This window comes from Pseudoxanthomonas suwonensis J47, from assembly GCF_000513955.1.
In the GTDB taxonomy this organism is placed as follows: Bacteria; Pseudomonadota; Gammaproteobacteria; order Xanthomonadales; family Xanthomonadaceae; genus Pseudoxanthomonas; species Pseudoxanthomonas suwonensis_C.
In genome coordinates, this window is sequence record NZ_KI911331.1 from 217,580 (window position 1) to 272,988 (window position 55,409).

Annotated in this window: 52 protein-coding genes and 1 pseudogene (1 of these 53 cut by a window edge); 13 read left to right on the top strand and 40 right to left on the bottom strand. The window is 70.7% G+C overall.

Annotated elements, in window-relative coordinates:
* Positions 1 to 222: 222 nt before the first annotated feature.
* The 9 genes from M503_RS0114380 to M503_RS0114420 form a co-directional block, all read right to left on the bottom strand.
* On the bottom strand, positions 223 to 645 hold the full coding sequence (locus M503_RS0114380; protein WP_024869943.1) for a F0F1 ATP synthase subunit epsilon: 423 nt from the start codon (positions 643 to 645) through the stop codon (positions 223 to 225).
* Positions 646 to 683: 38 nt separating this feature from the next.
* Positions 684 to 2,081 (bottom strand): F0F1 ATP synthase subunit beta, encoded by a 1,398-nt coding sequence (gene atpD, locus M503_RS0114385; protein WP_024869944.1) that lies wholly within the window; start codon positions 2,079 to 2,081, stop codon positions 684 to 686.
* A 99-nt stretch (positions 2,082 to 2,180) separates the two neighbouring features.
* Positions 2,181 to 3,044, bottom strand: coding sequence for a F0F1 ATP synthase subunit gamma (atpG, locus tag M503_RS0114390; RefSeq protein WP_024869945.1), 864 nt, complete (start codon positions 3,042 to 3,044; stop codon positions 2,181 to 2,183).
* A gap of 81 nt (positions 3,045 to 3,125) precedes the next feature.
* On the bottom strand, positions 3,126 to 4,673 hold the full coding sequence (atpA, locus tag M503_RS0114395) for a F0F1 ATP synthase subunit alpha (RefSeq protein ID WP_028920149.1): 1,548 nt from the start codon (positions 4,671 to 4,673) through the stop codon (positions 3,126 to 3,128).
* Between the two features lie 70 nt (positions 4,674 to 4,743).
* Positions 4,744 to 5,271, bottom strand: a complete 528-nt coding sequence (locus tag M503_RS0114400) for a F0F1 ATP synthase subunit delta (RefSeq protein WP_024869947.1) — start codon at positions 5,269 to 5,271, stop codon at positions 4,744 to 4,746.
* 4 nt (positions 5,272 to 5,275) lie between these two features.
* Entirely contained in the window at positions 5,276 to 5,746 is a 471-nt protein-coding gene (locus M503_RS0114405) for a F0F1 ATP synthase subunit B (protein ID WP_028920148.1), read from the bottom strand.
* 125 nt (positions 5,747 to 5,871) lie between these two features.
* The gene (atpE, locus tag M503_RS0114410) at positions 5,872 to 6,153 is read right to left on the bottom strand and encodes a F0F1 ATP synthase subunit C (RefSeq protein WP_013534007.1); all 282 of its coding nucleotides are present in this window, start codon (positions 6,151 to 6,153) and stop codon (positions 5,872 to 5,874) included.
* Positions 6,154 to 6,220: 67 nt separating this feature from the next.
* Positions 6,221 to 7,018, bottom strand: a complete 798-nt coding sequence (gene atpB, locus M503_RS0114415) for a F0F1 ATP synthase subunit A (RefSeq protein ID WP_024869949.1) — start codon at positions 7,016 to 7,018, stop codon at positions 6,221 to 6,223.
* A 48-nt stretch (positions 7,019 to 7,066) separates the two neighbouring features.
* A complete protein-coding gene (locus M503_RS0114420) occupies positions 7,067 to 7,435 on the bottom strand; it encodes an ATP synthase subunit I (RefSeq protein WP_024869950.1) in 369 nt (122 codons plus the stop codon).
* 349 nt (positions 7,436 to 7,784) lie between these two features.
* Between M503_RS0114420 and M503_RS0114425 the strand changes: the two genes are divergently transcribed.
* A complete protein-coding gene (locus tag M503_RS0114425) occupies positions 7,785 to 8,597 on the top strand; it encodes a hypothetical protein (RefSeq protein WP_024869951.1) in 813 nt (270 codons plus the stop codon).
* Positions 8,598 to 8,936: 339 nt separating this feature from the next.
* Here M503_RS0114425 and lpdA read toward each other — a convergent pair whose 3' ends face one another.
* Both lpdA and M503_RS0114435 read right to left on the bottom strand, forming a co-directional pair.
* A complete protein-coding gene (gene lpdA / locus M503_RS0114430; protein ID WP_081721071.1) occupies positions 8,937 to 11,090 on the bottom strand; it encodes a dihydrolipoyl dehydrogenase in 2,154 nt (717 codons plus the stop codon).
* A 10-nt stretch (positions 11,091 to 11,100) separates the two neighbouring features.
* Complete coding sequence (locus M503_RS0114435; RefSeq protein WP_028920144.1) at positions 11,101 to 12,516, bottom strand: dihydrolipoyllysine-residue acetyltransferase; 1,416 nt, start codon at positions 12,514 to 12,516, stop codon at positions 11,101 to 11,103.
* A 434-nt stretch (positions 12,517 to 12,950) separates the two neighbouring features.
* Between M503_RS0114435 and M503_RS0114440 the strand changes: the two genes are divergently transcribed.
* Entirely contained in the window at positions 12,951 to 13,574 is a 624-nt protein-coding gene (locus tag M503_RS0114440) for an OmpW/AlkL family protein (protein ID WP_028920143.1), read from the top strand.
* 69 nt (positions 13,575 to 13,643) lie between these two features.
* Here the strand turns inward: M503_RS0114440 and M503_RS0114445 are convergent, their stop codons facing one another.
* The 3 genes from M503_RS0114445 to M503_RS0114455 form a co-directional block, all read right to left on the bottom strand.
* Positions 13,644 to 14,204, bottom strand: a complete 561-nt coding sequence (locus tag M503_RS0114445) for a hypothetical protein (RefSeq protein ID WP_028920142.1) — start codon at positions 14,202 to 14,204, stop codon at positions 13,644 to 13,646.
* A gap of 69 nt (positions 14,205 to 14,273) precedes the next feature.
* Complete coding sequence (locus tag M503_RS0114450) at positions 14,274 to 15,170, bottom strand: DMT family transporter (protein ID WP_028920141.1); 897 nt, start codon at positions 15,168 to 15,170, stop codon at positions 14,274 to 14,276.
* Between the two features lie 62 nt (positions 15,171 to 15,232).
* Complete coding sequence (locus tag M503_RS0114455) at positions 15,233 to 16,021, bottom strand: AraC family transcriptional regulator (protein WP_028920140.1); 789 nt, start codon at positions 16,019 to 16,021, stop codon at positions 15,233 to 15,235.
* 104 nt (positions 16,022 to 16,125) lie between these two features.
* Between M503_RS0114455 and M503_RS0114460 the strand changes: the two genes are divergently transcribed.
* The 4 genes from M503_RS0114460 (at position 16,126) to M503_RS0114475 (ending at position 18,405) form a co-directional block, all read left to right on the top strand.
* Positions 16,126 to 16,800 carry an HAD hydrolase-like protein gene (locus M503_RS0114460; protein WP_028920139.1) on the top strand — a complete coding sequence of 225 codons (675 nt, stop codon included), beginning with the start codon at positions 16,126 to 16,128 and terminating at the stop codon, positions 16,798 to 16,800.
* Positions 16,797 to 17,264, top strand: a complete 468-nt coding sequence (locus tag M503_RS16935) for a GNAT family N-acetyltransferase (protein WP_051414648.1) — start codon at positions 16,797 to 16,799, stop codon at positions 17,262 to 17,264. Before M503_RS0114460 ends, M503_RS16935 begins: the two co-directional genes overlap by 4 nt.
* 77 nt (positions 17,265 to 17,341) lie before the next feature.
* Complete coding sequence (locus tag M503_RS0114470) at positions 17,342 to 17,824, top strand: YajQ family cyclic di-GMP-binding protein (protein WP_024869960.1); 483 nt, start codon at positions 17,342 to 17,344, stop codon at positions 17,822 to 17,824.
* Positions 17,824 to 18,405 (top strand): DUF1415 domain-containing protein, encoded by a 582-nt coding sequence (locus tag M503_RS0114475; RefSeq protein ID WP_051414649.1) that lies wholly within the window; start codon positions 17,824 to 17,826, stop codon positions 18,403 to 18,405. Before M503_RS0114470 ends, M503_RS0114475 begins: the two co-directional genes overlap by 1 nt.
* A 47-nt stretch (positions 18,406 to 18,452) precedes the next feature.
* On the opposite strand, the gene M503_RS0114480 is transcribed toward M503_RS0114475, so the two are convergent.
* The 3 genes from M503_RS0114480 to M503_RS0114490 are packed head-to-tail and all read right to left on the bottom strand — an operon-like array spanning position 18,453 to position 20,916.
* Positions 18,453 to 19,139: an HAD family hydrolase gene (locus M503_RS0114480; protein ID WP_037061561.1), complete on the bottom strand. Its 687-nt coding sequence runs from the start codon at positions 19,137 to 19,139 to the stop codon at positions 18,453 to 18,455.
* Positions 19,140 to 19,144: 5 nt separating this feature from the next.
* Positions 19,145 to 19,855 (bottom strand): pseudouridine synthase, encoded by a 711-nt coding sequence (locus M503_RS0114485; protein ID WP_028916770.1) that lies wholly within the window; start codon positions 19,853 to 19,855, stop codon positions 19,145 to 19,147.
* Positions 19,856 to 19,863: 8 nt separating this feature from the next.
* Positions 19,864 to 20,916, bottom strand: a complete 1,053-nt coding sequence (locus M503_RS0114490) for a class I SAM-dependent methyltransferase (protein ID WP_028920136.1) — start codon at positions 20,914 to 20,916, stop codon at positions 19,864 to 19,866.
* 164 nt (positions 20,917 to 21,080) lie between these two features.
* Here M503_RS0114490 and M503_RS0114495 point away from each other — a divergent pair, with 164 nt between their 5' ends.
* Positions 21,081 to 21,299, top strand: a complete 219-nt coding sequence (locus tag M503_RS0114495; protein WP_028920135.1) for a DUF6522 family protein — start codon at positions 21,081 to 21,083, stop codon at positions 21,297 to 21,299.
* Between the two features lie 68 nt (positions 21,300 to 21,367).
* Here M503_RS0114495 and M503_RS0114500 read toward each other — a convergent pair whose 3' ends face one another.
* The 5 genes from M503_RS0114500 to M503_RS0114520 form a co-directional block, all read right to left on the bottom strand.
* Entirely contained in the window at positions 21,368 to 22,405 is a 1,038-nt protein-coding gene (locus M503_RS0114500) for an aldo/keto reductase (protein ID WP_028916767.1), read from the bottom strand.
* A gap of 123 nt (positions 22,406 to 22,528) precedes the next feature.
* A complete protein-coding gene (locus tag M503_RS0114505; protein ID WP_028920134.1) occupies positions 22,529 to 22,909 on the bottom strand; it encodes a VOC family protein in 381 nt (126 codons plus the stop codon).
* Between the two features lie 123 nt (positions 22,910 to 23,032).
* The gene (locus tag M503_RS0114510) at positions 23,033 to 23,428 is read right to left on the bottom strand and encodes a GFA family protein (protein ID WP_028920133.1); all 396 of its coding nucleotides are present in this window, start codon (positions 23,426 to 23,428) and stop codon (positions 23,033 to 23,035) included.
* A 321-nt stretch (positions 23,429 to 23,749) separates the two neighbouring features.
* Positions 23,750 to 24,820 (bottom strand): alanine racemase, encoded by a 1,071-nt coding sequence (gene alr, locus M503_RS0114515; protein WP_028920132.1) that lies wholly within the window; start codon positions 24,818 to 24,820, stop codon positions 23,750 to 23,752.
* A gap of 70 nt (positions 24,821 to 24,890) precedes the next feature.
* Positions 24,891 to 26,201 (bottom strand): D-amino acid dehydrogenase, encoded by a 1,311-nt coding sequence (locus tag M503_RS0114520; protein WP_037061525.1) that lies wholly within the window; start codon positions 26,199 to 26,201, stop codon positions 24,891 to 24,893.
* Between the two features lie 154 nt (positions 26,202 to 26,355).
* On the opposite strand from M503_RS0114520, the gene M503_RS0114525 reads away from it, so the two are divergent.
* Positions 26,356 to 26,850: a winged helix-turn-helix transcriptional regulator gene (locus M503_RS0114525; RefSeq protein WP_028916763.1), complete on the top strand. Its 495-nt coding sequence runs from the start codon at positions 26,356 to 26,358 to the stop codon at positions 26,848 to 26,850.
* 265 nt (positions 26,851 to 27,115) lie between these two features.
* On the opposite strand, the gene M503_RS0114530 is transcribed toward M503_RS0114525, so the two are convergent.
* The 4 genes from M503_RS0114530 to M503_RS0114545 form a co-directional block, all read right to left on the bottom strand.
* A complete protein-coding gene (locus tag M503_RS0114530; protein ID WP_028916762.1) occupies positions 27,116 to 29,296 on the bottom strand; it encodes a carboxy terminal-processing peptidase in 2,181 nt (726 codons plus the stop codon).
* Between the two features lie 163 nt (positions 29,297 to 29,459).
* Positions 29,460 to 30,473 carry a lipoyl synthase gene (gene lipA / locus M503_RS0114535; protein ID WP_028916761.1) on the bottom strand — a complete coding sequence of 338 codons (1,014 nt, stop codon included), beginning with the start codon at positions 30,471 to 30,473 and terminating at the stop codon, positions 29,460 to 29,462.
* Between the two features lie 504 nt (positions 30,474 to 30,977).
* Positions 30,978 to 31,703: a lipoyl(octanoyl) transferase LipB gene (lipB, locus tag M503_RS0114540; RefSeq protein WP_081721072.1), complete on the bottom strand. Its 726-nt coding sequence runs from the start codon at positions 31,701 to 31,703 to the stop codon at positions 30,978 to 30,980.
* Entirely contained in the window at positions 31,691 to 31,969 is a 279-nt protein-coding gene (locus M503_RS0114545) for a DUF493 family protein (protein WP_028916759.1), read from the bottom strand. The genes lipB and M503_RS0114545 overlap by 13 nt, the downstream gene beginning before the upstream one ends.
* Positions 31,970 to 32,133: 164 nt before the next feature.
* Between M503_RS0114545 and M503_RS0114550 the strand changes: the two genes are divergently transcribed.
* The gene (locus M503_RS0114550) at positions 32,134 to 33,183 is read left to right on the top strand and encodes a lipid A deacylase LpxR family protein (protein ID WP_028920129.1); all 1,050 of its coding nucleotides are present in this window, start codon (positions 32,134 to 32,136) and stop codon (positions 33,181 to 33,183) included.
* A gap of 75 nt (positions 33,184 to 33,258) precedes the next feature.
* Here the strand turns inward: M503_RS0114550 and M503_RS0114555 are convergent, their stop codons facing one another.
* The 9 genes from M503_RS0114555 to M503_RS0114595 all read right to left on the bottom strand — a co-directional run bounded on the left by M503_RS0114555 (position 33,259) and on the right by M503_RS0114595 (position 44,223).
* Positions 33,259 to 34,170 carry a CsgG/HfaB family protein gene (locus tag M503_RS0114555; protein ID WP_428992225.1) on the bottom strand — a complete coding sequence of 304 codons (912 nt, stop codon included), beginning with the start codon at positions 34,168 to 34,170 and terminating at the stop codon, positions 33,259 to 33,261.
* Positions 34,171 to 34,443: 273 nt separating this feature from the next.
* Complete coding sequence (locus M503_RS0114560; RefSeq protein WP_028920127.1) at positions 34,444 to 35,664, bottom strand: D-alanyl-D-alanine carboxypeptidase family protein; 1,221 nt, start codon at positions 35,662 to 35,664, stop codon at positions 34,444 to 34,446.
* Positions 35,665 to 35,773: 109 nt separating this feature from the next.
* Positions 35,774 to 36,922, bottom strand: a complete 1,149-nt coding sequence (locus tag M503_RS0114565) for a septal ring lytic transglycosylase RlpA family protein (RefSeq protein ID WP_028920126.1) — start codon at positions 36,920 to 36,922, stop codon at positions 35,774 to 35,776.
* Positions 36,919 to 38,049: a lytic murein transglycosylase B gene (mltB, locus tag M503_RS0114570; RefSeq protein WP_028920125.1), complete on the bottom strand. Its 1,131-nt coding sequence runs from the start codon at positions 38,047 to 38,049 to the stop codon at positions 36,919 to 36,921. Before mltB ends, M503_RS0114565 begins: the two co-directional genes overlap by 4 nt.
* A gap of 79 nt (positions 38,050 to 38,128) precedes the next feature.
* Positions 38,129 to 39,250, bottom strand: a complete 1,122-nt coding sequence (gene rodA / locus M503_RS0114575; protein WP_028920124.1) for a rod shape-determining protein RodA — start codon at positions 39,248 to 39,250, stop codon at positions 38,129 to 38,131.
* Positions 39,247 to 41,532, bottom strand: a complete 2,286-nt coding sequence (mrdA, locus tag M503_RS16615) for a penicillin-binding protein 2 (RefSeq protein ID WP_081721078.1) — start codon at positions 41,530 to 41,532, stop codon at positions 39,247 to 39,249. Before mrdA ends, rodA begins: the two co-directional genes overlap by 4 nt.
* A 13-nt stretch (positions 41,533 to 41,545) precedes the next feature.
* Entirely contained in the window at positions 41,546 to 42,031 is a 486-nt protein-coding gene (gene mreD / locus M503_RS0114585; RefSeq protein WP_028920123.1) for a rod shape-determining protein MreD, read from the bottom strand.
* A complete protein-coding gene (gene mreC / locus M503_RS16620) occupies positions 42,028 to 43,071 on the bottom strand; it encodes a rod shape-determining protein MreC (protein WP_081721073.1) in 1,044 nt (347 codons plus the stop codon). The genes mreD and mreC overlap by 4 nt, the downstream gene beginning before the upstream one ends.
* Before the next feature lie 105 nt (positions 43,072 to 43,176).
* A complete protein-coding gene (locus M503_RS0114595) occupies positions 43,177 to 44,223 on the bottom strand; it encodes a rod shape-determining protein (protein ID WP_024869983.1) in 1,047 nt (348 codons plus the stop codon).
* 298 nt (positions 44,224 to 44,521) lie between these two features.
* Here M503_RS0114595 and M503_RS0114600 point away from each other — a divergent pair, with 298 nt between their 5' ends.
* Entirely contained in the window at positions 44,522 to 45,457 is a 936-nt protein-coding gene (locus M503_RS0114600; RefSeq protein ID WP_028920122.1) for a carbohydrate kinase family protein, read from the top strand.
* A gap of 205 nt (positions 45,458 to 45,662) precedes the next feature.
* On the opposite strand, the gene M503_RS0114605 is transcribed toward M503_RS0114600, so the two are convergent.
* The 4 genes and pseudogenes from M503_RS0114605 to ubiE form a co-directional block, all read right to left on the bottom strand.
* A complete protein-coding gene (locus M503_RS0114605) occupies positions 45,663 to 45,911 on the bottom strand; it encodes a hypothetical protein (RefSeq protein WP_028920121.1) in 249 nt (82 codons plus the stop codon).
* 22 nt (positions 45,912 to 45,933) lie between these two features.
* On the bottom strand, positions 45,934 to 46,674 hold the full coding sequence (locus M503_RS0114610) for a hypothetical protein (protein ID WP_051414651.1): 741 nt from the start codon (positions 46,672 to 46,674) through the stop codon (positions 45,934 to 45,936).
* A 9-nt stretch (positions 46,675 to 46,683) separates the two neighbouring features.
* Positions 46,684 to 48,685 (bottom strand): annotated as a pseudogene (locus M503_RS0114615) (M1 family metallopeptidase); the annotation flags it as partial.
* Between the two features lie 110 nt (positions 48,686 to 48,795).
* The gene (gene ubiE, locus M503_RS0114620; protein ID WP_028920118.1) at positions 48,796 to 49,557 is read right to left on the bottom strand and encodes a bifunctional demethylmenaquinone methyltransferase/2-methoxy-6-polyprenyl-1,4-benzoquinol methylase UbiE; all 762 of its coding nucleotides are present in this window, start codon (positions 49,555 to 49,557) and stop codon (positions 48,796 to 48,798) included.
* Between the two features lie 166 nt (positions 49,558 to 49,723).
* Between ubiE and M503_RS0114625 the strand changes: the two genes are divergently transcribed.
* A complete protein-coding gene (locus M503_RS0114625; RefSeq protein WP_028920117.1) occupies positions 49,724 to 50,203 on the top strand; it encodes a nucleoside deaminase in 480 nt (159 codons plus the stop codon).
* 33 nt (positions 50,204 to 50,236) lie between these two features.
* On the opposite strand, the gene M503_RS16625 is transcribed toward M503_RS0114625, so the two are convergent.
* Complete coding sequence (locus tag M503_RS16625) at positions 50,237 to 51,358, bottom strand: serine hydrolase domain-containing protein (protein ID WP_197017240.1); 1,122 nt, start codon at positions 51,356 to 51,358, stop codon at positions 50,237 to 50,239.
* Between the two features lie 297 nt (positions 51,359 to 51,655).
* Between M503_RS16625 and M503_RS0114635 the strand changes: the two genes are divergently transcribed.
* Together M503_RS0114635 and M503_RS0114640 are read left to right on the top strand one after the other, a co-directional pair.
* Positions 51,656 to 54,538 (top strand): TonB-dependent receptor plug domain-containing protein, encoded by a 2,883-nt coding sequence (locus M503_RS0114635; protein WP_028920116.1) that lies wholly within the window; start codon positions 51,656 to 51,658, stop codon positions 54,536 to 54,538.
* 85 nt (positions 54,539 to 54,623) lie between these two features.
* Positions 54,624 to 55,409, top strand: partial view of a P1 family peptidase gene (locus M503_RS0114640; RefSeq protein WP_197017241.1) — the 5' portion only. 378 nt of this gene lie beyond the right edge of the window; the window shows 786 of its 1,164 coding nt (coding positions 1-786); its start codon is at positions 54,624 to 54,626; its stop codon lies beyond the right edge, outside the window.

The window sequence follows — 55,409 nt, forward strand, 5'->3', positions numbered from 1 at the left end:
CTGACAATGCGGCGAGGCAGCTGGCGCGTGGCGACGCGCCGCACGTCGCCAGCGCCCTCGTTCATTCCCGGCGCCCCCCGCGCTGCCGCGGCTCCCTCCGAAACCCGCACACCCAACGCTGTTGCTGTTGCTGTTGCGACCGGTGCTGTCCCAGAAACGCAGAACGCCGGCCCAGGGGCCGGCGTTCGCGGAACCATGCCCGGCCTGGGCCGGAACGGGTCGTCAGTGCTTGAGGTTGCGGCGCAGACGCTCGAGGGCCTGCAGCTGGGCGGTGACCTCGGCCAGGCGCTGCTGCGCCTCGGCCACGTCCATCGCCTCGCTGCGGCCGGCCAGCGCGCGCTCGGCCTCTTCCTTGGCCTTGCGCACCGACGCCTCGTCGATGTCCTCGGCGCGGATCGCGGTGTCGGCCAGCACCGTCACCACCTGCGGCTGCACCTCGAGGATGCCGCCGGAAATGGCGAAGTCCAGCTGCGAGCCGTCGGGCAGCGTCACCACCACCTTGCCCGGCTTCAGCCGCGTGATCAGCGGCGCGTGCCGCGGCGCGATGCCCAGCTCGCCCAGCTCGCCGGTGGCCACGACCAGGGTGGCCTCGCCGTGGAAGATCTCCTGCTCGGCGCTGACGATGTCGCAACGGATGGTGCTCATGCTGCCTCGCTGTGCTCAGTGTCCGGAGAAGATCGCACTCAGGCGATCTTCTTCGCCTTCTCGACGGCTTCCTCGATGGTGCCGACCATGTAGAAGGCCTGCTCCGGCAGGTGGTCGTACTCGCCGTCCACGATGCCCTTGAAGCCGCGGATGGTGTCCTTCAGCGACACGTACTTGCCCGGCGAACCGGTGAAGACTTCCGCCACGTGGAACGGCTGGCTGAAGAAGCGCTCGATCTTGCGGGCGCGCGACACGGCCAGCTTGTCCTCTTCCGACAGCTCGTCCATGCCCAGGATCGCGATGATGTCCTTCAGCTCCTTGTACTTCTGGAGCGTGGCCTGCACGCGGCGGGCGGTGTCGTAGTGCTCGTGGCCGATGACGTTCGGGTCCAGCTGGCGGCTGGTCGAGTCCAGCGGGTCGACGGCCGGGTAGATACCCAGCGCGGCGATGTTACGCGACAGCACGACGGTGGCGTCGAGGTGGGCGAAGGTGGTCGCCGGCGACGGGTCGGTCAGGTCGTCCGCGGGCACGTACACGGCCTGGATCGAGGTGATCGAACCGGTCTTGGTCGAGGTGATGCGCTCCTGCAGGACGCCCATTTCCTCGGCCAGGGTCGGCTGGTAGCCCACCGCCGACGGCATGCGGCCCAGCAGCGCCGACACTTCGGTACCGGCCAGCGTGTAGCGGTAGATGTTGTCGACGAACAGCAGCACGTCCTTGCCCTTGCCCGACTCGTCCTTCTCGTCGCGGAAGTACTCGGCCATGGTCAGGCCGGTCAGCGCGACGCGCAGGCGGTTGCCCGGCGGCTCGTTCATCTGGCCGTACACCATCGCCACCTTGTCGAGGACGTTGGAGTCCTTCATCTCGTGGTAGAAGTCGTTGCCCTCGCGGGTACGCTCGCCCACGCCGGCGAACACGGACAGGCCGCTGTGCGCCTTGGCGATGTTGTTGATCAGCTCCATCATGTTGACGGTCTTGCCGACGCCGGCGCCGCCGAACAGGCCGACCTTGCCGCCCTTGGCGAACGGGCACATCAGGTCGATGACCTTGATGCCGGTTTCCAGCAGCTCGGTGGCCGAGGACTGGTCCTCGTAGGACGGGGCGGCGCGGTGGATCTCCCAGTGGTCGGAAGCCTGCACCGGACCGGCCTCGTCGATCGCGTTGCCCAGCACGTCCATGATGCGGCCCAGGGTGCCGGCGCCGACCGGGACCGAGATCGCGCGGCCGGTGTTGGTGGCGACCAGGTTGCGCTTCAGGCCGTCGGTCGAACCCAGCGCGATGGTGCGGACCACGCCGTCGCCCAGCTGCTGCTGGACTTCGAGGGTGATGGCGGTGTTCTCGACCTTCAGCGCGTCGTACACCTTCGGCACTTCGGCACGCGGGAACTCGACGTCGACGACGGCGCCGATGATCTGAACGATCTTGCCCTGACTCATGGTGGTTTCCTCAGACTCTCTAAATTCTCGCGACCCGGGTCGCCGAAGGTTTTTCTTCCGGGCCCCGCGCGGCTGCGCGAGGCTCCCGATGGATTTGGATCAGACCGCCGCGGCGCCGCCCACGATCTCGGAGATTTCCTGGGTGATCGCGGCCTGGCGGGCCTTGTTGTAGACCAGGTTCAGCGTGCCGATCAGCTTGGTCGCGTTGTCGCTGGCGGCCTTCATCGCCACCATGCGCGCCGCGTGCTCCGAAGCGACGTTCTCCAGCACCGCCTGGTACACCAGCGACTCGATGTAGCGGGTGATCACGTGGTCCAGCACCGTGGCCGCGTCGGGCTCGTAGATGTAGTCCCAGTCGTGGTTCGGCACCCCGGCCTGCGCCGCCGGCAGCGGCAGCAGCTGGTCGAAGGTGGCCTTCTGGCTCATCGTGTTCACGAAGTGGTTGTAGACCACGTACACGCGGTCGACCTTGCCTTCGGTGTACGCGTCCAGCATCACCTTGATCACGCCGACCAGGTCGTCCAGGTGCGGGACGTCGCCCAGGTGGGAGACGCTGCCGACCATGTTCACCTTGATCCGGCGGAAGAAGGCCTGCGCCTTCTGGCCGATGGTGACCATGTCGACCTCGACGCCCTGGTCGTTGTGCTGGCGGATCTCGCCCAGCAGCTTGCGGAACAGGTTGTTGTTGAGGCCGCCGGCCAGCCCGCGGTCGGAGGACACGACGATGTAGCCGACGCGCTTGACCTGCTCGCGCTCGACCAGGAACGGGTGCTGGTAGTCGGTGCTGGCCTGGGCCAGGTGGCCGATGACCTGCTTCATCGCATGCGCGTACGGGCGCGAGGTCCGCATCCGGTCCTGCGCCTTGCGGATCTTGGAGGCCGAGACCATCTCCAGCGCGCGGGTCACCTTGCGGGTGTTCTGCACGCTCTTGATCTTGGTTTTGATTTCGCGTCCGCCAGCCATCTCTTCTTCCCGTGGGGCGGGCCCGGGGGCCCGCCGTTGGACTTGGTTGCGTCTACCCGGCGGGCATGCCCGCCGCGCGGCTTACCAGGTACCGGTCTGCTTGAACTCGGCGATGCCCTTCTTGAAGGCCGCCTCGATCTCGTCGTTCCAGGCGCCGGTGCTGTTGATCTTCTCGACCAGCTCGCCGGCGGTGTTGGCGAAGTGGGCGTGCAGGCCCTCCTCGAAGGCGCCGATCTTGTTCACCGGCACGTCGTCGAGGTAACCCTCGTTGACGGCGTAGATCGACAGCGCCTGGTTGGCGATCGACATCGGCAGGTACTGCTTCTGCTTCATCAGCTCGGTGACGCGCTGGCCGCGCTCCAGCTGCTTGCGGGTCGCTTCGTCCAGGTCCGAGGCGAACTGGGCGAACGCCGCCAGCTCGCGGTACTGCGCCAGCGAGATGCGGATGCCGCCGGACAGCTTCTTGATGATCTTGGTCTGGGCGGCGCCGCCGACGCGCGACACCGAGATACCGGCGTTCACGGCCGGGCGGATGCCGGCGTTGAACAGGTCGGTTTCCAGGAAGATCTGGCCGTCGGTGATCGAGATCACGTTGGTCGGCACGAACGCGGACACGTCGCCGGCCTGGGTCTCGATGATCGGCAGCGCGGTCAGCGAACCGGTCTGGCCCTTGACCTCGCCATTGGTGAACTTCTCGACGTACTCCTCGGACACGCGCGCGGCGCGCTCCAGCAGGCGCGAGTGCAGGTAGAACACGTCGCCCGGGTAGGCTTCGCGGCCCGGCGGGCGCTTCAGCAGCAGCGAGATCTGGCGGTAGGCGACGGCCTGCTTGGACAGGTCGTCGTACACGATCAGCGCGTCCTGGCCGCGGTCCATGAAGTACTCGCCCATGGTGCAGCCGGCGTAGGCCGAGATGTACTGCATGGCGGCCGACTCGGAGGCGGTGGCGGCGACGACCACGGTGTGGGCCAGCGCGCCGTTCTCCTCGAGCTTGCGCACGATGTTGGCGACGGTCGAGGCCTTCTGGCCGATCGCCACGTACACGCACTTGATGCCGGTGCCCTTCTGGTTGATCACCGCGTCGATCGCCATGGCGGTCTTGCCGGTCTGGCGGTCGCCGATGATCAGCTCGCGCTGGCCGCGGCCGATCGGGATCATCGCGTCGACCGACTTGTAGCCGGTCTGCACCGGCTGGTCGACCGACTTGCGCCAGATCACGCCCGGGGCGACGCGCTCGACCGGCGCGGTCAGCTTGGCGTTGATCGGGCCCTTGCCGTCGATCGGCTCGCCCAGGGCGTTGACCACGCGGCCCAGCAGCTCCGGACCGACCGGCACCTCGAGGATGCGGCCGGTGGTCTTGGCCACGTCGCCCTCGCGCAGGTGCTCGTAGTCGCCCAGGACCACGGCGCCGACCGAGTCGCGCTCCAGGTTCAGGGCCAGCGCGTAGGTGTTGCCCGGCAGCTCGATCATTTCGCCCTGCATCACGTCGGCCAGGCCGAAGATGCGCACGATGCCGTCGGCGACCGAGGTCACGGTGCCTTCGTTGCGGGCCTCGGCGGACAGCTTGACCTGCTCGATGCGGGTCTTGATCAGGTCGCTGATTTCGGAGGGGTTGAGCGTGGTAGCCATGTTGGTTTCCTTGGAGTCGCGCGCCCTGGCGGGTCTGCGACCTGAAAAGTGAACTGTCTGGAGCGGTCCGTCAGCCGGCCAGCGCCGTCTGCAGGCGCGCCAGCTTGCCCTTGAGCGAGCCGTCGATGACCACGTCGCCGGCGTCGATCACCGCGCCGCCGATCAGGCCGGCGTCCACCGCCGTCTGGATCTCCACGTCGCGGCCGAAACGGCGCTTGAGCGCCTCCCGGAGCTTGTCCAGCTCCTGCGCCGACAGCTCGGTGGCGGAGGTCACGGTGGCGCGGACCACGCGCTGGTCCTCGGCGCGCAGCTGCTCGAACAGCCCGGCGATCTCGGCCAGCAGCGGCAGGCGGCCGGCGTCGGCCAGCAGGGCCAGGAAGCGGGTGAACGCGGCGTCCGCGCCCTCCGGGGCCAGCAGCGCGACCGCCTGGTCGCTGCCCAGCTCCGGATTGAGCAGCAGACCGGCCACGCGCGGGTCGGCGGCGACCTGGGCGGAGAAGCCCAGGGCCTGCGACCACGCTTCCACGCGGCCTTCGTCGCGCGCGACCGCATGGGCGGCGCGGGCGTAGGGACGGGCAAGGGTGAGGGCCTGGCTCATGTCGTCAGATCTCGGCAGCCAGTTCGTCCAGCAGCGACTTGTGGACGTTGGCGTCGATCTCGCGACGCAGCAGCTTCTCGGCGCCGCTCACCACCAGCACGGAGACCTGCTTGCGCAGCTCCTCGCGGGCGCGGTTGGCGGACGCGTCGATCTCGGCCTGGGCGAGCGCCTTCTGGCGGTTGGCCTCGGCGATCGCTTCCTCGCGGGCCGCGTCGACGATCTGGTTGGCGCGCGCGTGGGCCTGGTCGATGATCTCGTTGGCCTTGACGCGGGCTTCCTTCAGCAGCTCGTTGACCTTGTCCTGCGCCTGCGCCAGGTCCTTCTGGCTGCGGTCGGCCGCGGCCAGGCCCTCGGCGATCTTCTGCTGGCGCTCCTCGATGGCCTTGAGCAGCGGCGGCCAGATCTTGGTGGCGATCAGCCAGATCAGCGCGGCAAAAGCCAGCGCCTGGGCGAAAAGGGTCAGATTGATGCTCATGGGTGCGCTCTGCCTGTGCTCAGGGCGCCTGCGGCCGCGATGGCCGCCAGGACGCCTGCTTGCTGCCGCCGCTCCGCGCTAGCGGGCGGCGGCAGAGCCGTAGGAATGCCGATCCGGACCGGCAATTACGGGGCCAGGCCGCCGACCAGGAACGGGCTGGCGAAGGCGAACAGCAGGCCGACGGCGACCGAGATGATGAACGCGGCGTCGATCAGGCCGGCAGTGATGAACATGCGGACCTGCAGCACCGGGATCAGTTCCGGCTGGCGGGCGGCCGACTCCAGGAACTTGCCGGCCATGATGGCCAGACCCAGGCCGGCGCCCAGCGCGGCCAGGCCGATCATGATGCCGATGGCCAGAACGGTCGAAGCCTGGACGGAAGCGAGGGCGGTCAGTGCGGTTTCCATGGTTTTCTCCGGAACGGATTGCTTGAGTGGTGAAGCGGTGGGAACGAAGGGTGGAACGCAGGGGAAATCAGTGGCTGTCTTCGGACAGGCTGAGGTACACGATCGACAGCATCATGAAGATGAACGCCTGCAGCGGGATCACCAGCAGGTGGAAGATCATCCAGCCGAAGCCGAAGGCCGCGCCGGCGAACATGCCGGCGATGCCGGCGCCGCCGAGCACCCAGATCAGCAGGAACACGATCTCGCCGCCGAACATGTTGCCGAACAGTCGCATCGCCAGCGAGATCGGCTTGCTGAGCCATTCGACGATGTTGAGGATGAGGTTGAACGGCATCATCCACTTGCCGAACGGCGCGGTCAGGAACTCGGCGGTGAAGTGGCCCAGGCCCTTGGCGCGCAGGGCGAAGAACAGCATCAGGAAGAACACGCTGAACGACATGCCGAGGGTGGCGTTGACGTCGGCGGTCGGCACCGGCTTCCAGTAGTGCACGCCCACCCACTCCAGCGGCTTGGCGATGAAGTCGGCCGGGACCATCTTGATGAGGTTCATCAACAGGATCCAGAAGAACAGGGTGATCGCGATCGGCGTCACCAGCTTGCTGGTCCCGTGGTAGGTGTCGCGGGCCTGGCGGTCGACGAATTCAAGGCAGATCTCGACGAAGGCCTGCCACTTGCCCGGCACGCCGGCGGTGGCCTTGCGGGTCGCCAGCCAGAACAGGAACACCATGAGCAGGCCCATGAGCACCGCGGTCACGAAGGTGTCCACGTTCAGCGTCCAGAAGCTGCCTTCGCCCAGGGGCTGGGTCAGGTTCTTCAGGTGGTGCTGGATGTAGCTGGTTGGGGTCAGTTCCGCCTCAGCCGACATGGGTCCGTTTTTCCTGTTCTAACAACCTGATTGATGAAGCGGTCAGCGTCAGCGGCGGACCGCCAGCGCGACCATCTGCGCCGCCAGTACCGCCGCAGCCGCGGCCAGCATCGGCAGCGGGTGCAGCCCCAGGGCGATCACGCCCAGCGACAGCGCCGCGACCAGGACCAGCCACTTGGCCAGCACCCCGGCCACCAGCCTGGCCAGCGCCGGGACCGCGGCATCCACGCCGCCCCCCAGTGCTATCCGGGCCGAAACCCATCCCGCCAGGACCACCGAGCCACCGCCCACGAGCGCGGCCGCGGCCCAGCCCTGCCCCTTCCAGAGGCATGCCAGCGCGACCAGCAGCGTCGCCACTACCTGCCAGGCGATCGCGCGGCCGGCCTGTCGCCGGCCTGCGGCAACGGAATTCAGCACGAGACGGTTACCTGCGGGAGTCGGCGGGAGGCCGGGCGCAAACGCGCCCTGTCGAGCCGCAAAAGTATAGCAGTGGGACATTTTCCGGGACAACCGCCGAAGGTCGCAGAACAGGCGTATGGAACTTCCGCGCGGCCGGCCGGTCGATCCCTGCAGGGACGGAGAACCTCGTCGGTCCAGTCCCTGCAGGCCCCGGACCCCACCCGGGGCCTTTTTATTTGCCGCTGCGGCCACGTTGGCTGCGCGATCGCCGGCGTTTTTCACCCGGCATCCATGCCGGCGTCACCAGCCATGGACCACCCGGCCGGAACCATGGAGGTCTCCACCCACCCAAGGACCTCCACGCCCCATGCGTTCCGCCGTCCTCGCCGTCCTGCCCTTCGCCCTGCTGGCCATCCCCGCCGCCCACGCCCAGGAAGCCGACCGCTTTACCCTGCGCCTGGGCGCGCTGAACGCCCATGCCGAGACCACCCTCTCCGCCTCGACCACCTACCAGGACCAGCCCTACCGCTTCTCCGAGACCTTCGACTTCGGCAGCGAGGAATGGGTGCCGCGCGTGGACGGCGTGTTCCGCATGGGCGACCGCCACCGCCTGGTCTTCGACTACTTCAACTACGACAAGAAGCGGCGCGAGACCCTCGGCGAGGACATCTCCTTCGACGACACCACCATTCCCGCCGGCAGCTATGCCGAGGCCGGACTCGACTTCCAGCTGGCGACCCTGGTCTACGACTTCGCCGTGGTCGAGAACGACAGCTTCAGCCTCGGCCTGCAGATCGGCGCCGAATGGGCCAAGGCCAAGGCCACCCTGGTGGCGGAAGCCGGCGACGACCGCTGGACCGACAGCGCCAGCGAGGACGGCTACGCCCCGGTCGTCGGCGTGCGCTTCACCGCCCGTCCCGGCGAGCGCTGGCTGCTCAACCTGCAGGGCCAGTACCTCGACGCCGACTGGGGCGACTTCAACGACTACGACGGCAGCATCACCCGCGCCAACGCCATCGCCGAGTACCGCTTCAATCCCAACTTCGGCCTGTTCGCCGGCTACGAATGGTACCGCCTGGACGTGAAGCGCAGCGTCAGCGGCGACGGCATCCGTGACGGCATCGCCGGCTGGGACCAGCGCTTCAAGGGCCCGGTGGTGGGCGTGACCCTGGCGTTCTGAGGCAGCACTCCTGACCCGCGTCGGCAGCCGTGCCAATGCAGGGCGCGCAGGTGCGCAGCTTCAGTAATCGCACCCCCCGTCCGCGGCACGCGCCTGCGACGCCCGCTGTCGAAAGGCTGGCTGCCGCGGCACGCCCCGGTGCGATGCCTGCCGACGCGAAGTAAAGGAGGAGGCCCCGGCCGCAGGCCGGAGCCGCGGGACATGAGTGGCGGCAGGTGTCCCACCGGGGGGCGCTCCAGCCACCGCTCCCCTCGCCCTGCCCATCAGACAATCCCGGCAGACCCAAAAACAAACCCCGGCAGTCGCCGGGGTTTCTCCATGCCGATCGCACGATCCCGCTTACTTCTTCTTCGGGATGTACAGGTCGGTGATCGTGCCTTCGTAGACCTCGGCGGCCATCGCCACCGTCTCGCCCAGCGTCGGGTGCGGATGCACGGTCGCGCCGATGTCGCCGGCCTCCGCGCCCATCTCGATCGCCAGCGCCAGCTCCGAGATCAGGTCGCCGGCATGCACGCCGACGATGCCCGCACCGATGATGCGATGCGTCGCCTCGTCGAAGATGAGCTTGGTGAAGCCCTCGGTGCGGCCGATGCCGATCGCGCGGCCGCTGGCCGCCCACGGGAACTTGCCCACGCCGACCTTCAGCCCCTTGGCCCTGGCTTCGGTCTCGGTGACGCCGACCCAGGCGATCTCCGGGCTGGTGTAGGCCACCGACGGGATCACCCGCGCCACCCACTCCTTCTTCTCGCCCGCGGCCACTTCCGCCGCCAGCTTGCCCTCGTGCGTGGCCTTGTGGGCCAGCATCGGGTTACCGACGATGTCGCCGATCGCGAAGATGTGCGGCACGTTGGTGCGCATCTGCCGGTCGACCGGGATGAAGCCGCGCTCGCTGACCTGCACGCCGGCCTTCTCGGCGTCGATCTTCTTCCCGTTCGGCGCGCGGCCGACGGCGACCAGCACGCGGTCCCAGGTACCCGATTCCAGCGCCGGCTTCTCGCCCTCGGTGGCCGACTCGAAGGTCACGGTGATGCCCTTCTTTTCGGCCTTCACCCCGGACGCCTTGGTCTTCAGGTGCACCGCGATGCCCTGCTTCTTCAGGCGGTCGGCCAGCGGCTTGACCAGGTCCTTGTCGGCGCCCGGCATCAGCTGGTCCATGAACTCGACCACGGTCACCTGCGCACCCAGGGCGCTGTACACGGTGGCCATCTCCAGGCCGATGATGCCGCCGCCGACGACCAGCAGCTTCTTCGGCACCTCGGCCAGTTCCAGCGCGTCGGTGGAATCCATGATCCGCGGGTCGTCCCACGGGAAGTTCGGCAGCTTCACCGCCTGCGAGCCGGCGGCGATGATGCACTGCTCGAAGCGCAGCAGCTGGGTCCTGCCGTCGTCGCCAACGATCTCCAGCTCGGTCGGCGAGACGAACTTCGCCACGCCCTGCACGGTCCGCACCTTGCGCTGCTTCGCCATGCCGGCCAGGCCCTTCGTCAGCTGGCCGACGACCTTTTCCTTGTACGTGCGCAGCTTGTCCAGGTGGATCTTCGGCGCCGGGAACTCGATGCCGCACTCGTCGGCATGCGCGGCTTCCTCGATGATCGCCGCCGAATGCAGCAGCGCCTTGGACGGGATGCAGCCGACGTTGAGGCACACGCCGCCGAGGCTGGCGTAGCGCTCGATCAGCACCGTATCCAGGCCCAGGTCGGCGGCGCGGAACGCGGCGGTGTAGCCCCCGGGACCGGCGCCGAGCACGACGATGCGGCACTCGATGTCCGCCGGCTTGCCGGTGGACAGCGCCGGCTTCGGCGCCGGCGGCTCGGCCGGGGCGCGGTGCGACGGCGTCACCGGCGGCTTGCTGCCCGGCGCGACCGGGGCCTGGGCGGCGGCAGCGCCGGTGCCTTCCAGCACCACGACCACGTCGCCCTCGGACAGGGTGTCGCCGACCTTGACCTTGACCTCCTTGACCACGCCATCGGCCGAAGACGGCACTTCCAGCGTCGCCTTGTCCGATTCCAGGGTGACCAGGCCCTGGTCCTTCTTCACCGTGTCGCCGACGGCGACCAGCACCTCGATCACCGGAACGTCGCTGTAGTCGCCGATGTCGGGGACCTTGACCTCGACCGGGCCGGCGCTGCCGACGGCAGCGGGTGCCGGCGCCGCGGCTGGCGCAGCGGCGGGCTCGGCCGCCCTGGCCGGCGCAGCCGGAGCCGCGGCGGACGCAGCAGCGGCCTTCGGCGCTTCGGCAGCGGCACCGGCGCCTTCGGCCTCCAGCACCACCACGACGCTGCCTTCGGACAGCTTGTCGCCGACCTTGACCTTCACTTCCTTGACCACGCCGTCGGCCGAGGACGGCACTTCCAGCGTCGCCTTGTCCGACTCCAGCGTGACCAGGCCTTGGTCCTTCTTCACCGTGTCGCCCACGGCCACCAGCACCTCGATGACCGGCACGTCGCTGTAGTCGCCGATGTCCGGGACCTTTACCTCGACAGTATTCGCCATGTCCGCCTCCTTACAGCAGCACGCGGCGCATGTCGGCGAGGACCTGCGACAGGTAGCTGGTGAAGCGTGCGGCGGCAGCGCCGTCGATCACGCGATGGTCATAGCTCAGCGACAGCGGCAGGGTCAGGCGCGGCTGGAACTGCTTGCCGTCCCACACCGGCTGGAAGCTGGACCTGGACACGCCGAGGATCGCCACTTCCGGCGCATTGATGATCGGGGTGAAGGCGGTGCCGCCGATGCCGCCCAGCGAGCTGATCGAGAAGCAGCCGCCCTGCATGTCCGCCGGGCCGAGCTTGCCCTCGCGCGCCTTCTTCGCCAGCTCGCCCATTTCCAGGGCGATCTGCAGCACGCCCTTGCGGTCGACGTCGCGGATCACCGGCACGACCAGGCCGTTCGGCGTGTCGGCGGCGAAGCCGATGTGGAAGTACTTCTTGAGCGTCAGGTTCTCGCCGCTCTCGTCCAGCGAGGCGTTGAACTCGGGGAACTGCTTCAGCGCGGCGACCGAGGCCTTCAGCAGGAAGGCCAGCATGGTCAGCTTGATGCCGGACCTGGCCTTCTCCTGCTCCTTGTTGAGCTGCACGCGCAGCTCTTCCAGGTCGGTGATGTCGGCCTGGTCGAACTGGGTGACGTGCGGGATCATCGCCCAGTTGCGGGCGAGGTTGGCGCCGGAGATCTTCTTGATCCGCGACAGCGGCTGGACCTCGGTCTCGCCGAACTTGCCGAAGTCCACCTTCGGCCACGGCAGCAGGTTGAGGCCGCCGCCACCCGCCACGGCGCCGGCCGGCGCCGACGGCGAAGCACCGCCGGCGAGCGCGGCCTTGACGTAGCGCTGCACGTCTTCCTTCGTGATCCGGCCGCCGCGTTCGCTGCCCTTGACCTGGAACAGGTCCACGCCCAGCTCGCGCGCGAACAGGCGCACCGCCGGCGAGGCGTAGGGCACCTTCTCCGGCAGCACGCTGTCGGCGTTGAACTCCACCGGCGGGGTGCGCGGCGGATTGGCTTCCGGATCGCTGCCGGTAGGCGTCGGCGCATTGGCCTGCGCGATCTCGCGCTGGGCCAGCTTGTCGGGGGCGGTCGACGGCGCCACCGGCTCGACCTTGGCCCCGGTCTCGGCGGTCTTCACCGGTGCGGCGGGCGCTTCGGCCTTGGCCGGCTCCGCCTTCGGCGCGGCCGGCGCGGCGTCGCCGGCCGTCTCGATCAGCGCCACGACGCTGCCCTCGGAGAGGGTGTCGCCGAGCTTGACCTTCAGTTCCTTGACCACGCCGGCGAACGGCGCGGGCACTTCCAGCGTGGCCTTGTCCGACTCCAGCGTCACCAGGCCCTGGTCCTTGGCGACGGTGTCGCCTGGGGCGACGAGCACTTCGATGACGGGGACGTCGCTGTAATCCCCGATGTCGGGGACGCGCGCTTCCTTGATTTCGGACATGCCAGGACTCCGGCGGTTATGCGTGGGGGAAAGACCCCTATTGTGTCCGGCCTCGCCCCACCCGCCAACCTCCCGCGGCAAGGGCCCGGATGTCCCATGAAGCCTGTCCCGGACAGGTTTCAGCGGTGACTGTCCGCATGGCGCGACAGCGTGTTTCAGTACGCATGCGCATGTTGGAGCGTGTGGCATTCCCGACCGCGCGCGCCGCATTTCACGGCGCATCGATGCCGCTCGGGGGCGCCGCCGCGATCACCAGCCGCTGAGCTGCATGAACCCCGTGGCGCCTCGCGACCACGCAACCGTGCGGCCTGCCGGCGTTTGCCTGAACCACCGCGACGACATGCGCCGGCGAGCCTGCGGAGGTTCATCCACGCGCCACTACGGTCGTGCGCGCCCACTCCAAGGGCAGCAGAACAACAACAGGAGACTCCCCCATGCGGTCCATTCGAATCCTCTCCCTGGCTTTGATCCCGGCGCTGGCGGCCGGCTCCGCCTTCGCCCAGGACACCAGCACCGACACCGCCTCCGGCAAGCGCTTCGCCGTCACCGGCGGCTTCGCCCACATGAACCCGTCCGACCCGGGCAACGGCCTGCGCGTCGACGGCAGCCCGGCGCCGACGCTGAGCGCCAGCTGGTACGCCAATGACAACCTCGCCGTCGAACTGTGGGGCGCGGCCGACAAGTTCGACCACCGCGTGCGCCAGGACGGCGTCGGCAAGCTGGGCACCGTGCAGCAGCAGCCGATCGCGCTGAGCGGCCAGTGGCACTTCGGCCAGGCCGACAGCGTGTTCCGCCCGTTCGTGGGCGTGGGCTACTACGAGTCCAACTTCAGCAACGAGGACATCGGCGGCGACGGCCCGCACGTGGGCCTGTCCAACGCCAGGGGCGCGATCGGCACGGTCGGCATGGACTTCAACATCAACCCGACCTGGTTCGCCCGCACCGACGTGCGCTACATGCACGGCCGCCCGGAGGTCCGCGTCGCCGGCGAAGGCACCGGCGAAAAGCTGGAGCTGGATCCGTGGACCGTGGGCGTCGGCATCGGCGCGCGCTTCTGACGTGACGGTTCCACCGGATGATGGCGAACGGGCCCCGCGGGGCCCGTTCGTTCATGCGCAGGAATGTCCTCAGCCCGGCGATCGGTCGTAGCCGCGGTGGCGTTCGAAGCGGCGCACGCGCCGGTACAGGCCCAGCGACTGTGCCGTCGCATAGCCCAGCAGCAGCGCGCCCATCGCCAGCAGGCCGGCGTGGCTGAGCCAGCTGCTGTCCGGCCAGCCCGCGCCGAAGCCGCTGTGCACGCCCTGCACCAGCCCCGCGCCGATCCGTACCGCCACCAGCAACACCAGGCCCAGCGCAAGGAAGCGGCTGGAGCGGTAGTACAGGCCCTGCGGGGTCGGTTCGAAACGGGTCAGCGCGTGGCCGAGCAGGCCCAGCAGCAGGCCCGCCGGATACGCCAGCGCCACGTAGGCCCAGGCCGATGGCCAGAAGTGCCCGGCCACCAGCACGAACAGCAGGAACAGCAGGCTCGAGCCCAGCGAGGACCACCACGCCAGCGCCAGCGCCCAGGTGCGCGCGCGCCGGCGCGAACCGGCCAGGCGCCAGCGCTGCCACAGCGACAGCGGCAGCAGCACCAGGAGCAGCGACAGCGCCAGCAGGATCGCCAGCGGCACGGCCAGCAGCAGGGGCATGGGGGCGTCCCGGAAGGCCAGCCTGCAGGCTAACCCACACCGGTGCGACGCCGCGTCACGCCGCGGTGGTCACGAATGATCGAGCGGCGCGCAGCGGGCGGCGCGGGTCACCCGCTCGCGGCGCAGCAGGTACAACCCGCTGGCGACGATGATCGCCGCACCGGCCCAGGTCCAGGCATCGGGCAGCGTGCGCCAAAGCAGCCAGTCCCAGCCGATCACCCAGACCAAGCCGGTGTACTCCAGCGGCGCGATCATCGACGCGTCGCCGCGCATGAACGCCGCGGTCAGCGCGATCTGGCCCAGCGCCCCGGCCAGGCCCATGCCCAGGATCAGCCAGCCATGTTCCAGGCACAGCGACACCCAGCCGGGAATCGCGGCGACGCCGGCGCCCACGGCCATGATCAGCAGGAACCACACCACCATCGACTGCGGCGTGTCGGTGCGGGTCAGCAGGCTCACCGTCACCGCGGCGACCGCGTAGGCGGTGGCCGCCAGCAGCACCATCAGGCCGGGGAACGAGACCAGCCCGTCGGTGCCCGGCCGCAGCACCACGATGACGCCGACCAGGCCGATGGCGATCGCGGTCCAGCGCCGTGGCCCGACATGTTCGCCCAGCACCGGTACCGACAGCGCCGCCACCAGCAGCGGCGCGACGAAATAGATCGTGTACGCGGTGGACAACGGCATCCGCTTCAGCGCGAAAACGAAGCAGCCGATCATCGCCATGCCCAGCACGCCGCGCAGCAGGTGCAGGCCCCAGCGCACCGGCACGATCGAGCGCGGCCCGGCGGTGGCCAGCACCCAGGCCAGCACGAAGGGCAGCGAGGCGGCGCCGCGCAGCAGGGTCACCTGCAGCGGCGGGTAGTGCGCCGACAGCAGCTTCATGCCCGCGTCCATCAGCGAGAAGCTGGCCACGGCGGCGATCATCCAGCCGGCGGCGGCCAGGTTCGAGCGGGGAGGCGTCATCCGCGCATTGTCCGCGGTTCCGCGGCGGCATGCGCGTGAGGGAAGTCGTGGTCGCCGGGACGCTATGGTCCGCGCGGACCTCCGAACATGGTCGGCGCCACGCCGAACATGCGCCGGCAGGTACGGGTGAGGTGGGCCTGGTCGGCGAAGCCCGAGCGCTGCGCCGCCTCGGTCCACGAACGGCCCGCCAGGCGCTCGGCTACCGCGCGGTTGAGGCGAGTCCACAGCACGTGGGTGCGGAACGGCACGCCGGTGTGCTGCACGAACAGGTGGCGGAAGCGGCTCGGCGACAGGTGCGCCACCGCGGCGGCGTCGGCCAGGGCCAGTGGACCGTCGGCGTTGCGCTCCAGCCATTCGAGGACGCGGCCGATGCGCGGATCCGGCGCATCGCCGCCGGGCAGCGCGCCAGTGAGAAGGTCGATGATGGCGCGCGCCGCCGTCTCCAGCGCGGATGCATCGGCCTGGCCGTGGGCCAGTCCGAGCAGGGCGTCGGCCTGTGCCAGCACTCGCGCATCCTCCAGCACCGCCACCGCGCCACTGCCATGCGCGGCCAGCAGCATGCGCCCGGCCATCGATTCGGGGGCGACGAACACCATCGCCACGTCGGCGCCCATGCCGTCGAAGGCGTGCACCAGGTCGGGCGGCACCAGCAGCAGGTGGCCGCCAGTCCAGGCGTCGCCGGCCTGCACGCGCGCCGGCCGCTGCGGCGACAGGACCAGCTGCAGCGCGTGGTGCGCGTGGGCGGGCACGTGACCGGTGCCGCGGCTGGTCCACAGGCTGCCGCCGCTCCACATCACCACGCGGCCACCGTCGGTGACCCCACGCCGCGCCTGCCCGTCGCCCCCTGCCACGCCTGCCCCCTTCCGATGCCGTCGCGGCGCATCCTAGCCCATCCGTTCAAGCAGGCATCCGCCCGCGTCCGGATGATGCGCTTCCCCCGGATCGCCCCTCCGCCATGAGCACTCCCACCCCGCCCGGCTCCTCCCCGCCCTGGGACCTGGTCGCCTTCGACTTCGACGGCACCCTGGTGGATTCGTTCGCGCTGTTCCTGGAAGTGCACAACGAACTGGCCGCCCGCCACGGCTTCGCCCGGATCGAACCGGAACAGGTCGAGGAACTGCGCCAGCTCGACGCACGCGGGCTGATCCGGCACCTCAAGGTGCCGGCGTGGCGGCTGCCGCTGATCGTGCACCAGGCGCGGCGGATCATGGCCCGGCGCCGCGCCTCGGTGGCGGCGTTCCCGGGCGTGCCCGAGGCCCTGCGCGAACTGCACGCCAGCGGCGTGCGCCTGGCCCTGCTGACCTCCAATTCGCGCGACACCTGCGAGCAGGTGCTGGGCCCGCGCGACTGGGCGCTGTTCGAGCAGGCCGTGTGCGGCGTTTCCCTGTTCGGCAAGGCGGCCAAGCTGTCGCGACTGGCGCGCCGCGCCGGCCTCGCCCCGCAGCGCGTGCTCTATGTGGGCGACCAGCTTGGCGACGGCGAGGCCGCGCACGCCGCCGGCATGGCCTTCGGCGCGGTGGGCTGGGGCTACATGCCGCTGGCCGCGCTGGAGGCCTGCGGCCCGCGCGTGCGCCTGCGCGCGCCGGCGGACATCGCGCGCCTGGCCGGCAACGCGGAGGCGCGGGCATGAACGCGCTGCCGCCGGGCTGGTCGATCCGTCCCGCCGTCGCCGCCGACATGCCGCGGCTGCGCGAGCTGATGCACGAACTGGGCACGCTGGAAGGGTCGGCCGCCGACATCCGCACCGACGTGGCCACCCTGGCCAGCGACTGCGCCGCCACGCCGCCGCGCTTCCACGCGCTGCTGGCCGAACATGCGGGCCGCACCTGTGGCTACGCCACGTACACCCTGGGCTATTCGATCTGGCGCGGGCAGAGCGTGATCCTGCTCGACGACCTGTTCGTGGTGCCGGAACACCGTTCGCGCGGCATCGGCCGCCTGCTGATGCAGGAACTGGCGGCGATCCGCGACCGCGACGGCCATGGTTTCGTCCGCTGGGGCGTGGAGCACGGCAACACCCGCGCGGTCGAGTTCTACCGCGCGCTCGGCGCACGCGTCGCCTACAAGGGCGTCTGCACTTGGGCCGCGGCGTGAAAGTGGCCGGTGCGCGGCGGCGGATGGGATAATGCCGCACGGCCCCGCGCCGTTCCCGTTCCCAACCGGTGCCCGACATGCCCTCCTTCGACATCGTCTCCGAAGTCGACCGCCACGAGCTGACCAACGCCGTCGACCAGGCCAGCCGCGAGCTGACCACCCGCTTCGACTTCAAGGGCGTGGACGCGAAGTTCGCCCTCGAAGACAACACCATCAGCCAGTCGGCGCCCAGCGACTTCCAGCTCAAGCAGATGACCGACATCCTCAAGCAGCGCCTCACCGCGCGCGGGATCGACATCCGCTGCCTGGAGTTCGGCGACATCGAGACCAACCTGGCCGGCGCCCGGCAGAAGGTAACGGTCAAGCAGGGCATCGAGCGCGAGACCGCGAAGAAGATCCAGGGCGCGCTGAAGGACGCCAAACTCAAGGTCGACAGCCAGATCAACGGCGACAAGCTGCGGGTCAACGGCAAGAAGCGCGACGACCTGCAGGAGGCCATCGCCCTGCTGCGCAAGGGCGACTTCGGCATCCCGCTGCAGTTCGAGAACTTCCGCGACTGATGGCCGGCTACGACGCGAACGCGCTGCCTCCCGGCGCCGGCGAAGTCCTCGAATCCACCCGCCGCTGGGTGGAGAAGGCGGTGATCGGCCTGAACCTGTGTCCGTTCGCCAAGTCGGTGTACGTGCGCGAGCAGGTGCGCTTCGAGTACAGCGACGCGACCACGCCGGAGCAGCTGCTGGAGCACCTTGGCGAGGAACTGCTGCGCCTGCGCGACACCCCGGCTTCGCACACCGACACCACCCTGCTGGTGCATCCGCACGTGCTGCAGGACTTCATGGACTACAACGATTTCCTCGATGAGGCCGACGCGCTGGTCGAGACGCTGGAACTGGACGGCATCCTGCAGGTCGCCAGCTTCCATCCGGACTACCAGTTCGCCGACAGCCGTCCGGACGACATCGAGAACTTCAGCAACCGCTCGCCCTACCCCACCCTGCACCTGCTGCGCGAGGAAAGCATCGATCGGGCGGTGGAGGCATACCCGGAGCCGGACCCGATCGTCGAGCGCAACTACGAGACCCTGCGCAGGCTCGGCCACGAGGGCTGGCGCAGGCTGTTCGAGGACGACGCGGCGTCCTGATCCAGGGCGCGAACGGTACCGCTGCGCGCCGATCCGGCGCGGCGGATTCAGGCTTCTTCCGCCAGCCGCGCTTCCAGCAGCCGCTGCGCCTCGGCCAGCGAGGCGACGATGCGGTGGCCCAGCGCGCGCACTTCCTCGTCCGGGGCCAGCATGTCCGGCACCTGCACCGGGGTCATGCCGGCGGCCAGCGCCGCACGCACGCCGGTGGGCGAATCCTCCAGCACCAAGCAGCGCGCCGGCTCCACGCCGAGCCGCTCGGCGGCCAGCAGGTACACGTCCGGCGCCGGCTTGGGCCGGGCCACGTCGCTGCTGGTGCAGACCGCGTCGAAGTAGTCCAGCAGCCCGGCCGCCCGGAGCTTGGCGATGGCCAGTGGCCGGCGCGTGGAGGTCGCCACCGCGCGCGGGATGCCGCGCGCGACCAGCAGCCGCAGCAGCTCGACGATGCCGGGCCGGTGGTCGATGCCGGCCGCGGCCACCGCGTCGTACAGCGCGCCGGAGCGGGCCAGCAGCGCATCGGCCGCGTCCTCGCCGACGCGCCCGGCCAGCATCGCCCGGCACACCGCCTCGCCCCTGCCGACCATCGCCAGCCACAGCGCGTCCGGCAGGTCGTGGCCCAGCTCGCGCGCGGCGCGGGCCATGCAGGCGTTGATCGCGCGCTCGCTGTCGAGCATCAGCCCGTCCATGTCGAACACCACCGCCTGCGGCGCGAACGGCAGCGGGGCGACGCCGGGCACCGGGCTCACGGCGTCGCCCCGGCGAACAGCCGCGCCACGTCGCCTTCGTCAAGCGCGCGCCACTGCCCTTCCGGCAGCCCGTCCAGGGCCAGCCCGCCGACCTGCGGTCGATGCAGCGCCTCGACGTGGTTGCCGGTCGCGGCGAACATGCGCCGCACCTGGTGGTAGCGGCCCTCGTGCAGGACCAGGCGCGCGCGGCGCGGGCCCAGCACTTCCAGTCCCGCCGGCAGCAGCGGCGTGCTTTCCGATTCCAGCATCAGCGTGCCGCTGGCGAACAGTTCGGCCTCGTCGCCGCGCAGGTCCCGCGCCAGGGTGGCTTCGTACACCTTGGGCAGGCGCGATTTCGGCGAGACGATCCGGTGCAGCAGCGCGCCGTCGTCGGTGAGCAGGAGCAGGCCGGTGGTGTCGCGGTCCAGGCGGCCGACCGTGGACAGCACCGGGTCGCGCAGGCGGAAGCGCGGCGGCAGCAGGTCGTAGACGATGCGGCCCTTGTCCTTGGTCGAGCAGGTGTAGCCGGCCGGCTTGTGCAGCATCACCACCAGGCCCGGTGGCGGGTCCAGCGGCTCGCCGTCCACGCGCACGTTGTCGTGGTCCAGCGGATCGTCCTGGTACAGCACCTCGCCGGCGGCGTCGGTGACGCGGCCTTCGCGGAACATCCAGGCCACTTCCTTGCGGCTGCCATAGCCGAGGTTGGCCAGGTGCTTCACCAGTTTCATCGACTTGCTCAACGCTGCGCTCCCTTCGTCGCCTCGATCACCTTGAATCCGCCGCCCTCGGCCAGCACCCGCGTCGCGTCGAAGGCCTGCACCAGCGTGGCCTCGTACGGCAGGTGGCGGTTGGCCACCATCAGCAGCCGTCCGCCCGGCCGCAGCGCCTGCGCGGCGACCTCGATGAAGCGTTGGCCCAGTTCGGGCCGGTCGCCGCGGTCGTGGGCGTGGAACGGCGGGTTGCTGACGATGAAGTCGTAACCGTCCGCGGGCAGGCCGGCGGTGACGTCGTGCCAGTGGAAGCCGAGCGCGACCCTGGTCGCGTGCGCGGCGAGGTTGCCGCGGGCCAGCTCCAGCGCGCGCGCCTCGGCCTCGTACAGGTCCAGCGCCTGCACCGCCGGCGCGCGGCCCAGGACCTCGTCGGAAAGGTAGCCCCAGCCTGCGCCCAGGTCGGCGCCGCGGCCGCGCAGGTCGGCCGGCAGGTGCGCCGCCAGCAGCGCCGAGGCCGGGTCGATGCGGTCCCAGGCGAACACGCCCGGACGGCTGGTATAGCGTCCGCCCAGGATCAGCCGCGGCGCATCGGCGACGCGCCAGCGCGCGGCCAGTTCCGCATCGCGCGGCCCGGCCAGCGGCGGCGTCCAGAACACGCGGCAGTGGAACTTGGTCAGCGTGCCGTCGACGCCGGCCAGCTGCTGCAGGTCCTTCTCACGCGAGCGCGCGCCCTCGTCGTTGGCGGCGGCGGCGACCACGCGCGCGCCCGGCGCCGCCAGGTCGACGGCGCGGGCCAGCAGCGCCTGCGCCTCCTCGCGCTGGCGCGGCGGCAGCACCAGCACCAGCGCGGCCTCGCCGGCGCCCTGCAGTTCCGGCTGCGCCTCCAGCCCGGCCTGGCGCAGGCCGTCGGCCAGCGGGCGGAAGCCCTGCTCGCAGCGCAGGTTGGCGAGCGGACGGCGGCGCAGCGGCCAGCCGTCGCGAGCGCGCAGGAAGGCGATCGCTCCCTGCGACGGCCACGGCAGCGCGCCACTGTCGAACGGCAGCAGCAGGGCCTTGAGGGGTTCGTCGTCGGCGGTCACGCGGCACGGCTGGGAGTCGGGGGGCGGCCATTATCGGTGATCGCTGTCGCGGCCGGGTCGCGGGGGCCGCCGCCGGTCCTGCCGCCGAATGGCCGTCACCTGACCGGGATCAAGGCAGAGGCGGCCACCGGCGGCGATCCTGCGGGTCAGGACGGGACCGGCGCATGCCTTCACCTCAGCTGGAAATCGACGGCCGCCAGGTCGCCCGCGCGCTCGACCTGGACGTGGACAGCTTCCGCCGGCTGATGGACGACGGCCGGATCGCGGTGCTGTGCGAGCGCGGCACCGGCGAGGACGCCGGCACCTGGCGTGCCTCGTACTACTACCAGGGCCGGCGGGCGCGCTTCCCGGTCGATGCGCGCGGCCGCATCCGCCCGGCCTGAGCACGGGCGGATGCACCGCTGCACCGGCAGGGCCGGGCAAGCCCGGCTCCCGCGTCGGCGCGTACGGCTCAGTCAAGCGGCGTCGGGTTGCGGTACTTGAACGCGGACTGGTGCCAGTACGGATACGGCTTCTGCACCTCGCTGGCGGCATCGAGCCTGGCCACCTGCGCGGCGGTGAGGTTCCAGCCCACCGCGCCGAGGTTCTGCTTCAGCTGCTCCTCGTTGCGCGCGCCGATGATCACGCTGGACACGGTCGGCCGTTGCAGCAGCCAGTTCAGCGCCACCTGCGGCACGGTCCTGCCGGTTTCGGCGGCGACCTCGTCCAGCGCGTCGACCACGCGGAACAGGTATTCCTCAGGCACCTGCGGGCCGGAGTCGACCGCGGTCTGCGAACGCAGGCGGCTGGATTCGGGCAGCGGCTGGCCGCGGCGCAGCTTGCCGGTGAGGCGACCCCAGCCCAGCGGACTCCACACCACCGTGCCCACGCCCTGGTCGTGCGCCAGCGGCATCAGCTCCCACTCGTAGTCGCGGCCAACCAGCGAGTAGTAGGCCTGGTGCGCCACGTAGCGGGTCCAGCCGTAGCGGTCGGCGGTGGCCAGCGACTTCATCAGGTGCCAGCCGGAGAAGTTGGACACGCCCAGGTAACGGATCTTGCCGGCCTTCACCAGGTTGTCGAGGGTCGACAGCACTTCCTCCACAGGCGGGCGCGCGTCGAAGCCGTGCAGCTGGAACAGGTCGATGTAGTCGGTGCCCAGCCGCTTCAGCGCCGCGTCGACCGCGTTGATCAGGTGGTAGCGAGAGGAGCCGACCTGGTTCTCGCCCTCGCCGAAGCGGAAGGTGGCCTTGGTCGAGATGATCAGCGAGTCGCGCGGGCGGCCCTTGATCGCCTCGCCGAGGATCGACTCGGCCGCGCCTTTCGAATACACGTCGGCGCTGTCGAACATGTTGAGGCCGGCCTCCAGGCAGATGTCGACCAGGCGCCGCGCTTCGGCGACGTCGGTGCTGCCCCAGGCGCTGAACAGCGCGCCGCTGCCACCGAAGGTGCCGGTGCCGAAGCTCAGGACGGGGACGCGGAAGCCGGAACGGCCGAGATAGCGGTATTCCATGGAAGTGTTCCTCGGGGGAGTAGGGTCCAGGCGCGACATTTCACTCCCTCGCGGCGGCACCGCCAAGCCCGCCGGTGGGATGCTGGGTTGCCGGCGGTCGCACCGCCGCACGGCGACGCCGCATCACATGCCCGGTGCCGGCTGCCACAGTTCGATCTTGTTGCCTTCCGGATCGACCACCCAGCCGAACCTGCCCTGCTCCGACTCCTCGGTCCTGTCCAGCACGTTGCAGCCTTCGCTGCGCAGGGCGGCCAGCAGCGCGTCCAGGTCGGCGACGCGGTAGTTGATCATGAAGGAGGCCGTGCCCGGTTCCATGTACCGGGTGTGCTGCGCGAACGGACTCCACACCGTGATCCCGGCCTCGCTGCCCTCCCCGCCCCAGCGGAACAGCGCGCCGCCCCAGCCGGTGACGTCCAGGCCCAGGTGCTTCGCGTACCAGGCGCCCAATGCCGCCGGGTCCTTCGCCTTGAAGAAGATGCCGCCAATGCCGGTGACGCGTTTCATGAGGCGTCCGATTGCTGTGTCGTAGGGGGCGGGGCTTGCCCCGCTGCTGTTCCTGCCACGTCGTTCCGGCAGGCGCGGGAGTCGGGCAAGCCCGACTCTACAGGGGGCGCGGCGGCAACGGGTTCAGTCGAGCTCTTCGATGCTAGGTGGCAACTGCACCCATGCATGCCGGCGCACGCCGTAGACCGACACCGTCGGCGGCGGGAAATCCGGATCGGCGAACGCGCCGACCGGGATCGCCACCGCGTCCGGCAACGCATCCATCAGGTAATAGACCGTGTCGCCGCACACCGGGCAGAAATGGAAGCGCGCCGTGGTGCCTTCGTCGCCGATGCGCGGGTATTCGCTGCTGCGCCCGCTGACCTCCACCGCCTCCGCCTGGAACCGCGCCTGCACCGCGAACACCCCGCCGCTGCGGCGCTGGCAGGCCAGACAATGGCAGATCGAATTGCGCAGCGGCTCGCCGCGCACGCGGGCGCTGAGCTGGCCGCAGGTGCAGGAGGCCAGGCGTTCGGTCATCGCAGGTTCCTCCGGAAGGTCGCCAACCGTCGATGCTGCGCGCCTGCGACGGCATGCGCAACCGCAGCTTCGAATCCGTCGGCGAGATCGAAGCCCGCCGCCGCGCGGTTCTGTCCGTTGGAATGATAGGTCGCGCGCATCGACTGCAGCCGGACCTCGAGCAGGCGCCCGGAGCCGCGCGGTTGCGCTTTCCGGATCGCTGGCTCCCTCATGGCCGCACATGGGGTACGGCCGGCGCTGTTCGATTGTGTGTGTGGTGCGGTGCCGCCGGTCACGGCACCCGCATGCAGGCACCGCGCCCGGCGTGCGGGCGCGCGACGCTCAGCCGCGGTACTCGAGCGGCACGCGCTTCACCGCGCACAGCAGGCGGTAGCTGCTGGTCTGGCTGTGGGCGACGACTTCGGCGGCCGGGACCTGGTTGCCCCACAGCTCGACGTGGCTGCCGACACCGGCTTGCGGGTGGTCGGTGAGGTCGACGGTAAGCATGTCCATCGACACGCGGCCCGCGAGCCGGCCGGGGCGGCCGTCGATCGCCACCGGCGTGCCGTTGACCGCGAACTGCGGATAGCCGTCGGCATAGCCCATCGCCACCACGCCGATGCGGGTCGGGGCCTGGGTGACGAAGCGTGCGCCATAGCCCACCGGCTCGCCGGCAGGCAGCTCGCGCACCGCGATCACCTTCGACTCCAGCGTCATCACCGGGCGCAGCTGCGACGCCGGTTCGTGCGCCTGCGCGAACGGCGAGACGCCGTAGAGCATCAGCCCCGGCCGCGCCCAGTCGGCGCGCGCGTCGGGCCAGCCCAGCAGCGCCGGCGAGTTGCAGATGCTGGTCTCGCCGGCGAGGCCGGCGGTGGCCGCGGCGAAGGTGGCCAGCTGCTCGCCGGTGCGCGCGCAGTCCAGCTCGTCGGCGCGCGAGAAGTGGCTCATCTTCACCGCCACCTCGACGTGCGGCAGCGCCTGCAGCCTGCGCCAGGTGTCGGCGTAGGAAACGGCGTCGATGCCGACGCGGTGCATGCCCGAATCCAGCTTCAGCCACACGCGCAGCGGCCGCGGCAACGGGGTGCGTTCCAGCGCTTCGACCTGCCACGGCGCGTGCACCACCGTCCACAGGTCGTGTTCGAGCAGCAGCGGCAGTTCGCTGGCTTCGAAGAAGCCTTCCAGCAGCAGGATCGGCTTGCGGATGCCGGCCTCGCGCAGCACCAGCGCTTCCTCGATGCAGGCCACGGCGAAGCCGTCGGCTTCCGGCTCCAGCGCGGCGGCGCAACGCACGGCGCCGTGGCCGTAGGCATCGGCCTTCACCACCGCCAGCGCGCGGCCGCCGCCGAGGCGGCGCGCCAGGCGGTAGTTGTGGCGCAGGGCTTCCAGGTCGATCAGGGCGCGGGCGGGACGCATGCGGGGGAACAGCTCCTGTCGTTCCGGCGCGCGTGGCGCGCCGGGCATCGGGTTCGGGGGAAAACCCGGCTTACCGCGACATTGTCGCCGGAATCGGCTCGCCGCCGGCATCGGCGACGGTGCTGCCGCCGTAGCGCGAGATGTCGAGGCCTTCGCGGCTGATCTGGGTCGGGCGGTGGGCGATCACGTCGGCCAGGTAGCGGCCGGAGCCGCAGGCCATGGTCCAGCCGAGTGTGCCGTGGCCGGTGTTGAGGTACAGGTTGCGCAGCGCGGTCGGGCCGACGACGGGGGTGCCGTCCGGGGTGGCCGGCCGCAGGCCGGTCCAGAAATCGGCGCGTTCGATGTCGCCACCCTTCGGGTACAGGTCGCGCACGCACTTCTCGAGGGTGGCGCGGCGGCGCGGATCCAGCGACAGGTCGAAGCCGGAGACCTCGGCCATGCCGCCGACGCGGATGCGGCGGTCGAAGCGGGTGATGGCGATCTTGTAGGTCTCGTCGAGCACGGTGGAGACCGGGGCCATCGCCGCGTCGGTGATCGGGATGGTCAGCGAGTAGCCCTTCAGCGGGTACACCGGCAGGCGGATGCCCAGCGGCTTGAGCAGCTTCGGCGACCAGCTGCCGAGCGCCAGCACGTAGCGGTCGGCGGTCTCCAGCTTGCCGTCGATGCGCACGCCGGTGACGCGCTCGCCGTCGGACTCGATCGCCTCGATGTTGGCGCCGTAGCGGAACTCGACGCCGCGCAGGCTGGCCAGCGCGGCCAGGCGCTCGCAGAACAGCTGGCAGTCGCCGGTCTGGTCGCCGGGCAGGCGCAGGGCGCCGGCGAGCAGGTCGCCGGCGGCGGCCAGCGCCGGTTCGACGCGGGCGATACCGGCGCGGTCGAGCACTTCGTACGGCACGCCGGCCTCTTCCAGCACGGCGATGTCGCGGGCGGCGGCGTCGAGCTGGGCCTGGGTGCGGAACAGCTGGGTGGTGCCGAGGCGGCGGCCTTCCCAGGCCAGGCCGGTCTCCTGGCGCAGCTCGTCCATGCAGTCGCGGCTGTACTCGGCCAGGCGGACCATGCGCTCCTTGTTCACCGCGTAGCGGCCGGCGGTGCAGTTGCGCAGCATCTGCGCCAGCCACAGGTACTGGTCCGGGTCGAGGGTCGGCCTGATCGCCAGCGGGGCGTGCCTCTGGAACAGCCACTTGAGCGCCTTCAGCGGTACGCCGGGTGCGGCCCAGGGGGAGGCGTAGCCGGGCGAGATCTGCCCGGCGTTGGCGAAGCTGGTGGCACGGGCCGGGCCGGCCTCGCGGTCGACCACGGTCACTTCGAAGCCGGCGCGCGAGAGGTACCACGCGGTCGCCACCCCGATCACGCCACTGCCCAGAACCAGAACGCGCTGCATCGTCTCTTTCCTCTATTCAGGCGCTTCCACTGCATGAATGGGGGCGGCGCCGGCAATGCGCGCATTGTATTGGTGGTTTCGTGGCGATTTTTTCCGTATTTTGTCGGTGAACCAGTTGTTCTTCCTGCCAGAAACGCTTCCAGCGGAGGTTTCCATGCCCAGTCCACGACCGGCCCGCCAGCGCGAGCTGGACCGCATCGACCGGCACATCCTGCGCATCCTCCAGCAGGAGGGGCGGATCTCCTTCACCGAGCTGGGCGAGCGGGTCGGGCTGTCGACCACGCCGTGCACGGAGCGGGTGCGCCGGCTGGAGCGCGACGGGGTGATCGAGGGCTATTACGCGCGGCTCAATCCGCACCACCTGGAGGCGGGCCTGCTGGTGTTCGTGCAGATCAGCCTGGCCTACAAGTCCGGCGACATCTTCGAGGAGTTCCGACGCGCGGCGCTGAAGCTGCCGAACGTGCTGGAGTGCCACCTGATGTCGGGCGACTTCGACTACCTGATCAAGGCGCGCATCTCGGAGATGGCGTCGTACCGCAAGCTGCTCGGCAGCAGCCTGCTGACCCTGCCGCACGTGCGCGAGTCGAAGAGCTACATCGTGATGGAGGAGGTCAAGGAGACGCTGGCGCTGGAGGTGCCGCCGGTGTAGCGGCGGTCATGCCGCGTCTTCGGATTCGTTCCGGTCGTGGCTTCGTTCGCTGCCCCCCTCACACGGCGGGAGGGACTATCGGCCGCGCCGCTGTTGTAGAGCGGGGCTTGCCCCGCTGCTTTTCACGACGGTCGGGACATCAGGTGTGGGAGCCGGGCAAGCCCGACTCCACGGGAGGCGGATCCGTCGGTGCCGGGCCCGGGGCAGCACAAAGGGAAACGGCGGCCGATGGCCGCCGTTTCCAGGTCGCGTCAGGGCGCCGGGGTCATTCGGCCCAGCGGATCGCCGAGGCGGTCTTCGGCAGGACCTGGGCGGTCAGCGGGCGGTCCTCCTCGAGCAGGCCGATGGCGTCGGCCAGGATCGCGGCGGCTTCGCGCTGCAGCGGGTCAGGGCGCTTCTCGGCGGCCTTCTCGCGCTCGGCGTCGCGGACCACGTCGCGCTCGGCGGCGGTCAGGCCGTCGTCGAAGTCCTCGGCCAGCGGGTCCAGGTCCAGGCCCTTGGCCTTGCGGATCGCCTGGCGCTCCTTGCGCTGGGCTTCCTGGCGGTCGCGCTCGGCGCGGCGCTCGGCCTCGTTGAGCGAGAGGTACTTCTTCGCCGCCTCGGCGCGATAGTGCGCCACGTCCTCGCTCCACCAGCGGAACTCGAGGTCGTCGGCGATGCGCTGGGCGTGCAGCTGCTGCAGCTGCGGCAGCAGCGGGGCGAAGTTGCCGTAGCGCGCGTGCGGGACCGCGGCGATGCGGGTCCACGGCAGCGCGTTGTCGTAGGTGCTCTCGCCGAACTCGTTGGCGTCCACGCTCAGCGGATAGGCGATGTCCGGGACCACGCCCTTGTTCTGGGTGCTGCCGCCGTCGGCGCGGAAGAACTGGGCGATGGTCAGCTTCACTTGGCCGTAGCGCGGGCCCTCGCCGGCGGCCGGCCAGCGGTCCAGGTCGAGCAGGTTCTGCACCGTGCCCTTGCCGAAGGTGGTCTCGCCGATGATCAGGGCGCGGCCGTAGTCCTGCATGGCGCCGGCGAAGATCTCCGAGGCCGAGGCCGAGCCGCGGTTGACCAGCACCGCCAGCGGGCCTTCCCAGGCCACGCCCGGGTTGCGGTCGCTGTAGACCTGCACGCGGCCGCCGGATTCGCGCTGCTGCACCACCGGGCCCTGGTCGATGAACAGGCCGGTCAGCTGCACCGCCTCGTCGAGCGAGCCGCCGCCGTTGTTGCGCAGGTCCAGGACCACGCCGTCCACGCCCTTCTGCTTGAACTCGCCGAGGATGCGGGCGACGTCGCGGGTGGCGGAGGTGTAGTCGGTGCCGTTGCGGCGGCGGCCTTCGAAGTCCTGGTAGAACGCCGGCAGCTCGATCACTCCGATCAGGCGCTGCGCCGAGCCGTTCTGCGCCGGGATCGTGTAGGTCTTGCTCTTGGCGGCCTGCTCGGCCAGCTGCACGCGGGCGCGGGTGAGCACCACGCTGCGGTGCCCGCCGTCGATGCCGCTCTCGGCCGGGATGTACTCCAGGCGCACCTGGGTGCCCTTGGAGCCGCGGATCTTGCCGACCACGTCGTCGATGCGCCAGCCGATCACGTCCTCGACCGGGCCCGACTTGCCCTGGCCGACGCCGACGATGCGGTCGCCGGGCTTGAGCGTGCCGTCCAGCGCGGCCGGGCCGCCGGGGATGATCTCGCGGATCACCACGAAATCGTCCTGGCGCTGCAGCTGCGCACCGATGCCTTCCAGCGACAGCGACATCTGCTGGTTGAAGTTCTCGGCACTGCGCGGGTTGAGGTAGGCGGTATGCGGATCGACCGAGGCGGTGTACGCGTTGAGGAACAGCGTGAACACGTCCTCGCTCTTGAGCTCGGCCACCGAACGGGAGACCTGCGCGTAGCGCTTGTCGAGCGTCTTGCGGATCTCGGCCGGCTCCTTGCCGGCGAGCTTCAGCCTCAACCAGTCGTTCATCACCGACTTGCGCCACACGTCGTCCAGGGCGGCGGCATCCGGCGCCCAGGGCTTGTCCTTGCGGTCGTACTCCCAGCGCTCGTTGCCGGTGAAGTCGAAGTCCTGCTTCAGCAGCTTGCGCGCATGCGCCACGCGCTGGTCCACCCGCTCGCGGTAGACGGCGAACATGGCGAAGGCCGCCGAGGGATCGCCCTGGCGCACCGCGTTGCCCAGCTGGTGCCGGTACGGCTCGAAGCGGGCGATGTCGGCCGCGGTGAAGAACTGCTTGTTCGGATCCAGCGCCTCGAGGTAGCGGCGGAAGATGTCTTCCGACAGCGCGTCGTCGGCCGGGCGCGGGCGATAGGCCAGGCGGCTGTCCGACAGCACGCCGTAGACCATCTTGGAAATGGTGGCCTGGTCCGCGGTGGGCGCGACCGCGACCTGGTCCTTGCCGTCCGTGCGCGCCAGCAGCGCGAGCGGGGACAGGAGCAACAGGGCAAGCAGGGGGGCGGCGAATCTGCGGTTCATTGAGTACTCGTGGCCGGCGTCAGGCCGGTCGGGACAGGCTGCTGGGGGCTGTGACCGGGAAACAGTGCCGGAAGTTGCCGTGGCCTGTTTCCGCCGGTCAGCTGCAGGCTAGCTCCCGCGGCGTACGGAAAAGTGAACGGAACCGCCGGGGCCGGGACCGGACTCAGGCCGCGACCCCGGCGCCGGCCGCCTGGCGGTCGGCGTGGTAGGACGAACGGACCATCGGCCCGGAGGCGACGTGGCTGAAGCCCAGCTCGTAACCGTAGGCCTCCAGCGCCTTGTATTCCTCCGGCGTCCAGTAGCGCAGCACCGGGTGGTGGTGCACGGTCGGCTGCAGGTACTGGCCGATGGTGACCATGTCCACGTCGTGCGCGCGCAGGTCGCGCAGGGTGGCCTGCACCTGTTCCAGGGTCTCGCCCAGGCCGAGCATGATCCCGGACTTGGTCGGGATCGACGGATGCCGGGCCTTGAACTCCTTGAGCAGGGTCAGCGACCACTGGTAGTCCGCGCCCGGGCGCACGTTGCGGTACAGGTCCGGCACCGTCTCGATGTTGTGGTTGAACACGTCCGGCGGGTTCTGCGCCAGGATCTCCAGCGCCCGCTCCATGCGGCCCTTGCCGCGGAAGTCCGGGGTCAGGATCTCGATCCGGGTGCCCGGCGAGCGCTCGCGGATCGCGGTGATGCAGTCGACGAAGTGCTGGGCGCCGCCATCGCGCAGGTCGTCGCGGTCCACGCTGGTGACCACCACGTACTTCAGGCCCATGTCGGCCACGGTGTTGCCGAGGCTGGCCGGCTCGTTCGGATCCGGCGGCTTCGGGCGGCCGTGGGCCACATCGCAGAACGAGCAGCGGCGGGTGCAGACCTCGCCGAGGATCATGAAGGTCGCCGTGCCGTGGCCGAAGCACTCGTGGATGTTCGGGCAGCTGGCCTCCTCGCAGACCGTGACCAGGCGGTTCTCGCGCAGCTTGGCCTTGAGGTTCTGCACGGCGTTGCCCGACGGGATCCGCACGCGGATCCACGACGGCTTGCGCAGCACCGGCGCATCGGCGAACTGGACCGGCGAACGGCCGATCTTGTCGCCGCCGAGCTGCTTGGCGCCCGCCTCCAGCGGCGCGGCCGACGCGGCGTTCTCGGACAGGACCTGGAGCGGGATCGTGCGGGGGGCGGGCGTACTCATGGCGCCTATTGTAGGCCGCAGGCGCCCCCGGCGCCCGGCACGGCCGGTTACGGGGGTGAAACGGGGCGTGGCGGTGGATGGAACGGCTAGGGACGGCGATTCGCCCCGCCGGGGCGTGAAGGTGTCGGCCGGGCCTCGCGGGCGCAAGCGCGCCACCTGCGACCGGGCCGGCTGCAGGCAACCGACCCTCTCCCCCCGGCCTGTCTCCCTCTGGAAGAAGGGATCAGCAACGAAGCCACGACCCAAACGTGCCGGAAGACGCGGTAGCGCGAAAAAGCGTCTCGCTGAACGATGCGTCCAGGGCGCTGGCGCGTGGCGACGCGCCAGACGGCGCCGGCGCCCACCTTCAGTCCCTGCGCGGACGCGGAACCGCGCGATGCGGCGTACCCCCGCGCTGCCGCGGCTCCGTCCGAAGCCCGCTCAACCCAATGCCGTTGCTTTTGCCGTTTCTGTTGCTGTTGCTGTTGTCCTTGCTGCTGTCACGGGAACAACAGCGAGCGACCGTCAGCCCGCCAGCTGCGCCGGCAACCCGTCGCGCGCCTGGAGTTCGAGGCCGAACTGCCGCGCGATCTGCTCCAGCAGCACCGGCTTGACCGCGTCCATCGACGACGGACCGCCCAGGTCCTGCAGCGACGTCACCTGCAGGCCCTGGTAGCCGCAGGGATTGATCCGGTGGAACGGCTCCAGGTCCATGCCGATGTTGAAGGCCAGCCCGTGGAAGGTGCAGCCGCGGCGCACGCGGATGCCCAGCGCCGCCACCTTGGCCCCGCCGACGTAGACGCCCGGCGCGCCTTCCCTGCGTTCGCCACCGACATTCCACTCGTCGAGCGTGTCGATGATCGCCTGCTCGATCCGGCACACGTATTCGCGCACCCCGATCCCGATACGGCGCAGGTCCAGCAGCGGATACAGCACGATCTGCCCCGGCCCGTGGTAGGTCACCTGCCCCCCGCGATCCACGTGCAGCACCGGGATCCCGCCCGGCGCCAGCACGTGTTCCGGCTTGCCCGCCTGGCCCAGGGTGAAGACCGGCTCGTGCTCGACCAGCCACAGCTGGTCGGCCGTGTCCTCGCCGCGCGCATCGGTGAAGGCCTGCATCGCCCGCCACACCGGCTCGTAGGGCTGCCGTTCCAGGTCGAACACCGTCGCCGGCAACGGCGCGCGCGCGCGCGCCGGATCGCTCGCGCCATCCCGCGGCGCAGGGCAGGCCGTCGCGTTCACAGCGTCCACTTCACTTCGGGGTGGTCGCGCAACGCCTGGTGGGCGCGGTCGTACTGCTCACGGCTTTCGGCACGGAAGCCGAAGCGCACGGACACGTACTTGCCGTTGGAAGAGTGCTTCCACTGGATGCTCTCTTCCAGCACTTCCACGCCGGCCTCGCCCAGCAGCTTCGGCAGTTCGGTCTCCAGCCCCTTGTCGGCCGCACCCATCGCGCTGAGCTCGAAGGTGCCCGGGAACTGGAAGCCGTGCTCGGGATTGTCAGAACGGATTTCCATTGCGGCATTATCGGGCCGCCTCCCGGCAAACCCAACCCCGCTGCGACCGGCGGTCGGCCACCGCATGAAACGCAGCGGTGCGCACGGCGGGCTGGTGGCACCCCGCCCACTCCCCCATGGTCTGCCCCGCTCCGCGCGCTGCGCGCCCACGGAATCCCCACCACATGCCACCTGTTTTCCGCCATCCCCTGGCAGCCCTGGCCCTGGCGGCCGCCACCCTCCCCGCGCACGCGGCCGACCGCTGCCAGGACAACGTGCTCCGGCAGACCCCGCCGGCGGTGAATTTCCGCGTCGACAACGACCTGTTCGGCGGCCAGGACCAGGGCTATACCAACGGCGCGCAGCTGACCTTCGTGTCGCCGAACCTGAAGGACTACACCGACGACCCCTGCCTGCCGCGGCTCGCGCGCTGGGCCAACCGCCACCTCGAACGCCTGCAGCCGGGCCGCTTCGACCAGCAGAACATGGTCTTCTCGGTCGCGCAGAAGATCTACACGCCCACCGACTACACCCGCCGCGACCTGGTCGGAGACGACCGGCCATACGCGGCGGTACTGCTGGCCAGCTTCGGCTACAACGCGCGCAACGACTCGCAGCTGGCCACCACCCAGCTGCAGCTCGGCGTGGTCGGCCCGGCCGCGCTTGGCCGCCAGGTGCAGGACGCCGTGCACAAGCTCACCGACAGCGAGCGCTTCCTCGGCTGGGACAACCAGCTGCGCAACGAGCCGGTGGTGCGCCTGGTGCACGAACGCATGCGCCGCTGGCCGCGCGATGCCGGGGCCGACGAAGGCTGGGGCTGGGACGCGATCACCCACTGGGGCGGGGCGGTCGGCAACCTCAGCACCCATGCCAACGCCGGCGCCGAAGTGCGTTTCGGCTGGCGCCTGCCCGACGATTTCGGCAGCACGCCGCTGCGCCCGGCCGGCGAGAACACCGCCCCGCCCGCGCGCGGACGCCATCCCGGCTGGTCGGCGCACCTGTTCCTCACCTCGGATGCGCGCTGGGTGCTGCGCGACATCACCCTGGACGGCAACACCTTCCGCAGCAGCCACAGCGTCGACCGGAAGCCGCTGGTCGGCGAGGTCGGCTATGGCGTGGCGGTGATGCGCGGACGCTGGAAGTTCGCCCTGGCGCGCTACCACGGCGCGCGCGAGTTCGAGGGGCAGAAAGAGCGGCCGGTGTACGGCAGCTTCACCATCAGCCGCATGCTCTGAGCGGCGATCGCCGGAAACGCGAACGGGGCGGCACCAGGCCGCCCCGTCCCCGCGTCATCTGCCGCTGGTGCGGGCTTACTTCGCCAGCTCGGTCATCGTCGAGTTGACCCAGCCCTTGTTGCCCAGCTCGTCTTCCACTTCCCACATCTGGCCGTCCTTCTCGCCGGTGGGATACAGCAGCATGCCCGGATCGAGCTCGCGCACCGCCTTGCCGGTGCCCTTCGAGTTCGCCAGCAGGCGCGCCGGCCTGGTCACGCGCAGCGCCTGGGTGACATTGGCCTCCGAAGCGCTCTCGGGCAGGCCGCCCAGCTGGGCGATGATGTCGGTATAGGCCTGCAGGTAGGCCAGGGTGATGACCTGGCCGATCTCGGTGTTGGCGTAACCGCCGGCACCGGCCGCACCGAAGCCGCCACCGCTGAACAGGCCGCCGCTGGCGCCCCAGCCGATATCGGTCTTCTTGGCGCTGCCCTCGGCCATCGCCACCTGCTCCGAGGAGCGCACATCGGTGATGGTGAGGACCACGTCGGCGGTCTTCTTCTTGAAGTTCAGGCCGCCGATCAGCGCGCCGGCGTTGCCGCCGACCAGGCCGCCGATCAGGCCGCCGATGGCGTTGCCGCCGGCGTTGCTGTTGGTCGAGACCAGGTCCGGAACCATCACGTAGTCGGCCGCCTTGATCTGGCCCTTGCCGATGTTGGAGCCGCGGCGCAGGTCGCCCTCGGAAGCCAGCGCGCGCTCGGCCTGGGCGGCGGCCATGCCGGCGCCGCGGTCGACGAGGGTGAAGCAGCGCGACTTGTTGACGAAGACCTTGATCAGCTTGGACGGCGCCGGCAGCTGCTGGCCGGTCCACCAGTTCACCGCATCGTCCGGTTCGATCACCGAGATGGTGCCCAGCGGCTTGGCGCACACCGGGATCTGCGCGGTCTGCTGCTTGCGCTGCTCCTGCGCGCTCTGGCGCTGGGCCGAAGCCGGACCCGCCACGCACAGCATGACGGCCAGCAGGCCGACGGCCGAGGCGACCGCCCCGGAATTCCCTTTACGCATGTCGATTTTCCCCACTCTGGTTTGGATAGCGACGGGTCGCCGCGGCCACCGATCCATCGAGGCCATCCCTCCCCTCGCCGGGCAATCATAGATCACGCGAATGGGCCGGACACCCGGCCATTGGACACAAGGCCATTGGTCAGGGTGCCCAGGGGCCGGAAACGCGACAGCCGGCTTGCGCCGGCTGCCGGGGGTCCCACACGGAAGGGGCGGAGCCGCTTACTCGGACTCCCACCACATCCAGAACGCGTCCCACAGGCGCTTGAAGAAGCCGCCCTCTTCCACCGCCGACACCGCCACCAGCGGCGCCTGGGCCAGGACCTGGCCGTCCAGGGCGACCTTGACCGTGCCGATCTGCTGGCCGGCCTCGATCGGCGCCACCAGCGACCTGGGCACTTCCATGGTCGGCTTCAGCTCGGCGTAGCGGCCGCGCGGCACACTGACCAGCAGCGGCTCGGCCACGCCCAGCTGGACCTGGTCGGCCTTGCCCTTCCACACCTTCAGCTGTGCCACCGGCTTGCCCGGCTCGTAGAGCCTGTGGGTCTCGAAGAAGCGGAAGCCCCAGTTGAGCAGGGCCAGGCTGTCGTCGGCGCGCTGCTTCTCCGAACCGGCGCCCATCACCACCGCGATCAGGCGCTGGTCGCCGCGCTTGGCCGAGCTCATCAGGCAGTAGCCGGCACCGGAGTGGTGGCCGGTCTTGATGCCGTCGACGCTGGAATCGCGCCACAGCAGCAGGTTGCGGTTCGGCTGGGTGATGCCGTTGACCGTGAATTCCTTGATGGAGTTGTAGGCGTAGGACTCCGGGTAGTCGCGCACGAACGCGCGGCCCAGCAGGGCCAGGTCACGGGCGGTGCTGAAGTGCTCCGGCGCCGACAGGCCGTGCGCGTTGACGAAGTGGCTGTTCTTCATGCCGATCTTCGCCGCGTAGCTGTTCATCAGGTCGGCGAAGGCCTCCTGGGTGCCGGCCACGTGCTCGGCCAGGGCGATGGCTGCGTCGTTGCCCGACTGCACGGCCATGCCCTTCTCCATGTCGACCAGCGACGCGCGCTGGTTGACCGGGAAGCCGCTGAAGCTGCCGTCGGTGCGGGCGCCGCCCTCGCGCCAGGCGCGCTCGCTCATCAGCACCTGGTCGTCGGGCTTGACCTTGCCGTTGGCCATCTCGGCGGCGATCACGTAGGCGGTCATCACCTTGGTGATGCTGGCCGGCTCGACGCGGGCGTCGACGTTCTCGCCAGCCAGCACCTGGCCGGTGGCGTAGTCCATGACCAGCCAGGCGCTGGACCTGGCGGGGGCCGGCGCCGCGGGGATGGCGACGGTGGCGGGCGCCGCGGCGGCGGGTTGCGCGGGGGCCGGTGCCGGCGCCTGGGCGATGGCCAGGCCGACGGCGAACGTCGAGGCCAGCGCGACGGCGAAGACGCCAGTGGCGGAACGGAACTTCATGTGGACGGGGACTCCAGCTGGGCCGGCGCGGGCGCCGGCAGGACGGACAGGGCGCCTGCGTGGATGGCGGCGCAAGGGGGAGATTGTAAGCGGCCGCCGCGGCGCGGCCTCATTCGCGGACCAGCTGCGGCGCACCGAAGCCCAGACCGGCGATGCGCCCGGCGAGTTCCGCGGCGTCGTCGCTGCCGGCGGCGACCCGCAGCCGCCACATGGTGCGGCCACCGGCGACCACGTCGTCCAGGCGGGCCCCGGCGATGCCGGCGGCGATCAGGCGTTCCAGCGCGCGGCGGGCGTTGTCGAGGCTGGAGAAGCTGGCCACCTGCAGGACCTGGCCTGGCGAAGCGGGGGCCGGCGCAGCCGTCGCGGCGCCCGTTACCGGCGCCGGTGTGGCGACTTCGACCTTCGGCGTCGCCACCGGGGTGACCTGGACCGGCGCCTGGGCGAAGCTGCCGGTGGTGGACGGCAGCGCCTGCACCAGCTGGTCCAGGCCGGTGGCCGGCGTCGCCGGCGAGGTGACGGCGGCGCTGCCGCTGCCCGTGGCGCGCGTGGCGCCCGCCGGCGCCGCGGCGACCGGATTGCCTTCGTCGCCCGGTTCCAGCGCGCGCACCTCGACCCGCCCGGTGCCGCGGGCGACGATGCCCAGCTTCACCGCGGCCGCGTAGCTGAGGTCGATCACCCGGCCGTCGTGGAACGGACCGCGGTCGTTCACCCGCACCACCACCGACTTGCCGTTGTCCAGGTTGGTGACCCGGGCGAAGCTGGGCAGCGGCAGGGTCTTGTGCGCGGCGGTGAAGGCGTACATGTCGTACACCTCCTGGTTGGAGGTGCGGCGGCCATGGAACTTGGCGCCGTAGTACGAGGCGATGCCCTGCTCGACGTAGCCGCGCGGGCGGTCCATCACGTAGTACTGCTTGCCCAGCACGGTGTAGGGCGAGCGGTTGCCGACCGGCGAGCGCGGTTCGGCCACGACCAGCGGCTCGGGGATGCAGTCGACGTTGGGGATGTAGTCCGGCGTGGTGTCCTTCACGCCCGGCTTGTACAGGCCGCCGGCGACGTAGTCGCCCCGGGTGGAAGGATCCTCCTCCGCCGGCCTGTACGGCGAGACGCCGGTACAGCCCGGCGGCAGCGCCGCGGTCGCGCCATGGCCCGCGTGCCCGGACACCGCCGTGCCGTGCGGTCGCCCGTGCCCGTCCTTCTTCGGCGCGCTGCCGCAGGCGGCCAGGCCGAGGACCAGCAGCACCGGCAGCCAGCGTTTCATGCCGGCGGCAGCTCGCGTCCGGCGATCGCCTCCGACAGCTGGAACACCGCCATCGCGTACATCTTGGAGATGTTGTAGCGGGTGATCGCGTAGTAGTTGCGGAAGCCGAGCCAGTACTGCGGCCCGGCGCTGCCTTCCAGCGACACCGGCGTGGCGGTGGCGCCGGCCGGCACCGGCTGCCGGGCGCTGTAGCCGCGCGCGGCCAGCGATTCGAGGCTGTGTTCCGGCGTCCAGTCCTCGGGATTGAACGGCTCGCGGCCCTCGGCCAGGGTGGCCGGCACCGCGATCGGGCCGCCGGCGACCCAGCCGCCCTTCTCCACGAAATAATTGGCGATCGAGGCGAACACGTCGTCGAGGCTGTTGAACAGGTCGCGGCGGCCGTCGCCGTCGCCGTCGACCGCGAACTGGCGGTAGCTCGACGGCATGAACTGGCCCATGCCCATCGCCCCGGCGTAGCTGCCCTTGAGCGCGGTGATGTCCAGCCGCTCCTCGCGACCCAGCGCGAACAGCTGCGCCAGCTCGTCGCGGAAGAACAGCTCGCGGCGCACCTCGCGTTCGAGCCTGGCCGGATCGCCGCTGCGCGGATAGCGGAAGGCCAGCGTGTACAGCGCATCGAGCACGGAGTACTTGCCGGTGTTGCCGCCGTAGCTGGTCTCCACGCCGATGATCGCCACGATCACCTCGGCCGGCACGCCGGTTTCGGCCTGCACCTTCTCCAGCGCCGCGCGGTTCTTCGCCAGGAAGGCGCGGCCGCCGTCGATCCGCGCCTGGGTGATGAACATCGGCCGGTATTCGTGCCACGGCTTGACCCGCTCGGCCGGGCGCGACATCGCCGCGACCACGCTGTCGAGGAAGTTCGCCTTCGCCAGCGTCGCCTCGATCTCCGCGGCGGGAATGCCGAAGCGCGCGGAGGTGTCGCGGACGAAGTTCGCGCGCGCGGTCTCGAACGGCACCGGGGTCAGGTCCACCGCCGGCGCGGCGGTCTTTTCGGGCGCGGCTTCGGCCGGCACCGACGCCGGGGGCGTGGACACCGGAACGGACGCGGGCGGAGAGGCGAGCTTCGCGTCCTTCGGCACGCAACCGAACAGGACGAGGGCGAGCAGGCCGGTCAATGCGGGCTTCATCATCGTCGGCAGATTAGCATCGCCCGCAGGGGCGCGGAACCGCGTTTTCCGCGGCGTTCAGCCGCGCCGCGCAGGTCGTCACTCAGCGGTAGCCGTGCACCGGCCGGTGCGTGCGCACCGCCATCACCAGGCCCAGTCCGGCCAGCAGCGATACCGCCGAGGTACCGCCGTAGCTGAGCAGCGGCATCGGCACGCCCACCACCGGCAGCAGGCCGGAGACCATGCCGCCGTTGACCAGCACGTAGACGAAGAAGGCCAGGCCCAGCGAGCCGGCGAGCAGGCGCGCGTAGCCGTCGCGCGCCTCCACCGCGATCCACAGGCAGCGCCCGACCACGAACAGGTACAGCGCCAGCACCGTGGCCACGCCGATCCAGCCGAATTCCTCGCTGAGCACGGCGAAGATGAAGTCGGTGGTCTGCTCCGGGATGAAGTTCAGGTGGGCCTGGCTGCCCTCGCCCCAGCCCTTGCCGGTGAGGCCGCCGGAACCGATCGCGATCTTCGACTGGATGATGTTCCAGCCGGTGCCCAGCGGGTCGCGTTCGGGCTCGAGGAAGGTGAGGATGCGGTCCTTCTGGTACGGCCGCAGCAGCCAGAACCAGGCCACCGGCGCCACCGCGGCCACGCCGCCGACGGCCACGCCGACCCACCACCACGGCAATCCGGCCAGCAGCAGCGCGAACACGCCGCTGGAAGCGATCAGCATCGCCGTGCCGAAGTCCGGCTGCAGCAGGATCAGCCCGGTCGGCACCGCGACCAGGAGGCCGGCGACCAGCACCGTGCCCACGCGTGGCGGCAGCGGCCGCAGGTGCAGGTACCAGGCCACCATCATCGGCAGGGTGATCTTCAGCAGCTCCGACGGCTGCAGGAAGAACACGCCCAGGTTGAGCCAGTGCCGGCCGTGCTTGCCGGTGCCGATCAGCAGCACCGCCAGCAGCGGCAGCAGCGACAGCGCGTAGACCGCCGGCGACCAGGCGCGCAGCCGGACCACCGTCATCCGCGACAGGCCCCACATCGCCATCAGGCCGATCGCGAAGCGCGCGCCCTGCGCCTTCACCAGGGCCGGCCCGTTGGTCGGCCCGCCGGCGCTGTACAGCACCGCCAGGCCGAAGCCCATCAGCGCGCCCAGCGCCAGCAGCAGCGGCCAGTCGATGGTGCGGGTGATCCGCCCGAGCATCTCCAGCAGCCAGCGCAGGAAGTCCCTCATCGGGCGTCCTCCTGGGCTTCGACCGGGGCGGGCGCGTCGGCCGGCGGCGCCACCGCAGCCGGCTTCGTCGCGGGCGTTGCCGTCGGCGTCGTTGCGGCAGGCACGGCAGGCGTGGCCGGCCGGCTTGCGGGCGCGGCCACGGCGCCGCCCTGGCGGCGGATCCATCTGCCGAAGGTGTTCGGCGAGGGCGTCGCGTCGGCCGCCAGCGCCGGCGTGCGGCCCTGGGCCGAAGTCACGGGACCTGCGGGCAACGCGGTCGCGCCGGCCGCCGCGACGCCGTTCGCCGGCGCCATCGCGGGCGGAGACGCCTGGGCGGGGGCAGCCGATGCGACGCCCGCCCCGGCGCCTGCACCGGCCGCCGCATCCGCAGGCGTGCAGCCGGCCGCGGCGTCGGCGCAGGCGGCGGCCGGTGCCGGTCCATCGATCGGCTCCAGTCCTTCCGGCAGCTTGCCCAGCAGCCAGGCGTCGAAGATCGCGCGGGCGATCGGCGCGGCGGTGCTGCCGCCGTAGCCGCCGCCTTCCACCGCCACCGCCACCGCGATCTGCGGGTCGTCGGCCGGCGCGTAGCCGATGAACAGCGCACGGTGGCGCAGGTGCATCGGCAGGCTGCGCGGGTTGACCGCGGCGGTGCCGCGGCGGCTGACCACCTGCGCGGTGCCGGTCTTGCCGGCGATCCGGTACGGGATGCCGACGCCGATCGGGCGCGCGGTGCCGCCGGGCCCGTGCACGGTGGCGATCATGCCCTCGCGCACCACCTGCAGGTTGTCCGGGCGCTCGCTGATCAGGGTCGGTTCCGGCTGCGGCAGCGGCGCCCACGGCGCGTCGAAGCCTTCGCGGCGCGCATCGACCAGGTGCGGCCGGCGCAGGCGCCCACCATCGGCCAGCGCGCCGGTGCCGCGCACCATTTGCAACGGGGTCACCTTCCAGTCGCCCTGGCCGATGCTGATGTTCACCGTGTCGCCCGGATACCAGCGCTCCTTGCGCGTCTTCATCTTCCACGCCGGGCCGGGCAGGATGCCGCTGCTCTCGCCGGACAGGTCGATGCCGCTGGGCTGGCCGAACCCGTACTTCGTCAGGTACTCGCCGATGCGGGCGATGCCCATGTCGAGGGCGAGCTTGTAGTAGTACGTATTGACCGAATCGGCGATCGACTTGCGCGCGTCGGTCCAGCCGTGGCCGCCACGGTGCGAATCGCCCCAGCCGCGGCTGGTGCCGGGCAGGTAGAACATGCCGGTGGAGAGGGTGCGGTCGTCCGGCCGGCGCGTGCCGCTGTCGAGGCCGGCCAGCGCCATGAACGGCTTCAGCGTCGAGCCCGGCGCGACGCCGCCAAGCACGGCGCGGTTGAACTGCGGGCGCGAGGGGTTGTCGGTCAGCGCCCGGTAGTCGGCGTGGGAAATGCCGTTGACGAACAGGTTCGGGTCGAAGCTGGGCAGGCTCACCAGCGCCAGGATCTCGCCGGTGCGCGGGTCCATCGCCACCGCCGTGCCTTCCAGCTCGCCGAACGCTGCCACGGTGGCGCGCTGCAACTCTGCGTCGATCGACAGGCGCAGGTCGGCGCCCGGCCTGGCCGGCACCCGGCCGATCGTGCGCAGCGCGCGGCCCTGGACGTTGGTCTCGATCTGCTCGTAGCCGACCTGGCCGCGCAGCAGGTCGTCGTAGGAACGCTCGATGCCGGTCTTGCCGACGTGGGTCAGTGCCGCGCCGGCTTCGCCCAGCTTCTCCAGGTCGTCCTCGTCGACGCGGCCGACGTATCCGACCACGTGCGCGAGCAGGTCGCCGTAGGGGTAGTGGCGGGTCAGGTAGGGCTGCAGCTCGACCCCGGGGAAGCGCCAGCGGTTGACCGCGAAGGCGGCCATCTCCTCGTCGCTCAGGCGCAGCTTCAGGGTGATCGGCAGGAAGCCGCGGCCGGCCTTGCGCTCGCGGTGGAAGCGCTCGATCTCGTCCTCGCCCAGCGGCACCACCTTGCCCAGTTCCCCGAGCAGGCGGTCGAGGTCGCCGGCCTTGTCCGGGGTGACGTCGAGGCGGAACGCCGGCAGGTTCTCGGCCAGCAGCCGGCCCTGGCGGTCGTAGATCATGCCGCGCGCCGGCACCACCGGGCGCGGGCGGATGCGGTTGGCTTCCGAACGGGTGGCGTAGTCGGCGTGCTGCACCACCTGCAGGCGGAAGTACCACGCCGCCAGCCCGACCAGGGCCAGGGCCACGGCAAGGAAGCCGAGCACGGCGCGGCGGCGGAACTGCTCGGCTTCCGCGTGCGGGTTCTTGACCTGGCGCCGGCTGCTCATCATCGCGCTGGCCTCAGTCGCGGCGCCGGCCCAGCCGCAGCGCGTCCAGCACCAGGAACAGCGGCGGCCACAGGACCACGCCCAGCGCCGGCGCCCACCAGTAGTTCCAGGGCAGCAGCGGCAGGCCCAGCGACAGGTGCACGGCCGCGTCGACGATGCGGTCGTTCAGCAGCAGCGCGCCGATCGCCAGCGCTTGCTGCGACAGCGGGAAGAAGCGCAGCCGCGCGCGGAAGCGCTGCAGGATGAAGGCCATGATCACCAGCCGCAGCGCGTGCTCGCCGAGCACGCCGCCGTAGGCGAGGTCGGCGACGATGCCGACCACGAAGGCCAGGCCGAGGCCGGCGCGCGAGGGCGTCTCGATCAGCCAGTAGGCCAGCACCAGCGCCAGCCAGAACGGACGCAGCGGCTGCAGCGCCACCGGCAGCGGCAGCAGGCCCAGCAGCAGGGCCACGAACAGGCTCGCCGGCAGCACCCAGCCGCCTTCGCGCAGGCGGCTCATCGGGCCTCCTCCGGCGGGGTGGCGGGCGGCGAAGCGGTGGCCGGCGCGGCCTTGTCGGGCGCGGCCGCCGGGGTCGCGGGACGCGGCGCCGGTCCCTGCCGGGGCGGCGGGCCGCCAGGCGTCGCGGTACCGGCGGCGTCCGCTTGGGCCGCGTCACCACCGGCCGCGGCCTCCGCGGCTTCGCTGGCCGCCGGCAGCTCCGGCGCCGGGCCGGTGCGCAGCAGCAGCACGTCGCGGCCGCGGTCCAGGTGCGCGGCCGGGGCCAGTTCGCCGACCAGGAAGGCCTGGCTCTCGTCCGGGCGCAGCGCGGTGATCGTGGCCACCGGGAAGCCCGGCGGGAAGCGCCCGCCCAGCCCGGAGGTGACCAGCAGGTCGCCGACCTGGACGTCGCGGTTGAGCGGCACGTCGTGCAGTTCCAGGCGGTCGCCGCGGCCGTAGGCGATCAGGCGCACGCCGTTGCGCGCGATCATCACCGGCACGGCGTGGTCCGGGTCGGTCAGCAACAGCACGGTCGAATGCACCGGCGTGACCTCGACCACCTGGCCGAGCAGGCCGCCGGCGTCGATCACCGCCTGGCCCTCGTGCACGCCCTGGCGGCTGCCGGCGGCCAGCACCAGGCGCTGCCGCGACGGCTCCAGGTCGATGTCGAGGATCGGCGCCAGCTGCACGTCCAGCCCGCTGCGCTCGACCACGCCGAGCAGGTCGCGCAGCTGGGCGTTGTCGATGGCGGCGTTGCGCAGCCGGGTCAGGCGCGCGTTGGCCAGCAGCAGCTCGTTGCGCAGCTCGCGGTTCTCCTCCAGCAGCGCCGAGCGCGTGGCCAGGTGGTCGCGCAGCGAGCCTCCCACGCGGCCGGGCAGCCCGGCCACCGCCCACACCGGCTGCGCCAGCAGGTTGGCCTGGGTACGGATCTGGCGCAGCCAGCCGCCGCGGTGGTCGAGCACCAGCAGGGTGATGGCGAGGGCGAGGTAGGCCAGCAACCGCAGCGTGCCGGCGGTATCACCGGGACGGGCGGCGGCGGCGGGTCCGGGAAAGGACGACACGGAAGGGGATCGGCGGTCGCGTGTTGGGCAGAGGCGAGTATGAGGGCGGACGGCATGGCGCGCCCGGCGTGTCCCCACCGCCGGGCACGTGGAACGCTACGCCGGTCAGTCCGGCGCGAAGAACTCGTTGCCGTGCATGTCGACCAGCTCCAGCGCGCGGCCACCGCCGCGGGCGACGCAGGTCAGCGGATCGTCGGCGACCTGCACGTGCAGGCCGGTCTCCTCGGAGATCAGCTTGTCCAGGTCGCGCAGCAGGGCGCCGCCGCCGGTGAGGACGATGCCGCGCTCGGCCACGTCGGCGCACAGCTCCGGCGGGGTCTGCTCCAGCGCCAGCTTCACCGCCGAGACAATCCCCGACAGCGGCTCGTGCAGCGCTTCCAGCACCTCGTTGGAGCTGATCTTGATCATCTTGGGCACGCCCTCGGCGAGGTTGCGGCCGGAGATCTCCAGTTCCTGGACCACGGTCTGCGGATAGGCGCAGCCCAGCTCGACCTTGATCCGCTCGGCGGTGGCCTCGCCGATCAGCATGCCGTGGTTGCGGCGCACGTAGTTGGTGATCGACTCGTCGAAGCGATCGCCGCCGATGCGCACCGAGGCCGAGTAGACGATGCCGTTGAGCGAGATCACCGCCACCTCGGTGGTGCCGCCGCCGATGTCGATGACCATCGAGCCGCGCGCCTCGGACACCGGCATGCCGGCGCCGATCGCCGCGGCCATCGGCTCCTCGATCAGGTAGACGTCGCGGGCGCCGGCCTCCTCGGCCGATTCCTTGATCGCGCGGCGCTCGACCTGGGTGGAGCCGGCCGGCACGCACACCAGCACGCGCGGGCTCGGGCGCAGGAAGCGCGACTTGTGCACCTTCTTGATGAAGTGCTTGAGCATCGCCTCGGTGTAGGTGAAGTCGGCGATGACGCCGTCCTTCATCGGGCGGATGGTGGTGATGTTGCCCGGGGTCCGGCCCAGCATCTGCTTGGCTTCCGCGCCCACCGCCGCCACCGAGCGGGTCCCCCCGATCGCCCGGTCCTGGCGCACCGCGACCACTGACGGCTCGTTCAGCACGATGCCCTGGCCGCGCACGTAGATCAGGGTGTTGGCCGTGCCCAGGTCGATGGACAGGTCGTTGGAGAACATGCCGCGGAGCTTCTTGAACATCGGGAGGGGCGATCCTGGGGGGCGGGAGGAAGGGGCCGGGAGGCGGCGCAGGAAGGGGCGCCGGTGGCGAAAAATTGGGCACGAAACTGGCCGGCTAGCCTAGCAACGGTACCGCACGCGGGCAAGGAAAAATCCGCGCTAAAACGGCGATTTCCGTCACCTGCGGGCACCCTCGCGGCGGTGCCGCCGGCAAGTCCGGGCTGGCCGCGCGGGGACGCAGCCGGTAACCTTTGCACCTGCGGTGCCGGTGCCGCCCGCGTTCCATGCCCGCCACCGGGCCTCCCCGAGCAGCCAGACGATGTCCACCCTGATCTGTGGTTCCCTTGCCTACGACACCATCATGGTGTTCCCGGACCAGTTCAAGAACCACATCCTGCCGGACAAGGTCCACATCCTGAACGTCTCGTTCCTGGTGCCGCGGATGCGCCGCGAGTTCGGCGGCTGCGCCGGCAACATCGCCTACAACCTGCACCTGCTGGGCGGCAAGCCGGTGCCGATGGGCACGGTGGGCTCGGACTTCGGCCCGTACCGCGAGCATTTCGAGGCCCTGGGCATCGACCTGTCGCGGGTCAAGGTGATCGAGGAGCTGTTCACCCCGCAGGCCTTCATCACCACCGACCACGACAACAACCAGATCACCGCCTTCCACCCGGGCGCGATGATGCGGTCCTACGAGAACCACGTGAAGGACGTGCCGGGGATCAGCCTGGGCCTGGTCGGTCCGGACGGGCGCGAGGGCATGCTGCAGAACGCCGCCGAGTTCCAGGAGATGGGCGTCCCGTTCATCTTCGACCCGGGCCAGGCCATGCCGCTGTTCAATGGCCAGGAGCTGCGCCAGTTCATCGAGCAGGCCGACTACGTGGTGGTCAACGACTACGAGTCCAACCTGCTGCAGGAACGCACCGGCTGGACCGACCGCGAGATCGTCTCGCGGGTCAAGGCCTACATCACCACCCAGGGCCCGCGCGGCGCGCTGGTGCACACCCCGGAGAAGACCTACGAGGTCCCGCCGGCGCACGAGCGCCGCGTGGTCGACCCGACCGGCTGCGGCGACGCGTTCCGCGCCGGCCTGATCTTCGGCATCGAGAAGGGTTACGACTGGCTGACCATCGGCCGCATGGGCAACCTGATGGGCGCGCTCAAGGTCGAGCACCCGGGCACCCAGAACCAGCGCTTCACCTTCGACGAGTTCAACGAGCAGTTCAAGCAGCAGTTCGGCTACTCGCTGGGCTGAGCCCTGCCGCCGGGGCCGTCTGTCGCGGTCCGACGCGTGTTCCACCCGCATCCGCTGGCCCCGCTCCGGGCAGGGACATGGGGCCCGCCGGGCATCCTCCACGCGATTCGCCCGACCCCTGTAGAGCGGGGCTTGCCCCGCTGCGCCCTACCCCGCCACATATCGGCCCGGCCCCTCCCGGCGTCCAGCCGGTCCGGCCCCGCGATCAGCCGCGCCCGCCCGGCGCTTCCGACGCGGCCCGTTCCAGCCAGGCCTGCAGGTCGCGGCGGCGCACGCCCTCGCGCTTCGCCTGGGCCAGCTTCTCCAGCATCCAGGCGCGCCGGGCCGGGTCGTCGCCGGCCATCGACAGGGCCAGGTCGCGGTCCATCCAGCGCCGCACCAGCACGAACAGGACCACGTGCATGGCCAGCGCCAGCAGGCTGACCACGCCCACCACGACGTAATCCCAATTCACCGCACGTCCCCCTGCGCCGCGCTCAGTCCCAGCCGGGCATCTGGCTGCCGTCCAGGCCGCCGACCTCGAACACCGCGGTGCGGGTGCCGCCGGCCTTCACCGGGAACTCGATCTCCAGCCGCTGCGCCTGGCGCATCCGCTTCCACAGACCGCGGTAGTCCTCGATGAACATGGCGATGGCCTCGTCGGTCTTCGGCCGCCACGCCGACATCGGCCTGGCCGCCGCGTCGTTGAACTTCACCTTGACCTTGCAGCCGCCGTAGCAGTCGAAGTCGCCGCCTTCCAGCACCAGGTAGGCGCTGCGCTTCCACTCCGGATGGTCGCGGATCACCAGCTGCACGGTCGCCGCCGAGCTGCCGCCGGTATCGACCGCGTCCTTGCTGAAGATCGCCGCGGTGCGCTGCTCGCCCTTGCCGGCGGCCACGCGCGCGTAGTTCCACAGGGTGGCCAGGCGACGCTGCTCGCGCGCGGCCTCGGCCCTGGCGGTGACCTCGGCCAGGCCGGGCTCGACCGCGGCCGCGGCTTCGCTGCCGGGGTACTGGGCCAGCAGCGCCGCGCCATGCACGCGCGCCAGCTCCCAGTTGTTCGCGGCCACCGCCGCCTCGTACTCGCCCTGCAGCCGGCTGGCGGCCTCCTCCCTGGCCTGGGCCTCGGCGGCGGCCTGGGCCTGGCGCTGGGCCTCACGGTCGGTGCAGGCGCCGGTGGCCAGCACGGCGGCGGCCAGCAGCGCGCCCAGGGCGAATCGGGACGGGGTCGGTTTCATCGATGCTGCCTCCTGCATGGGCCGGCATTCCGGCCCTGGAAACGCACGCGCCGGCCCTGGGGCCGGCGCGTGGCGCGACTGCTTACCGGGCCTGGGCCTTTTCGGCCTTGGCCAGGATCGCCTCCACCGAGGCGGTGGTGATCGGGTGGTAACCCGGTCTGGCCCGCTCGAACACCTCGCGGGCGAAGGCCAGGCCGTCCGGCGTCTTCACCAGCTCCTCGTACACCGGCAGGATCAGCTTGCGGCGGCCGACGCGCTGGATGAACTCGCCCGCGGCCGGGCGCGCCTCCAGGTAGCCGCTGCGCAGCGCCAGCGGGTACCAGCGCATGGCGATCTCGCCGTTCGGCGTGCCGGTGAAGTGGTAGGCCTCGTCCAGCTGCTTCAGCTGCTCCGGCTTGAGCTTCTCGCCCATGCCCTCGAGGAAGTGCAGCCAGGCCTGGGTGCCCCACTCGTTGGCGACCTGCGGGTTGGGCAGTTCGGCACTGCCGCGCCAGGCGATCCGCGCGGTGTCGACGTTGGAGAACATGCGCGAACGCGCCGCCGGGGCGATCGCCGGGATGCCCGGCTGGTTCAGCCACGCGTCCAGCTCGTCCTCGCGCACCGCGTTCGGGTTCTTCGGCAGCAGGTGCTCGCGCATGTAGGCGATGAACTGGTCGGTGTCCGCGCTCTGGAAGGCGTGGTCGTCGAACCAGCCGCGCAGGAACGGATCGAACACCTCGCGGCCGAAGCGCTGCTCAAGGAACTGCAGGAACCAGGAACCCTTGACGTAGGCCACCTCGCTCAGCGCCTCGTCCGGGTCGCGCTCGGCCAGCGGCGGCAGCATCAGCGCCTGGTCGCCCGGGCTCATCTGCTCCATGTCGCGCTTCACGCCGGCCTGGTCGATCTGGCGCTCCATCTCGGCCAGCTCGTTGCCGTAAAGCGCCTCGACGATCCGGCCCTGGACGTAGGTGGTGAAGCCTTCGTTGAGCCAGATGTCCTTCCAGCTGGCGTTGGTCACCAGGTTGCCGGACCAGCTGTGCGCCAGCTCGTGCGCGATCAGCGAGACCAGCGACTTGTCGCCCACGATCACCGTCGGGGTGATGAAGCTCAGGCGCGGGTTCTCCATGCCGCCGAACGGGAACGACGGCGGCAGCACCAGCATGTCGTAGCGCTCCCACCGGTACGGGCCGTACAGCTGCTCGGTGGTGGCGATCATCTGCTCGGTGTCTTCGAACTCCTTCACCGCGCGGTCGACCATCGCCGGCTCGGCCCACACGCCGCTGCGCGCGGAGATCGGCTTGAACACCAGGTCGCCGGCAGCGATCGCCAGCAGGTACGACGGGATCGGCTGCGGCATGGTGAAGCTGTAGTCGCCGTCGCGCGCCGCGGCCGGGTCGTTGTCGGCGCTCATCAGCACCATCACGTCCGGGCGCGAGGTCACGTGCGCGCTGTAGGTGAAGCGCACGCCAGGGGTGTCCTGCAGCGGCACCCAGCTGCGGGCGTGGATCGCCTGCGACTGGCTGAACATGAAGGGCAGCTGCCCGCCCTCGGTCATCGACGGCTCCAGCCACTGCAGGCCCGAAGCCTGCGGCGAGGTGGCGTAGGTCACGCGCACCCTGGCGTTGCGCTGCGGCACCTGCACGGTCAGCCTGCTGCCGAACACCGGGTCGGCGTCGGCCAGGGCGAACTCCAGCGGCGTCCAGCTGCCGCCGGCCTCGCCCTCGACCTTGTCGATGGCCAGGTCGCGGGTGTCCAGGGCCAGCTCGGTGGCCTGCGGATCGACCCAGTCCAGGGTGTAGGTGGCGGTCCCGGCCAGCTGCTTGCGGTCGAAGTCCAGGGCCAGGTCCAGCGCCAGGTCGGTGATCTTCACCTTTTCCGGCTGGGCATAGGAACTTTCATCGTGGCGGCGGGCGGACACGGTGGCCTCCTTGGCCGGCCTGGCGGCCTGGGCCGGATCGGTGCCGGCCTTGTCGCCGGAGCAGCCGCTGGTGGCGACCATCGCGAGGGATAACAGCAACAGGGGCAAGCGCATGCAGACAGCCTGGATCAGGGGAAAGGCGCAGTTTAACCGCGCCGCGATCCACGTTGGCTTTACCCCGGCTGGCGGAACGACCGGCGGCACGGCGCCGGTCGCTGCCGGCGTCAGACCTTGTAGCCGGTATGCACGGCGACGATGCCGCCGCTGAGGTTCACGTAGCCGCAGCGCGACAGCCCGGCCTCCTCCATCATCGCCTTGAGCTGCTCCTGCGGCGGATGCTTGCGGATGCTCTCGGCCAGGTACTGGTAGCTGCCGGCGTCGCCGGCGAACAGCTGGCCCAGCTTCGGCAGCACCTTGAACGAGTGGAAGTCGTAGATCGGCTTGAACCAGTCGGCGGTGACCTCGGAGAACTCCAGCACCCGCGCCTGGCCGCCGACGCGCAGCACGCGCGCGATCTCGCGCAGGGCCGCGTCCTTGTCGGTGACGTTGCGCAGGCCGAAGGCCATGGTCACCAGGTCGAAGCTGGCGTCCGGGAACGGCAGCTTCTCGGCATTGCACTGCACGTACTCGAATCCGGAGACCAGGCCGCGGTCGGTCATCCGGTCGCGGCCGACGGTGAGCATGCCGGCGTTGATGTCGCCCAGGACGATCGTGCCGGTGTCGCCCACGCGCGGCTTCAGCAGCGCGGCGATGTCGCCGGTGCCGCCGGCCAGGTCGAGCACGCGGTCGCCCGGCTTCACCTGGCAGGTGGCGGTGAAGTAGCGCTTCCACGCGCGGTGGATGCCCAGGCTCATCAGGTCGTTCATCAGGTCGTACTTGCGCGCGACCGAGGTGAACACCTGGCCCACCAGCTTCTGCTTCTCCGTGGCCGGGACGTCCTTGAAGCCGAAGTGGGTGGTACCGCGTTCGTAGGGGGATTCGCTCATGCGGCAATTATGGCACCGGCCGCCGGCGGCGGGGTCACGAGCGGCTCACGGCAAGGGTTTCCGCGTGGCTGCACCGCGCGCCGGAGCCGTCGGCGAAGTCGCCAGAGCCTGCCGCGCCGGGCCGCCGCGGCGTACCCTGTCGGCCCCGCCACCGGACCGGACCCACGTGAGCCAGATCCCCGATTACCGCGCCATGCTCGCCGTCGCCCTGGAAGAGGCCCGCCAGGGCCTGGCCGAAGGCGGCATCCCGATCGGCGCCGCCCTGTTCCGCCGCGACGGCACCCTGCTCGGCCGCGGCCACAACCGCCGCGTGCAGGAGGGCGACCCGTCCGTGCACGGCGAGACCGACGCCTTCCGCAAGGCCGGGCGCCAGCGCAGCTACCGCGACACGATCATGGTCACCACGCTGTCGCCGTGCTGGTACTGCAGCGGCCTGGTCAAGCAGTTCGGCATCGGCACGGTGGTGATGGGCGAGGCGGTGAACTTCCAGGGCGGCCACGACTGGCTGCGCGAGCAGGGCGTCGAGGTGATCGACCTCGACGACGCCGGATGCATCCGCATGCTCGGCGACTGGATCGCCGCCCACCCGCATGTCTGGAACGAGGACATCGGCGAGGACGGCGACGGTTGCGGCCACGACCACTGAGCGCGGCCGGCGAGCCGGCCGCGCCGCTACCGCTCAGCTCTGCGAACGCGCCCAGTCCACCGCCGGGTACTCGCCCTCGCCCAGGAACAGGCGCAGCACGTCCTTGTGGGTTTCCAGGCCATTCTCGCTGTTGGTCAGCAGCACCAGGCTCTCGCCGCTTTCCGGGTCGAGCATGAAGAAGGCCTTGAAGCCCGGGTTGTCGCCCCAGTGCCACAGCCGGACGCGGCCATCGACGGTCTCCAGGCCCACGCCCAGGCTCCAGTCGATGTACGGATCCACCGGCACCGGGACCGCGTGGTCGTCGGCGTTGCTGGACGGGGTTTTCAGCAGCGCATGGCTGGCCGGGGTCAGGCCTTCGCCGCGGTACAGCGCGCGCTGCAGGAAGGTGCTGTACTCGCGCGCGGTGGTGACCAGCGTCCACGCGGTGTTCTCCCAGCCGAACACTCGGTCCGCCATCACCGAACCATCCGGGCGATGGCCCGACGCGTTGCGCGTGGCCGACTCCGGATCGGTCATGTAGCGGCTGCCGGGCATGTCGAATACGTCGAACACTTCCTCGCGCGCCAGCTGCTCCCAGCGCTTGCCGGTGAGGTGTTCGAGCGTGCGCTGCAGCAGGTAGAAGCCCTCGCCGGAATAGGAGTAGCGCGCGCCGGCATCGAACAGGCTCTGCAGCGGCGTTTCGTCGATCGCCGGGTTGGACGGCGAGATCTCCCAGTTCTTCAGCCCGGTGGTGTGGTCGAGCACCATGCGCGCGGTGATGCGCCGCGCCTGCGGGTTGTCCCTGGCACGCGGCGAAGGCCAGTACTCGAACAGCGGGCGGTCCAGCTCGAGCACGCCGCGGTCGACCATGCGCAGCGTGATGTAGGCGCCGACCACCTTCGACAGCGACGCGGCCTGGAACAGCGTGTCTGCCGCCACCGGGCGCGTCGCATTGGCGCGCATCACCCCGTACTCGAACGCCTCCGCGTGGCCGTCGCGCACGTGCACCAGCTGCGCGCCGGGAATGCCGTGGCGCTGCATGATCGCGGCAAAGGCCTCCGCATTGCCGTCGCTGGCGGCATCGGCCTGCCGGCCGTCGACCGACCCGGTTGCCGCCTGCATGGCGAACACCGCCGCCATCCCGAGCACGATGGCCAGCCAACGCCGCGACCGCATCGTTCCTTTCATCCTTCCTCCTGGTTCCCGGGCCTTCCCCCGGCCTTGAACCAGCATAGCCATGCGCCCGGCGGGCGTGTTCGGCGCGGATCGAATTAGGGGTTTTCACCGATGGCTGGGGCCTGACCTCCCACCTAGGATCGGACGCGGGGACCCCGGAAGAGCCTGCCACCCGCGCCAACGCCGCTGGTCGTCGCCTGTCGCACGCAAAGCGTGCAGCACAGCGGGCGACGGCACCGGACTGGTGCAGCTTCGCCTGCCCCGCCCACGCCAGACCACCCGGAGAGAAGGTCAGACATGTTTGCCAGCCGCACGCCGTTTCCGAAGAAACGCCCGCTGTTCCTAGCCATCGCCCTCGGCCTGTCCACGACCGCCGTGGCCGCGCCCGACCCGGACGGCATGCCGCAGGACGCCGAACCCGCGGTGGAAGCCGCCCAGGACGCCGAGGTCAAGTCGCTGGACCGCGTGCAGGTGACCGGCTCGCGCATCAAGCGCACCGACATCGAAGGCCCCTCGCCGGTGATCACGATCACCGCCGAAGACATCCGCAAGCAGGGCTACAGCACCGTCGCCGAAGCGCTGCAGACGCTGACCGTCAACAACGGCGCCAACGTCGCCGGCGCCTCGCCGGACAACTTCCTCGACCTCAGCAATACCCAGCCGGACGCCTCCTTCCTCAACCTGCGCGGCATGGGCGTCGGCTACCAGCTGGTGCTGCTCAACGGCAAGCGCATGACCGAGTACGCGGCCAGTTCCGGCGCCGCTTCCACCGGCGTCAGCCTCGGCAGCATCCCCGCCGCGGCGGTGGCGCGGATCGAGGTACTCAACGGCGGCGCCTCGGCCATCTACGGTTCCGACGCGGTCGCCGGCGTGGTCAACATCGTCACCAAGGACAACTGGGAAGGCCACAACGTCCGCGTCCGCGCCGGCACCACCGAGCACGGCGGCGGCGACACCCTGCAGCTGCAGCTGACCGGCGGCAAGGCCTCCGACCGCGGCAGCCTCACCTACTCGATCGAGAAGCTCAACCGCGATCCGATCTTCGCCGCGCAGCGCGGCAACGTGATCCTCAGCGGCATGCGCGCGCCCGGCAACGCCGGCACCGACCGTCCCACGTGGGGCCTGGACATGGGCCTGATGGACGGGGACTACAACGACTACTACTGGATGGCGCCCAACGGCGAGCTGGTCTACGCCAGCGACGTCGACCCGGCCACCGCACGCGCGGCGCTGGAGAACTCCTGCCGCACCTCCGACCCGCTGTTCTTCCCGATGTACTGGTCGTCCAGCGACGCCAACCCGGGCACCTGCGGCAACGCCGCCTACTACGACCAGGACACCATCGCCAACAGGCAGGACAAGCTGTCGGCCTACGTCGCCGGCACCTACCGCCTGACCGATTCGCTGGAAGGCTACGGCCAGCTGCTGGTGCAGCAGTCCAGGAGCAAGTCGACGCACCGCACCAGCATGTACCTGTACAACTCGGGCGACGCCTACGACGTCAACATCGGCAAGTTCGAGTACTGGCGCCCGCTGACCCCGCAGGGCATCGGCGGCGCGCCCTGGCGCACCTGGGACGAGAACTTCGCCAGCCTGAACCTCGGCGTGCGCGGCACCGTCGCCGACCGCTTCGACTGGGACGCCAGCGTCGCCCTGTCGCGCGACGAGATGCGCAGCAGCTGGCGCCAGCTGCTGAAGGACCGCGTCCACCGCTACCTGTTCGGCGAAGCCATCGGCGAGGTCGACGGCGCCCCGCTCTACGAGATCGACCCGCGCGTGCTGTTCGGCCCGGTGAGCCCGGAGGCCTACAACCAGATGGTCGACACGGTGCGCAACCGCAACCTGTCGCAGACCAGCCAGGCGCAGTTCGTGTTCACCGGCCCGCTGTTCTCGCTGCCGGCCGGCGACGTGGACATGGCGGCGGTGCTGGAAGCCTCGCACTCGAAGTACGAGCTCGGCCCGGATCCGCGCAGCGTCAGCACCTACGACGGCCCCGACAAGACCTTCAACTTCACCGGCGTCTCCGGCGGCGGCCCGCGCGACCGCTATGGCGCCGGCCTCGAGCTGCGCGTCCCGCTGCTGGACAGCCTGACCGCGAACCTCGCCGGCCGCTGGGACAAGTACGACGACATCTCCGACGTCGGCGACGCGACCACCTGGCAGGCCAGCCTGGAATGGCGCCCGGTCGACCGGCTGCTGGTCCGCGCCAGCCGCCAGACCAGCTTCATGGCGCCGAACATCATGTGGCTCTACGGCGAGCCGGTGGTCGAGTACAACGACTACCTGACCAACTACTACCTGTGCCGCGTCGACGGAATGGACCTCAACACCAGCGAGGGCCTGAACCAGTGCCGCGCCACCCACCGCCAGGGCGCGTGGTACACCGAGGGCGGCAACAACACCCGCCTGCACGAGGAAACCGCCACTTCCACCGGCTTCGGCATCGTCTGGGACGTCACCGACCAGCTCTCGCTCAGCGCCGACTACTGGAGGATCGAGCTGTCCGGCAAGAGCCAGTACATGGACTCCGAGTTCCTGATGAGCGAGAACGCCAACTGCCTGCTGGGCCGGCGCATCGACGGGACCGCGGTGGATCCGAACTCGGCGGCCTGCGCGATCTACCTGGACTACGTCGACCGCGACGCCAGTGGCCGCGTGCGCGAGTACTTCCTCGACGCGATCAACCAGGCCGGCGTGCGCACCGAGGGCTTCGACCTGACCCTGCGCTATGCCATCGACACCGCCAGCCTGGGCCGCTTCAACCTGGCCGCCGGCCACAGCCGGACCCGCAAGTACGAAGTGCAGATCGCCGCCGGCGATCCGTGGGAGGACTACCTGGAGTGCTCGTACTACGTCTGCGGCGAGCAGCCGGTCGCCTTCCGTTCGCGCAGCAACTGGACCGTGTCCTGGAGCCGTGACGCCTGGAACGCCAGCCTGTACGGCTACCGCAACGCCGGCCGGGTGAACTACCGCGGCACCGCGCTGCTGCCGGCCTACGTGCAGTGGAACGGCAGCCTGTCCAGGCAGATCACCGACAACATCCGCGTGGGCGTGGACGTGGTCAACCTGTTCGACAGGTTCGGCCCGAAGGACGAGACCATCACCTGGTTCCCGTTCTACTCCATGGCCTACGGCGCGATCGGCCGGTCCTACTTCCTCAACGTCGACATCGACTTCTGATGGGCCTTGGCGGCCACGCGGTTCCAGCGCGCGTGGCCGCCTTTTTTTCCGCCGGTTACCCGGCACGCACCGGATTCCCGTACCCGTGACCGCGAAGCCCTGGCACGTCCTCCCGCTCCTGCTCGCCACGATCGTCGCCGCCGACGCGCAGGCCGCGGAGGCGCGGCCACGGGCGCGGGAGGCGGGCGTGGCGATCGGCACGCTGCCGACCGGACCGCGCAACGCGATCACCGACGTGGCCGGCGTCGGCGTGGGCCATGCCACCCTGGCCGGGGGCACGCGCTTCAATACCGGCGTCACCGTGATCGTCCCGCATCCGCGCAACGCCTACCGCGAGCGCGTGCCGGCCGCGATCGTGGTCGGCAACGGCTTCGGCAAGCTGGCCGGCATCACCCAGGTGCAGGAGCTGGGCGAGCTGGAGACGCCGGTCTTCCTGACCGGCACCCTGAGCACCTGGAAGGTCGCCGACGCGGCGGTGGACTGGCTGCTGCGCCAGCCGGGCATGGACAAGGTGCGTTCGATCAACCCGGTCGTGGGCGAGACCAACGACGGCTACCTCAGCGACATCCGCGCGCGCCCGCTCACGCCGGAACTGGTGGAAAAAGCCCTGGCCGGCATCTCCTTCGGGGACGTCGAGGAAGGCGCCGTCGGCGCCGGCGCCGGTACCGTCGCCTTCGGCTGGAAGGGCGGCATCGGCACCAGTTCCCGCCGGCTGGCCGGGGGCGACGGCGGCTACACCGTCGGCGTGCTGGTGCAGAGCAACTTCGGCGGCGAACTGACCATCGCCGGCGTGCCGGTGTGGAAGCAGCTGCCGGATCCGGGCGAGTACGCCCGCAGCACCACCGCCCCGCCGAGCACTGGCGACGGCAGC

What these genes read in the sequence shown, in the direction of transcription:
- M503_RS0114505 (WP_028920134.1), bottom strand. Translation starts at nt 22,909, where the DNA reads ATGAAACGCGTCACCGGCATTGGCGGCATCTTCTTCAAGGCGAAGGAC.
- mreD (WP_028920123.1), bottom strand. Translation starts at nt 42,031, where the DNA reads ATGAGCCGCCTGCGCGAAGGCGGCTGGGTGCTGCCGGCGAGCCTGTTC.
- M503_RS0114435 (WP_028920144.1), bottom strand. Translation starts at nt 12,516, where the DNA reads ATGTCCGAAATCAAGGAAGCGCGCGTCCCCGACATCGGGGATTACAGC.
- atpG (WP_024869945.1), bottom strand. Translation starts at nt 3,044, where the DNA reads ATGGCTGGCGGACGCGAAATCAAAACCAAGATCAAGAGCGTGCAGAAC.
- M503_RS0114600 (WP_028920122.1), top strand. Translation starts at nt 44,522, where the DNA reads ATGTCCACCCTGATCTGTGGTTCCCTTGCCTACGACACCATCATGGTG.
- ubiE (WP_028920118.1), bottom strand. Translation starts at nt 49,557, where the DNA reads ATGAGCGAATCCCCCTACGAACGCGGTACCACCCACTTCGGCTTCAAG.
- M503_RS0114440 (WP_028920143.1), top strand. Translation starts at nt 12,951, where the DNA reads ATGCGGTCCATTCGAATCCTCTCCCTGGCTTTGATCCCGGCGCTGGCG.
- M503_RS0114510 (WP_028920133.1), bottom strand. Translation starts at nt 23,428, where the DNA reads ATGACCGAACGCCTGGCCTCCTGCACCTGCGGCCAGCTCAGCGCCCGC.
- M503_RS0114610 (WP_051414651.1), bottom strand. Translation starts at nt 46,674, where the DNA reads ATGAAACCGACCCCGTCCCGATTCGCCCTGGGCGCGCTGCTGGCCGCC.
- M503_RS0114635 (WP_028920116.1), top strand. Translation starts at nt 51,656, where the DNA reads ATGTTTGCCAGCCGCACGCCGTTTCCGAAGAAACGCCCGCTGTTCCTA.
- M503_RS16935 (WP_051414648.1), top strand. Translation starts at nt 16,797, where the DNA reads ATGAACGCGCTGCCGCCGGGCTGGTCGATCCGTCCCGCCGTCGCCGCC.
- M503_RS0114595 (WP_024869983.1), bottom strand. Translation starts at nt 44,223, where the DNA reads ATGTTCAAGAAGCTCCGCGGCATGTTCTCCAACGACCTGTCCATCGAC.
- M503_RS0114495 (WP_028920135.1), top strand. Translation starts at nt 21,081, where the DNA reads ATGCCTTCACCTCAGCTGGAAATCGACGGCCGCCAGGTCGCCCGCGCG.
- mrdA (WP_081721078.1), bottom strand. Translation starts at nt 41,532, where the DNA reads ATGAGCAGCCGGCGCCAGGTCAAGAACCCGCACGCGGAAGCCGAGCAG.
- M503_RS0114550 (WP_028920129.1), top strand. Translation starts at nt 32,134, where the DNA reads ATGCCACCTGTTTTCCGCCATCCCCTGGCAGCCCTGGCCCTGGCGGCC.
- atpA (WP_028920149.1), bottom strand. Translation starts at nt 4,673, where the DNA reads ATGGCTACCACGCTCAACCCCTCCGAAATCAGCGACCTGATCAAGACC.
- M503_RS0114470 (WP_024869960.1), top strand. Translation starts at nt 17,342, where the DNA reads ATGCCCTCCTTCGACATCGTCTCCGAAGTCGACCGCCACGAGCTGACC.
- rodA (WP_028920124.1), bottom strand. Translation starts at nt 39,250, where the DNA reads ATGAGGGACTTCCTGCGCTGGCTGCTGGAGATGCTCGGGCGGATCACC.
- M503_RS0114460 (WP_028920139.1), top strand. Translation starts at nt 16,126, where the DNA reads ATGAGCACTCCCACCCCGCCCGGCTCCTCCCCGCCCTGGGACCTGGTC.
- M503_RS0114445 (WP_028920142.1), bottom strand. Translation starts at nt 14,204, where the DNA reads ATGCCCCTGCTGCTGGCCGTGCCGCTGGCGATCCTGCTGGCGCTGTCG.
- M503_RS0114565 (WP_028920126.1), bottom strand. Translation starts at nt 36,922, where the DNA reads ATGAAACGCTGGCTGCCGGTGCTGCTGGTCCTCGGCCTGGCCGCCTGC.
- M503_RS0114405 (WP_028920148.1), bottom strand. Translation starts at nt 5,746, where the DNA reads ATGAGCATCAATCTGACCCTTTTCGCCCAGGCGCTGGCTTTTGCCGCG.
- M503_RS0114425 (WP_024869951.1), top strand. Translation starts at nt 7,785, where the DNA reads ATGCGTTCCGCCGTCCTCGCCGTCCTGCCCTTCGCCCTGCTGGCCATC.
- M503_RS16625 (WP_197017240.1), bottom strand. Translation starts at nt 51,358, where the DNA reads ATGCGGTCGCGGCGTTGGCTGGCCATCGTGCTCGGGATGGCGGCGGTG.
- M503_RS0114545 (WP_028916759.1), bottom strand. Translation starts at nt 31,969, where the DNA reads ATGGAAATCCGTTCTGACAATCCCGAGCACGGCTTCCAGTTCCCGGGC.
- mltB (WP_028920125.1), bottom strand. Translation starts at nt 38,049, where the DNA reads ATGATGAAGCCCGCATTGACCGGCCTGCTCGCCCTCGTCCTGTTCGGT.
- M503_RS0114400 (WP_024869947.1), bottom strand. Translation starts at nt 5,271, where the DNA reads ATGAGCCAGGCCCTCACCCTTGCCCGTCCCTACGCCCGCGCCGCCCAT.
- alr (WP_028920132.1), bottom strand. Translation starts at nt 24,820, where the DNA reads ATGCGTCCCGCCCGCGCCCTGATCGACCTGGAAGCCCTGCGCCACAAC.
- atpD (WP_024869944.1), bottom strand. Translation starts at nt 2,081, where the DNA reads ATGAGTCAGGGCAAGATCGTTCAGATCATCGGCGCCGTCGTCGACGTC.
- M503_RS0114450 (WP_028920141.1), bottom strand. Translation starts at nt 15,170, where the DNA reads ATGACGCCTCCCCGCTCGAACCTGGCCGCCGCCGGCTGGATGATCGCC.
- atpE (WP_013534007.1), bottom strand. Translation starts at nt 6,153, where the DNA reads ATGGAAACCGCACTGACCGCCCTCGCTTCCGTCCAGGCTTCGACCGTT.
- M503_RS0114500 (WP_028916767.1), bottom strand. Translation starts at nt 22,405, where the DNA reads ATGGAATACCGCTATCTCGGCCGTTCCGGCTTCCGCGTCCCCGTCCTG.
- lipA (WP_028916761.1), bottom strand. Translation starts at nt 30,473, where the DNA reads ATGAGTACGCCCGCCCCCCGCACGATCCCGCTCCAGGTCCTGTCCGAG.
- M503_RS0114525 (WP_028916763.1), top strand. Translation starts at nt 26,356, where the DNA reads ATGCCCAGTCCACGACCGGCCCGCCAGCGCGAGCTGGACCGCATCGAC.
- M503_RS0114485 (WP_028916770.1), bottom strand. Translation starts at nt 19,855, where the DNA reads ATGAAACTGGTGAAGCACCTGGCCAACCTCGGCTATGGCAGCCGCAAG.
- M503_RS0114520 (WP_037061525.1), bottom strand. Translation starts at nt 26,201, where the DNA reads ATGCAGCGCGTTCTGGTTCTGGGCAGTGGCGTGATCGGGGTGGCGACC.
- M503_RS0114530 (WP_028916762.1), bottom strand. Translation starts at nt 29,296, where the DNA reads ATGAACCGCAGATTCGCCGCCCCCCTGCTTGCCCTGTTGCTCCTGTCC.
- M503_RS0114555 (WP_428992225.1), bottom strand. Translation starts at nt 34,170, where the DNA reads ATGCTGTGCGTGGCGGGTCCGGCTTCGGCCCAGCGCCAGAGCGCGCAG.
- M503_RS0114380 (WP_024869943.1), bottom strand. Translation starts at nt 645, where the DNA reads ATGAGCACCATCCGTTGCGACATCGTCAGCGCCGAGCAGGAGATCTTC.
- M503_RS0114560 (WP_028920127.1), bottom strand. Translation starts at nt 35,664, where the DNA reads ATGAAGTTCCGTTCCGCCACTGGCGTCTTCGCCGTCGCGCTGGCCTCG.
- lpdA (WP_081721071.1), bottom strand. Translation starts at nt 11,090, where the DNA reads ATGGCGAATACTGTCGAGGTAAAGGTCCCGGACATCGGCGACTACAGC.
- atpB (WP_024869949.1), bottom strand. Translation starts at nt 7,018, where the DNA reads ATGTCGGCTGAGGCGGAACTGACCCCAACCAGCTACATCCAGCACCAC.
- M503_RS0114475 (WP_051414649.1), top strand. Translation starts at nt 17,824, where the DNA reads ATGGCCGGCTACGACGCGAACGCGCTGCCTCCCGGCGCCGGCGAAGTC.